The 56,005-nt window shown below is 63.1% G+C and carries 51 protein-coding genes, 1 tRNA gene and 5 pseudogenes (2 of these 57 cut by a window edge); 34 read left to right on the forward strand and 23 right to left on the reverse strand.

Annotated elements, in window-relative coordinates:
- Positions 1-237 carry the 5' portion of a phosphate acetyltransferase gene (gene pta, locus BLS27_RS13785; RefSeq protein ID WP_043213833.1) on the reverse strand. The gene continues 1,854 nt to the left of window position 1, outside the view, so only the first 237 of its 2,091 coding nucleotides appear in the window; it begins with the start codon at positions 235-237; its stop codon lies off the left edge, out of view.
- A gap of 31 nt (positions 238-268) precedes the next feature.
- Complete coding sequence (locus BLS27_RS13790) at positions 269-571, reverse strand: DUF3565 domain-containing protein (protein WP_043213835.1); 303 nt, start codon at positions 569-571, stop codon at positions 269-271.
- On the opposite strand from BLS27_RS13790, the gene BLS27_RS13795 reads away from it, so the two are divergent.
- Together BLS27_RS13795 and BLS27_RS13800 are read left to right on the forward strand one after the other, a co-directional pair.
- Positions 570-1,055, forward strand: a complete 486-nt coding sequence (locus BLS27_RS13795) for an FKBP-type peptidyl-prolyl cis-trans isomerase (protein ID WP_070576981.1) — start codon at positions 570-572, stop codon at positions 1,053-1,055. The two genes, BLS27_RS13790 and BLS27_RS13795, sit on opposite strands and share 2 nt — an antisense overlap.
- A gap of 147 nt (positions 1,056-1,202) precedes the next feature.
- Entirely contained in the window at positions 1,203-1,685 is a 483-nt protein-coding gene (locus BLS27_RS13800) for a glutathione peroxidase (protein WP_043213841.1), read from the forward strand.
- Between the two features lie 177 nt (positions 1,686-1,862).
- Here BLS27_RS13800 and BLS27_RS13805 read toward each other — a convergent pair whose 3' ends face one another.
- Positions 1,863-3,080, reverse strand: coding sequence for a glycosyltransferase family 4 protein (locus BLS27_RS13805; protein ID WP_090345231.1), 1,218 nt, complete (start codon positions 3,078-3,080; stop codon positions 1,863-1,865).
- A 269-nt stretch (positions 3,081-3,349) separates the two neighbouring features.
- Between BLS27_RS13805 and BLS27_RS24240 the strand changes: the two are divergent.
- Both BLS27_RS24240 and BLS27_RS24245 read left to right on the forward strand, forming a co-directional pair.
- Positions 3,350-3,982, forward strand: a pseudogene (locus tag BLS27_RS24240) (PAS domain-containing protein); the annotation flags it as partial.
- Between the two features lie 180 nt (positions 3,983-4,162).
- A pseudogene (locus BLS27_RS24245) lies at positions 4,163-4,576 on the forward strand (methyl-accepting chemotaxis protein); the annotation flags it as partial.
- Between the two features lie 60 nt (positions 4,577-4,636).
- Here the strand turns inward: BLS27_RS24245 and cysZ are convergent.
- Positions 4,637-5,365, reverse strand: a complete 729-nt coding sequence (gene cysZ, locus BLS27_RS13815) for a sulfate transporter CysZ (protein WP_043213846.1) — start codon at positions 5,363-5,365, stop codon at positions 4,637-4,639.
- A 327-nt stretch (positions 5,366-5,692) separates the two neighbouring features.
- On the opposite strand from cysZ, the gene trxB reads away from it, so the two are divergent.
- Positions 5,693-6,655: a thioredoxin-disulfide reductase gene (gene trxB / locus BLS27_RS13820; protein ID WP_043213848.1), complete on the forward strand. Its 963-nt coding sequence runs from the start codon at positions 5,693-5,695 to the stop codon at positions 6,653-6,655.
- Between the two features lie 83 nt (positions 6,656-6,738).
- Here the strand turns inward: trxB and nadC are convergent, their stop codons facing one another.
- On the reverse strand, positions 6,739-7,587 hold the full coding sequence (nadC, locus tag BLS27_RS13825) for a carboxylating nicotinate-nucleotide diphosphorylase (RefSeq protein WP_043207989.1): 849 nt from the start codon (positions 7,585-7,587) through the stop codon (positions 6,739-6,741).
- 236 nt (positions 7,588-7,823) lie between these two features.
- Between nadC and BLS27_RS13830 the strand changes: the two genes are divergently transcribed.
- The 4 genes from BLS27_RS13830 (at position 7,824) to BLS27_RS24250 (ending at position 13,640) form a co-directional block, all read left to right on the forward strand.
- Positions 7,824-9,992, forward strand: a complete 2,169-nt coding sequence (locus BLS27_RS13830) for a DUF1631 domain-containing protein (RefSeq protein WP_090345235.1) — start codon at positions 7,824-7,826, stop codon at positions 9,990-9,992.
- A gap of 76 nt (positions 9,993-10,068) precedes the next feature.
- Complete coding sequence (ampD, locus tag BLS27_RS13835; RefSeq protein WP_043207993.1) at positions 10,069-10,635, forward strand: 1,6-anhydro-N-acetylmuramyl-L-alanine amidase AmpD; 567 nt, start codon at positions 10,069-10,071, stop codon at positions 10,633-10,635.
- Entirely contained in the window at positions 10,632-11,462 is an 831-nt protein-coding gene (gene ampE, locus BLS27_RS13840) for a regulatory signaling modulator protein AmpE (protein WP_090345237.1), read from the forward strand. The genes ampD and ampE overlap by 4 nt, the downstream gene beginning before the upstream one ends.
- Positions 11,463-12,935: 1,473 nt before the next feature.
- Positions 12,936-13,640 carry a methyl-accepting chemotaxis protein gene (locus BLS27_RS24250; protein ID WP_414628450.1) on the forward strand — a complete coding sequence of 235 codons (705 nt, stop codon included), beginning with the start codon at positions 12,936-12,938 and terminating at the stop codon, positions 13,638-13,640.
- Positions 13,641-13,694: 54 nt separating this feature from the next.
- Here the strand turns inward: BLS27_RS24250 and BLS27_RS13850 are convergent, their stop codons facing one another.
- Positions 13,695-14,471 (reverse strand): TatD family hydrolase, encoded by a 777-nt coding sequence (locus tag BLS27_RS13850; protein ID WP_043207999.1) that lies wholly within the window; start codon positions 14,469-14,471, stop codon positions 13,695-13,697.
- A 2-nt stretch (positions 14,472-14,473) separates the two neighbouring features.
- Positions 14,474-15,469, reverse strand: a complete 996-nt coding sequence (gene cra, locus BLS27_RS13855; RefSeq protein ID WP_043208001.1) for a catabolite repressor/activator — start codon at positions 15,467-15,469, stop codon at positions 14,474-14,476.
- Positions 15,470-15,756: 287 nt separating this feature from the next.
- On the opposite strand from cra, the gene ptsP reads away from it, so the two are divergent.
- Genes ptsP through BLS27_RS13870 form a run of 3 tightly spaced genes read left to right on the forward strand, consistent with a single transcriptional unit; the run spans position 15,757 to position 21,294 of the window.
- Complete coding sequence (gene ptsP / locus BLS27_RS13860) at positions 15,757-18,609, forward strand: phosphoenolpyruvate--protein phosphotransferase (RefSeq protein WP_090345239.1); 2,853 nt, start codon at positions 15,757-15,759, stop codon at positions 18,607-18,609.
- Between the two features lies 1 nt (position 18,610).
- Positions 18,611-19,561, forward strand: a complete 951-nt coding sequence (gene pfkB / locus BLS27_RS13865; RefSeq protein ID WP_090345241.1) for a 1-phosphofructokinase — start codon at positions 18,611-18,613, stop codon at positions 19,559-19,561.
- The gene (locus tag BLS27_RS13870) at positions 19,558-21,294 is read left to right on the forward strand and encodes a PTS fructose-like transporter subunit IIB (RefSeq protein ID WP_090345243.1); all 1,737 of its coding nucleotides are present in this window, start codon (positions 19,558-19,560) and stop codon (positions 21,292-21,294) included. Before pfkB ends, BLS27_RS13870 begins: the two co-directional genes overlap by 4 nt.
- Positions 21,295-21,333: 39 nt before the next feature.
- Here BLS27_RS13870 and BLS27_RS13875 read toward each other — a convergent pair whose 3' ends face one another.
- Positions 21,334-21,555 (reverse strand): DUF3820 family protein, encoded by a 222-nt coding sequence (locus tag BLS27_RS13875; RefSeq protein ID WP_070577002.1) that lies wholly within the window; start codon positions 21,553-21,555, stop codon positions 21,334-21,336.
- 199 nt (positions 21,556-21,754) lie between these two features.
- Here BLS27_RS13875 and BLS27_RS13880 point away from each other — a divergent pair, with 199 nt between their 5' ends.
- On the forward strand, positions 21,755-22,231 hold the full coding sequence (locus BLS27_RS13880; protein ID WP_043208011.1) for a ferritin-like domain-containing protein: 477 nt from the start codon (positions 21,755-21,757) through the stop codon (positions 22,229-22,231).
- Here the strand turns inward: BLS27_RS13880 and BLS27_RS13885 are convergent.
- From BLS27_RS13885 to BLS27_RS13895, 3 genes are all read right to left on the reverse strand, one after another.
- Entirely contained in the window at positions 22,228-23,724 is a 1,497-nt protein-coding gene (locus BLS27_RS13885; RefSeq protein ID WP_090345245.1) for a GGDEF domain-containing protein, read from the reverse strand. The two genes, BLS27_RS13880 and BLS27_RS13885, sit on opposite strands and share 4 nt — an antisense overlap.
- Before the next feature lie 208 nt (positions 23,725-23,932).
- Positions 23,933-25,267 (reverse strand): OprD family porin, encoded by a 1,335-nt coding sequence (locus tag BLS27_RS13890; protein WP_090345248.1) that lies wholly within the window; start codon positions 25,265-25,267, stop codon positions 23,933-23,935.
- Positions 25,268-25,471: 204 nt separating this feature from the next.
- Positions 25,472-25,696: a hypothetical protein gene (locus BLS27_RS13895; protein WP_043208017.1), complete on the reverse strand. Its 225-nt coding sequence runs from the start codon at positions 25,694-25,696 to the stop codon at positions 25,472-25,474.
- Positions 25,697-26,071: 375 nt separating this feature from the next.
- Here BLS27_RS13895 and BLS27_RS24255 point away from each other — a divergent pair.
- Together BLS27_RS24255 and BLS27_RS24260 are read left to right on the forward strand one after the other, a co-directional pair.
- Positions 26,072-26,353 (forward strand): annotated as a pseudogene (locus BLS27_RS24255) (PAS domain-containing protein); the annotation flags it as partial.
- Positions 26,354-26,662: 309 nt separating this feature from the next.
- Positions 26,663-27,655: pseudogene (locus BLS27_RS24260) on the forward strand (methyl-accepting chemotaxis protein); the annotation flags it as partial.
- Position 27,656: 1 nt separating this feature from the next.
- Here BLS27_RS24260 and BLS27_RS13905 read toward each other — a convergent pair.
- The 4 genes and pseudogenes from BLS27_RS13905 to norR form a co-directional block, all read right to left on the reverse strand.
- A complete protein-coding gene (locus tag BLS27_RS13905) occupies positions 27,657-28,391 on the reverse strand; it encodes a YkgJ family cysteine cluster protein (RefSeq protein ID WP_043208019.1) in 735 nt (244 codons plus the stop codon).
- Positions 28,388-28,699 (reverse strand): hypothetical protein, encoded by a 312-nt coding sequence (locus BLS27_RS13910; RefSeq protein ID WP_090345252.1) that lies wholly within the window; start codon positions 28,697-28,699, stop codon positions 28,388-28,390. Before BLS27_RS13910 ends, BLS27_RS13905 begins: the two co-directional genes overlap by 4 nt.
- 89 nt (positions 28,700-28,788) lie before the next feature.
- On the reverse strand, positions 28,789-29,688 hold the full coding sequence (locus tag BLS27_RS13915) for a chemotaxis protein (protein ID WP_043208024.1): 900 nt from the start codon (positions 29,686-29,688) through the stop codon (positions 28,789-28,791).
- Between the two features lie 190 nt (positions 29,689-29,878).
- A pseudogene (gene norR, locus BLS27_RS13920) lies at positions 29,879-31,429 on the reverse strand (nitric oxide reductase transcriptional regulator NorR); the annotation flags it as partial.
- Positions 31,430-31,585: 156 nt separating this feature from the next.
- Here norR and hmpA point away from each other — a divergent pair.
- The 10 genes from hmpA (at position 31,586) to BLS27_RS13975 (ending at position 41,822) form a co-directional block, all read left to right on the forward strand.
- On the forward strand, positions 31,586-32,764 hold the full coding sequence (gene hmpA / locus BLS27_RS13925) for an NO-inducible flavohemoprotein (protein WP_043208028.1): 1,179 nt from the start codon (positions 31,586-31,588) through the stop codon (positions 32,762-32,764).
- A gap of 480 nt (positions 32,765-33,244) precedes the next feature.
- Positions 33,245-33,751 carry a disulfide bond formation protein B gene (locus tag BLS27_RS13930; protein WP_043208029.1) on the forward strand — a complete coding sequence of 169 codons (507 nt, stop codon included), beginning with the start codon at positions 33,245-33,247 and terminating at the stop codon, positions 33,749-33,751.
- A gap of 557 nt (positions 33,752-34,308) precedes the next feature.
- Positions 34,309-35,253: a ubiquinol oxidase subunit II gene (gene cyoA / locus BLS27_RS13940; protein ID WP_043208031.1), complete on the forward strand. Its 945-nt coding sequence runs from the start codon at positions 34,309-34,311 to the stop codon at positions 35,251-35,253.
- Between the two features lie 3 nt (positions 35,254-35,256).
- A complete protein-coding gene (gene cyoB, locus BLS27_RS13945; RefSeq protein WP_043208033.1) occupies positions 35,257-37,275 on the forward strand; it encodes a cytochrome o ubiquinol oxidase subunit I in 2,019 nt (672 codons plus the stop codon).
- Positions 37,276-37,278: 3 nt separating this feature from the next.
- Positions 37,279-37,902 carry a cytochrome o ubiquinol oxidase subunit III gene (gene cyoC, locus BLS27_RS13950; RefSeq protein WP_043208035.1) on the forward strand — a complete coding sequence of 208 codons (624 nt, stop codon included), beginning with the start codon at positions 37,279-37,281 and terminating at the stop codon, positions 37,900-37,902.
- Entirely contained in the window at positions 37,902-38,234 is a 333-nt protein-coding gene (gene cyoD, locus BLS27_RS13955; RefSeq protein WP_043208038.1) for a cytochrome o ubiquinol oxidase subunit IV, read from the forward strand. The genes cyoC and cyoD overlap by 1 nt, the downstream gene beginning before the upstream one ends.
- 11 nt (positions 38,235-38,245) lie before the next feature.
- Complete coding sequence (gene cyoE, locus BLS27_RS13960; RefSeq protein WP_043208040.1) at positions 38,246-39,133, forward strand: heme o synthase; 888 nt, start codon at positions 38,246-38,248, stop codon at positions 39,131-39,133.
- A 271-nt stretch (positions 39,134-39,404) separates the two neighbouring features.
- Positions 39,405-40,613: an alanine transaminase gene (gene alaC / locus BLS27_RS13965; protein ID WP_043208041.1), complete on the forward strand. Its 1,209-nt coding sequence runs from the start codon at positions 39,405-39,407 to the stop codon at positions 40,611-40,613.
- Positions 40,614-40,817: 204 nt separating this feature from the next.
- Positions 40,818-41,195: a YkgJ family cysteine cluster protein gene (locus tag BLS27_RS13970; RefSeq protein WP_043208043.1), complete on the forward strand. Its 378-nt coding sequence runs from the start codon at positions 40,818-40,820 to the stop codon at positions 41,193-41,195.
- An 87-nt stretch (positions 41,196-41,282) separates the two neighbouring features.
- Positions 41,283-41,822 carry a hypothetical protein gene (locus BLS27_RS13975; protein ID WP_090345254.1) on the forward strand — a complete coding sequence of 180 codons (540 nt, stop codon included), beginning with the start codon at positions 41,283-41,285 and terminating at the stop codon, positions 41,820-41,822.
- A 43-nt stretch (positions 41,823-41,865) separates the two neighbouring features.
- Here the strand turns inward: BLS27_RS13975 and BLS27_RS13980 are convergent, their stop codons facing one another.
- Positions 41,866-42,339 (reverse strand): DMT family transporter, encoded by a 474-nt coding sequence (locus BLS27_RS13980; RefSeq protein WP_090345256.1) that lies wholly within the window; start codon positions 42,337-42,339, stop codon positions 41,866-41,868.
- A 90-nt stretch (positions 42,340-42,429) separates the two neighbouring features.
- Here BLS27_RS13980 and BLS27_RS13985 point away from each other — a divergent pair, with 90 nt between their 5' ends.
- Positions 42,430-43,356 (forward strand): LysR family transcriptional regulator, encoded by a 927-nt coding sequence (locus tag BLS27_RS13985; protein ID WP_090345258.1) that lies wholly within the window; start codon positions 42,430-42,432, stop codon positions 43,354-43,356.
- A gap of 74 nt (positions 43,357-43,430) precedes the next feature.
- On the opposite strand, the gene mnmH is transcribed toward BLS27_RS13985, so the two are convergent.
- Positions 43,431-44,549 (reverse strand): tRNA 2-selenouridine(34) synthase MnmH, encoded by a 1,119-nt coding sequence (gene mnmH, locus BLS27_RS13990; RefSeq protein ID WP_090345260.1) that lies wholly within the window; start codon positions 44,547-44,549, stop codon positions 43,431-43,433.
- Entirely contained in the window at positions 44,549-45,583 is a 1,035-nt protein-coding gene (gene selD, locus BLS27_RS13995) for a selenide, water dikinase SelD (RefSeq protein WP_090345262.1), read from the reverse strand. The genes mnmH and selD overlap by 1 nt, the downstream gene beginning before the upstream one ends.
- 121 nt (positions 45,584-45,704) lie before the next feature.
- Between selD and BLS27_RS14000 the strand changes: the two genes are divergently transcribed.
- Genes BLS27_RS14000 through phnE form a run of 4 tightly spaced genes read left to right on the forward strand, consistent with a single transcriptional unit; the run spans position 45,705 to position 48,935 of the window.
- The gene (locus BLS27_RS14000) at positions 45,705-46,559 is read left to right on the forward strand and encodes a putative selenate ABC transporter substrate-binding protein (RefSeq protein ID WP_043208053.1); all 855 of its coding nucleotides are present in this window, start codon (positions 45,705-45,707) and stop codon (positions 46,557-46,559) included.
- The gene (locus tag BLS27_RS14005; RefSeq protein ID WP_043208056.1) at positions 46,556-47,350 is read left to right on the forward strand and encodes a phosphonate ABC transporter ATP-binding protein; all 795 of its coding nucleotides are present in this window, start codon (positions 46,556-46,558) and stop codon (positions 47,348-47,350) included. The genes BLS27_RS14000 and BLS27_RS14005 overlap by 4 nt, the downstream gene beginning before the upstream one ends.
- Positions 47,344-48,171 (forward strand): PhnE/PtxC family ABC transporter permease, encoded by an 828-nt coding sequence (locus tag BLS27_RS14010; protein ID WP_090345264.1) that lies wholly within the window; start codon positions 47,344-47,346, stop codon positions 48,169-48,171. The genes BLS27_RS14005 and BLS27_RS14010 overlap by 7 nt, the downstream gene beginning before the upstream one ends.
- Positions 48,168-48,935, forward strand: a complete 768-nt coding sequence (phnE, locus tag BLS27_RS14015; protein WP_043208061.1) for a phosphonate ABC transporter, permease protein PhnE — start codon at positions 48,168-48,170, stop codon at positions 48,933-48,935. Before BLS27_RS14010 ends, phnE begins: the two co-directional genes overlap by 4 nt.
- Before the next feature lie 47 nt (positions 48,936-48,982).
- On the opposite strand, the gene BLS27_RS14020 is transcribed toward phnE, so the two are convergent.
- The 5 genes from BLS27_RS14020 to BLS27_RS14040 form a co-directional block, all read right to left on the reverse strand.
- Complete coding sequence (locus BLS27_RS14020) at positions 48,983-49,462, reverse strand: GNAT family N-acetyltransferase (protein WP_043208062.1); 480 nt, start codon at positions 49,460-49,462, stop codon at positions 48,983-48,985.
- Positions 49,463-49,487: 25 nt separating this feature from the next.
- Entirely contained in the window at positions 49,488-50,246 is a 759-nt protein-coding gene (locus BLS27_RS14025; protein WP_090345266.1) for a hypothetical protein, read from the reverse strand.
- A gap of 264 nt (positions 50,247-50,510) precedes the next feature.
- On the reverse strand, positions 50,511-50,768 hold the full coding sequence (locus tag BLS27_RS14030) for a DUF3077 domain-containing protein (protein ID WP_167358101.1): 258 nt from the start codon (positions 50,766-50,768) through the stop codon (positions 50,511-50,513).
- Between the two features lie 11 nt (positions 50,769-50,779).
- The gene (locus BLS27_RS14035; protein WP_084858502.1) at positions 50,780-51,013 is read right to left on the reverse strand and encodes a hypothetical protein; all 234 of its coding nucleotides are present in this window, start codon (positions 51,011-51,013) and stop codon (positions 50,780-50,782) included.
- 501 nt (positions 51,014-51,514) lie between these two features.
- A tRNA-Leu gene (locus BLS27_RS14040) sits at positions 51,515-51,599 on the reverse strand.
- 108 nt (positions 51,600-51,707) lie between these two features.
- On the opposite strand from BLS27_RS14040, the gene queA reads away from it, so the two are divergent.
- The 4 genes from queA to secD form a co-directional block, all read left to right on the forward strand.
- Positions 51,708-52,757 carry a tRNA preQ1(34) S-adenosylmethionine ribosyltransferase-isomerase QueA gene (queA, locus tag BLS27_RS14045; protein WP_090345272.1) on the forward strand — a complete coding sequence of 350 codons (1,050 nt, stop codon included), beginning with the start codon at positions 51,708-51,710 and terminating at the stop codon, positions 52,755-52,757.
- Between the two features lie 14 nt (positions 52,758-52,771).
- Entirely contained in the window at positions 52,772-53,887 is a 1,116-nt protein-coding gene (gene tgt, locus BLS27_RS14050) for a tRNA guanosine(34) transglycosylase Tgt (RefSeq protein ID WP_167358102.1), read from the forward strand.
- 43 nt (positions 53,888-53,930) lie between these two features.
- Entirely contained in the window at positions 53,931-54,266 is a 336-nt protein-coding gene (yajC, locus tag BLS27_RS14055) for a preprotein translocase subunit YajC (RefSeq protein ID WP_023382222.1), read from the forward strand.
- Between the two features lie 63 nt (positions 54,267-54,329).
- Positions 54,330-56,005 carry the 5' portion of a protein translocase subunit SecD gene (gene secD, locus BLS27_RS14060; protein WP_090345274.1) on the forward strand. Its footprint extends 187 nt past the window's final position, so 1,676 of the gene's 1,863 nt are visible here — the first part of the coding sequence; the start codon lies at positions 54,330-54,332; its stop codon lies off the right edge, out of view.

Raw genomic sequence — 56,005 nt, forward strand, 5'->3', positions numbered from 1 at the left:
ATCGCCGAGCATGCGCTCGACCTGGGCCAGGCTCAGGGGTGTGGGCGGGCGGATGCCGTGGGTGCGGGCGACCAGTTCGCTGGAGCGCTCCGGGCCTGTGTCGCCAGGGTGGTGCTGGGCGATCGGCTTGAAGAAGCCGACCTTCAGGCCGCCGCGCTCGAGGGTGCGGACCAGGCCGAGGCTGATGGATGTCAGGCCGACACCAAAATCTGTCGGCGCGATGAAAAATGTCTGCATGCGTGCTTCTCGAAATAAGCGGTGCAAGGGATCAACGGCCAAGGGTATCGCTATCGGTACCCTGGGCGCACCAGCCGCAGGCAAATACCTGGCCGATGCGCCGTTCGCGCTCTTGGGCATCGAGCACCCAGGGCCTGGCCTGCCAGGGCGGTTGGTGGCGCAGGTGCTGGGTATGGCCACAGGAAAGCTCAACCACCCAGTGGCCGTCTTCGTCCTGGTGAAACCCAGTCACCCGACTGACGGGGCGCTCAATGTCCGAGGGGCGTTCGCAATCGGGCGATGCCTTGGTTACACTTATTCGCTCTACATTCTTTTGCAAAAGGTCTTGCCCCATGCTGATTGCCGCCAACAAGGCTGTCTCCATCGACTATACCCTGACCAACGACGCCGGGGAGGTCATCGACAGTTCCGCCGGCGGTGCTCCGCTGGTGTACCTGCACGGTGCCTCCAACATCATTCCAGGCCTGGAAAAAGCCCTGGAAGGCAAGCAGGCCGGCGACGAACTGAACGTCAGCGTCGAGCCTGAAGAGGCCTACGGCGAGTACCTGGCCGAACTGGTCAGCACCCTCAACCGCAGCCTGTTCGAAGGCGTCGATCAACTGGAAGTGGGCATGCAGTTCCACGCTTCGGCACCGGACGGCCAGATGCAGATCGTCACCATCCGCGACATCGACGGCGACGACATCACTGTCGACGGCAACCACCCGCTGGCCGGCCAGCGCCTGAACTTCAAGGTCAAGGTGGTCAATGTGCGTGACGCCAGCGACGAAGAAATCGCTCACCGCCACATCCACGGTGAAGGTGGCCATCACCACTGATTTTCTGCGCTAAGCTCAGAGAGTCGCCAGGCGCTCGGGCAAGCCGACTTGCCTTCCTTGGGGAAGGTGTGGACGGTTTGGCCGCGCGCCTTTTTAGTGGGCGCCTTTCGCCCCTGCGACAACCGGGAACCTGAGAGGGGAGTCATCATGAGTGCATTTCACGACCTGACGTTGAAGGCGCTGAACGGCGAGGATCTGCCCCTTGCACCGTTCAAGGGCCAGGTGGTGTTGGTGGTCAATGTCGCCTCCAAGTGTGGTTTGACACCGCAATACAAAGCCCTGGAGAACCTGTACCAGGATTACAAGGACAAAGGCTTCAACGTCCTCGGTTTGCCTTGCAACCAGTTCGCCGGGCAAGAGCCGGGCAGCGAGGAGGAAATCCAGGCGTTCTGCAGCCTCAACTACGGCGTGAGCTTCCCGTTGGGGGCCAAGCTCGAAGTCAACGGGCCGCAGCGTCATTCGCTGTACCGCCTGCTGGCGGGTGAGGGGGCTGAATTCCCCGGGGATATCACCTGGAACTTCGAAAAATTCCTGGTCGGCAAGGATGGCCGGGTCCTGGCTCGTTTCGCACCGCGTACCACACCGGATGACCCGACGGTGGTCCAGGCGATCGAGAAGGCGCTGGCCTGAGTCCTATTTGATTCGGGGCTTCAGTCCTGCGAGTCGCCAAACAACGGCGGCCCTACTGCGCAGTCCATTCGCGGGTAAACCCGCTCCCCCAGGGGCTCTGCCAGCCTGAAGGCCGGCGCAGGCCTGTGAGAGCGGGTTTACTCGCGAATGGACCACCGTTTTGAGTCCGACGAGCGCTCAGCTGCGCGGTGTGGTCGAGCCTCGCTTGATCGCCAGATCTGTCTTTACAGCCTGAGTGTTCATCATTCCTGCCTGGCGACAAGCACTAGCCAGGTACCCTTCGAACTGCTCGACGATCGCCGGCCAGCCCTGGCGACTGGCGTGCTGGCGGGCATTCAGACGTACCGTGCGCAAGGTTTCCTGCTCTTCCATCAGCCAGCAGGCCGCGTCGATGAACGCCGCCTGGTCGCCCGGCATTGCCAACGCGCCGCTGTGCCCGTGGCGGATGTGCTGGGCGGCCGCTGCTTCGTCATAGGCAACCACCGCCAAGCCCGAGGCGAGGGCCTCGAGAACAACGTTGCCGAAGGTTTCGGTCAGACTCGGAAACAGGAACAAGTCACCGCTGGCATAGTGCTCGGCCAATACCTCGCCCCGTTGGGCGCCACAGAACACGGCATCGGGCAACTGCTGTTCGAGCGTTTCGCGCTGGGGGCCGTCGCCGACGATGACCAGGCGCATGCGGCGCTGTGGATAAGCCTTGCGCAAGGCCTCCATGCACGGTGCAAGCAGCCCTAGGTTCTTCTCTGCGGCCAGCCGCCCCACGTGCAGCACGGCAATGTCGTCCGCGCCCAGGCCCCAGCGCTCGCGCAGCGCCTGGCTGCGCCGGGCCGGATTGAACAGGCAGGCGTCGACGCCGCGGGCCATGAGCGCTAGGCGCTCGAAACCACGGCGCTCCAGCTCCAGGCGCTGGCTCGCGCTCGGCACCAGGGTGATGGCGGTGCGCCGGTGAAACCAGCGCAGGTAATGAGTGAGCAGGCGCGTCAGCAGGCCCAGGCCGTACTGCCGCGAATATTGTTGGAAATTGGTATGAAAGCCGCTGACCACCGCAACCCCCAACTGCCGCGCCGCACGCAGTGCGCTGAGGCCCAGCGGCCCTTCGGTGGCGATGTAGAGCACGTCCGGGCGGTGCTTGCGCCAGCGGCGCAGCAGTGTGCGCTTGGTGATCTCGCCCCATTGCAGGCCTGGGTAACCCGGCAGTGGCCAGCCCCGGCAGAGCAGCAGATCATCCCCTTCACGCTGCGAGGTGTCGCTGGCCTGTCTTGGGCGCACCAGCTCGACCTGATGACCACGTTGGCGCAGCCCTTCGATGAGGCGTCCGAGGGTATTGGCCACGCCGTTGATCTCGGGTGGAAACGTCTCGCTGACAAGGGTGATACGTAGGGGCGGTCTATTCATGACAAAAAGTTTCCACCCGCCGCGTTGCGGTTCTGTGACGTCATTGTGACGGCCGGGTGACGCCATTTTTTTGAAGGGAAAAATGCTTGGAAATTTCCCCTTTGGGGTGCTCAAGAATCCCCCAGGACCAGCCGATGCAGATGTATTCGACACTCGAGGTGCGCTCCGGGAGAGCGGTCATGTTCAACAGCAAACTCAAGAAAGAAATCCAACAGCTGCGCGAGGACCTGATGTCCGTCGAGCAAGTCAAAAGCAGCCTGGACAGCGAGATGTTGGTGCTTCAGCTCGACCCCCACGGGCGCATCGAGTCGGTCAACAGCAACTTCGAAAAGGAGATGCTGTACAGCGCCGGGCAGTTGATTGGGCGCAACCTCGAAGAAATCGTGCCGCCTCATGTGAAGGAGCTGGACTTCTATCACCGCATGAAAGGCGCCATCACCCGTGGCGAACACCTCAACGGCGCGTTCCGCCTGCTACGCGGCAACGGCGAGGAAGCCTGGCTGCGCTCGATCCTGCAGCCGGTCAAGAGCAGCGATGGGCGGATCAAGCATTTCAGCATGCATTCGAGCGACTTGACCCGCACCATCGAGGCCTCCCGCGAGCACGAGAGCCTGATCAAGGCCTTGATGCGCTCCACCGCCCTGATCGAGTTCAACCTGCAAGGCGAAGTGCTCACCGCCAACGACCGCTTCCTCAACGCGATGGGTTACACCCTGGAGCAAGTGCGTGGCAAACCACACCGCATGTTCTGCGAACCGGAAGAGGCCAATTCGCCGGCTTACCAGGCGTTCTGGGACAAGCTGCGCCGGGGCGAATTCGTTGCCGACCGTTTCAAGCGTGTCGATGCCCATGGCCGGACCGTGTGGCTGGAAGCTTCCTATAACCCGATAATCGATGCCCATGACGTGCTCTACAAAGTGGTCAAATTCGCCACCGTGATCACCGACCAAGTCAACCAGGAAATCGCCGTCGCCCAGGCTGCGGACATCGCCTACAACACCTCGCTGGGTACCGACGCCAGTGCCCGCAAGGCCACTGAGGTGGTCACCCAGACCGTCGATGTCATGCGCGGTCTGGAAAGCTCCATGCAGGATGCCGCCCAGGGCATCCAGGCGCTGGACACCCAGTCCCGGGTGATCGGCTCGATCATCAAGACCATCAGTGACATTGCCGGGCAGACCAACCTGCTCGCGCTCAACGCCGCCATCGAAGCGGCGCGCGCGGGGGAGCAGGGACGCGGGTTCGCCGTGGTCGCCGACGAAGTGCGCCAGCTCGCCTCGCGCACCAGCACCGCCACCGACGAGATCGCCAAGGTAGTGCAGCAGAACGAACAATTGGCTCAGGCGGCGGTGGACATCATCGACACCAGCAAGCGCCAGGCCGAGCAAGGCCTGACCCTGGCTGCCGAAACCGGCAGCGTGATCGTCGAAATCCAGGACGGGGCGAAGAAGGTGGTGGATGCGGTAGGGCAGTTTTCCAACCAGCTGAATCATTGATGCCCCGCACCGTGGGGCGGGGTTAGCCGCGAAGGGGGCGCAGTACGCCCCCTCGCGAGGTCAGCTGCGCTCGCGTACCCAGAACAAGGTCGCGCCCGCCACGGCGGCTGGCATCATCACCACGTTCACCAGCGGGATCATCAGCGCCAGGTAGGTGATGCCGCCAAAGCCCAGTGACTGCCAGCGCTTTTCGCGCAGCCAAGCGAGCATGTCCTGCCAGCTCATCTTGTTGTTGTCCGCCGGGTAGTCGATGTACTGGATGGCCATCATCCAGACCCCGAAGATCAGCCACAACGGGGCGGCCACCACGTTGACCACCGGGATCAAAGACAGGATGAACAGGCCGATGGCCCGTGGCAGAAAGTAGCCTAGCTTGCGCATTTCACGGCCGAAGGTGCGTGGCACCATGGCGATCAACTCGCCCCAGCTGAATGCGGGGAAGTTATCCTGCCCGCGGACCACCACCTCGACCTTTTCGGCCAGAAACCCATTGAAGGGCGCGGCGATGACGTTGGCCACCAGGGTGAAGGTGAAGAACACCATGAGGATCACCAAGGCGACGAACAGTGGCCACAGAATGTAGGTCAGAAAGCTCAGCCAGCTCGGCAGGGTGGGCATCAGGGTATCGACCCACAGGCTGAACTGATGCCCTGCGAAGTAGATCAGCCCGCCGAACAGCAACAGGTTGACTGTCAGCGGCAGCAGCACGAACAGGCGCAGGCTGGGGCTCATGACCAGTTTCAGCCCTTCGCGCAGGTACTGTGGGCCAGAGAGGACAGGGGCTTGCATCGAGACGCTCCGGATCAGGGGAAAACGCGCTGACCTTACCGAGTTTGAGGCCTCGACGAAAGCCGCCTGGTGCGGGAGCAACGGGCTGTAACAAAAGCGAGGGAAGATTTTCTATCGGTTCGGTCGGGAGATAGAGGCAGCCTATAAGGTGGATTGTCGAAGGATATTTCCTTAATCTCTGCGACCTCGCTACAGTGCGCTCAACTTTTTGGTTTCGGATCTGCGCGTCATAGGCTTCCCCAAGCGCTGCGTAGGTCCCTTTTCATTCCAGCCGGCACTGCCGGTGCCCCGACGCCGGCCCAGCGGCCGTCTCGACAGGAGTTCGACATGTCTGAAGTACGTCATTCGCGCGTCATCATCCTCGGTTCCGGCCCGGCCGGTTACAGCGCAGCGGTCTATGCCGCCCGTGCCAACTTGAAGCCGCTGCTGATCACCGGCATGCAGGCCGGCGGTCAGCTGACCACCACCACCGAAGTCGACAACTGGCCGGGCGACCCCCACGGCCTGACCGGCCCGGCCCTGATGCAGCGCATGCAGGAGCATGCCGAGCGCTTCGAGACCGAGATCGTCTTCGACCACATCAATGCCGTGGACCTGGCCAACAAGCCGTTCACCCTGCGCGGCGACAGCGGCACCTACACCTGCGACGCCCTGATCATCGCCACCGGTGCCAGCGCTCGCTACCTGGGGCTGCCGTCGGAAGAGACTTTCATGGGCAAAGGCGTTTCGGCCTGCGCAACCTGCGACGGTTTCTTCTACCGCAACAAGCCGGTTGCCGTGGTGGGTGGTGGCAACACCGCCGTGGAAGAAGCCCTGTACCTGGCCAACATCGCCAGCAAGGTGACGCTGGTCCACCGCCGCGACACCTTCCGCGCCGAGAAGATTCTGGTCGACAAGCTGCACGCCCGTGTGGCCGAAGGCAAGATCGAGCTCAAGCTCAACGCCACCCTGGATGAAGTGCTCGGTGACGACATGGGGGTGACCGGTGCGCGCCTGAAGAACAACGACGGTAGCAGCGACGAAATCAAGGTCGACGGCGTGTTCATCGCCATTGGCCACACCCCGAACACCTCGCTGTTCGAAGGCCAGCTGACCCTCAAGGACGGCTACCTGGTGGTCAACGGCGGCCGTGAAGGCAACGCTACCGCCACCAACGTCGAAGGCGTGTTCGCGGCTGGCGACGTGGCCGACCACGTCTACCGCCAGGCGATCACCTCCGCCGGTGCCGGCTGCATGGCTGCACTGGACGTGGAGCGTTACCTGGACGGCCTGGCGAACGCTTCGTTCTAAGGATTCGCCAGCGTCCACCGGGGCTTTGGCCCCCTACAAAAAAACCGGCCTGATGGCCGGTTTTTTTGTGTCTTGAAAGAGCCTTACAGGCTAAGGCGCATCGACAGGTCCACCGCCTTCACGTCCTTGGTCATGGCGCCGATGGAAATGTAGTCCACGCCGGTCTCGGCGATCACCCGCAGCGTGCTTTCGTTCACGCCGCCGCTGGCCTCGAGCTTGGCCTTGCCAGCGGTGATGCGCACGGCTTCGCGCATTTCATCGAGGGTGAGTTCATCGAGCATGATGATGTCGGCGCCGGCCGCCAAGGCCTGGCGCAGCTCGTCCAGGCTTTCGACCTCGATTTCCACAGGCTTGCCCGGCGCGATGCGGTGCGCTGCGTTGACGGCCTCGGCCACCCCGCCGCTGGCGGCGATATGGTTTTCCTTGATCAGGAACGCGTCGTACAGGCCGATGCGGTGGTTGTGACAGCCGCCGCAGGTGACTGCGTACTTCTGCGCCAGACGCAGGCCGGGGAGGGTCTTGCGGGTGTCGAGCAGGCGCACCTGGGTGCCCTGTACCAAGTCCGCGAGAAAGCGCGCCCGGGTCGCCACACCCGACAGCATTTGCAGGAAGTTCAGCGCCGTGCGTTCGCCGCTGAGCAGCGAGCGTGCCGGGCCTTCGAGGTGGAACAGCGCCTGGTTGGGCGTGGCCCGATCGCCATCGGACACCTGCCAATGCACCGCGACCCGCGGGTCGAGCTGGCGGAACACCGCATCGACCCAGGCGGTACCGGCGATGGTGCAGTCCTCACGGGTGATGATGGTTGCCTTGGCCAGGCGCTCGGCCGGAATCAGCTGGGCGGTGATGTCGCCACTGCCGATGTCTTCGAGCAGCGCGCGGCGCACGTTGGCTTCGATTTCGGCGGTCAGGTCGGCGAGGCGTAGGTTCGGCATGGTCGGCTCCACAAGCTAGGTGCGGCGATTATAGGGCAGGGGGGCGGCGTGTACAGCGGCAACGGGACTGACCTTTGGTCGGGACGGCTGAGCATTGTGGCGAATGGAGTGTCAGTTGCTGGCGTGTGAAGAACGCTCTAGTAGCTATCGGAATTTTTACCGATAATGCGCCCAGTATTTGGCGTCATGGTTTTGACTGGCATCGCGCCAACGAAAACACCCACAAGGAGTCCGGGATGCAGAAAGAAGGCAAGGTGGTGCCTTTGGCGGTCGCCATCGATCGCGGGGCTCATGCGCCCTCGTGCCTCCCGGTGCCGCTTCTGCAAGTGCGCGACCAGGCTGCATTGCAGCTGCGCCAAGGGCTGCAGGCATTGTTCGACAATGCTGACGACACGCTCTTCGAAATGGCCGACAAGGCTCCTGATCGTTTCGAGCAGAACCTGTACTTCGAAGCCATGCGCGACCTGCGTCTGAAGCGAAAGAGCATCGAGCGCGGCTTTCTCGACACTTTCTATGACCGCTTTGCCCAGGTAGGGCAGGTCGAAGCCTCGGCATTCACCCTCAGCGAGGACCCGCTCGGTTCGGCGCAGTTGGCACGCACCGCCGTCCTCGAAACCATGGTCGCCCGGGTGCTTTCGCGCGATGGTCTTGCTTTGGAACACCTGGCGTTGCGCCTGCAAGCCCTGCTCGGCAACGCTGCGGCGGCGCCGGACAACCCCCTGGGGCCGGACCGTTTGTGCGGTTATTTCCTGGAGGCCGCGCGCAGCCAAGGCGTTACCCGCAGGGTCAAGCTGGTCCTGCTCAAGCTGTTCGAACGCTACGTGTTGCGCGACCTCGATCAGTTGTACGATCAAGCCAACCAGTTGCTGGCCGACGCCGGTGTGCTGCCTGAACTCAAGCCGACACCGCGCCGTCGTGCCGACGATCGTCGCCAATCCGTCCAACGCCTGTCAGCCGAGCTGGCGCGCGACGAAGCGCCGGATCTCGATGGCGCAGGCCAGGCGTTCTTCGATTCCGTACAGGCACTGCTGGCCCCGATCCGAGGCCGAATCGCGCCGCGTGTGCAGCAGGTCGCCAGCGCCCAGCCGATCAGCACCGCCGACCTGCTGCGCCTGCTGTCGCATCTTCAGCACTATGTACCGGCCACCTGCGAGGCGGATGACTTCTCGCTTGGCCAGCAGTTGGAGCAGTTGCTGCTGCGGGTGAGCGTGCGCAGCGGCACGCGCCGCCGGATCGACACGGCTGACGAAGACACCCTCAATCTGGTCGGCCTGCTGTTCGACTTCATCCAGGCCGACAACAACTTGCCTGTATCCCTGCGCGGGTTGATCGCTCGCTTGCACATTCCACTGCTCAAGGTCGCCTTGCTCGATAAAGGCCTGTTCAGCCGTGCCAGTCATCCTGCCCGGCGTCTGCTCAACGAGATTGCCGCCGCCGCGATCGGCTGGGAAAGCGGCAGCGAGGGCGTGCGCGACAGCTTGCATCTGCGCGTGGAGCGGGTGATCCAACGCCTGCTCAACGACTTCACTGACGATTCCCGCGTGTTCGCCGATCTGCTCGAGGATTTTCTCGCGTTCAACCAGGAAGAGCGGCGGCGCAACGAACTGCTCGAACAGCGCACCCGTGACGCCGAAGAGGGGCGCGCCCGGGCGCTGCAAGCCCGGCAACGGGTACAGCAGGCACTGAACTTGCGCCTACAAGGTCGGGTGCTGCCGCACGCGGTGGTACACATGCTGGTGCATGGTTGGAGCCAGGTCTTGCTGCTGGCCTGGCTCAGGGAGGGCGAAGTCTCCAGCGCCTGGCGCGATGGCCTGGACACAGTCGATGCCCTGCTGGCCAGCATCGCCCCGCACCGAGATCCACAGGCGCGGGAGCGCTTGTTGCAACAGGTGCCGGTGCTGCTCAAGAACCTGCGCGACGGATTGGCCGGGGTGGTCACCGAAGCCGCCGCGACCCGGGAGTTCTTCCTGCGACTGGAGCAGTTGCACCTGCGCGCCTTTGCTGGCGGTGACGTTTCATCCACCGACGGCGCGCCTGACCTGGATGAGGTCTTGGTGGCCGAGCAGATCATTCTGGCGGTGGCCGATGAATCGGCCTGTGGTCCGTTGCTGCGTCTGGATGGACAAAGCCCTGAACTGGGACAGGTGCGGCGGCTGCGCATCGGTGCCTGGGTAGAAGTGATGGATGACGATGAGCCCCTGCGCTGCAAGTTGGTGGCGGTGATCGACAGCAGCGACCGCTATGTCTTCGCCAATCGTACCGGCATGAAGGTGCGGGAGTGGAGCTGCGCCGGACTGGTCCAGGCCCTGCGGCGTGGTGAGGTTCGTCTGCTCGACGACGGTCTTTTGTTCGAGCGCGCGCTGGACGCTGTGCTGGAACGATTGCGCAGCCAGCAGACGCGCTGAACAATCATTTACATGCAAGCCTGCCGGACGCGGGGCATACTGGCGGCTCCTCCCTGGCGATTTCAGGAACTGCTCCATGCAATTGGACCGTGCGACTGGCTGGTTCTCCGGCGTCACCCACTGCCCCTCGCCGAATTTCAACGCGCGCCCTGAAGGCGAAGCCATCTCCCTGTTGGTTATCCACAACATCAGCCTGCCTCCGGCCTGTTTCGGCACCGGCAAGGTCCAGCAGTTCTTCCAGAACCGGCTCGATCCCGCCGAGCACCCCTACTTCGAAAGCATCTGCCATTTGACCGTCTCAGCGCACTTGTTCATCGAGCGGGACGGGGCGGTGACCCAGTTCGTCTCTTTGCTGGACCGTGCCTGGCATGCCGGTGTTTCGCGCTTCGGCGAGCGCGAGGGTTGCAACGATTTTTCCATTGGTATCGAGCTGGAGGGCACCGATGATTTGCCCTACACCGACGCCCAGTACCAGACCTTGAAACAACTGACCGAGCAGATTCGCGGCGCGTGGCCTGTGATCGACCTCGGACGTATCTGCGGTCACAGCGACATCGCCCCGGAGCGCAAGACCGACCCGGGCCCGGCTTTCGATTGGTGCCGCTACCGGGCGGCCCTGCAGTGCAGTGAGGACGACGCATGAGCTTTCTAGTGTTGGTGTTGGTGCTCTGGTTCGAGAAGTTCTCGGCCCTGCGCCAGCGGTTGCAGCGTGACGGGTTCTTCATCGGCGAGCTGGTACGTCTGGAGCGCAGCGGCAAGGTGCATCCCTGGTGGACGCTGGCCATCCTGGTGCTGGCGCCCGTAGTGTTGCTGGTGCTGTTGCTGCACGTGCTGGAGCCTGTGGCTTACGGCCTGCTGGCCTTGCCAGTGCACCTGCTGGTGCTGATCTACAGCCTCGGGCGTGGCGACATCAAGGCATCCCTGGGGCCGTTTCGAGATGCCTGGCGCCGGGCCGATGACCAAGCCGCGCTGCATGTGGCCGAGCGGGATCTGGGCCTGGCCGCCGACGATGCCCCTAGCTTGTTGGTGCGGGTGCAGGGGCATTTGCTGTGGCAGGCCTACCAGAGCTTTTTCGCGGTGATCTTCTGGTACTTCCTGCTCGGCCCGGGCGCGGCCTTGGCCTATCGGCTGCTGGCGCTGAGTGTAGAGAACAGCCGCCAACCGGCACTCAAGGAGCGCGCCGAGCAGCTGCGCCATGCCCTGGACTGGTTGCCGGTGCGGGTGCTGGCCCTGAGCTTTGCCCTGGTAGGCAACTTTGTCGCCGTGGTGCGGGTGATGCTGCATGAACTGCTCAACTGGCACATCAGTGCGGGGCATCTGGTGGCGCGGGTCGGACGCGTGGCGGACAGCGCGCCTGAGGAAGAAGACACCCAGCGGGGGCTCGGTCGTCTGGACAGCCTCTGGGAGCTGCTGCTGCGTTGCGCGGTGCTGTGGTATGCCTGCTTTGCGCTGTGGACGGTATTGGTCTGAGTGCGTGCTTCGGCTTGTCGGCCTGGTATCGAGCGAGCCAGGCCTACGCAAGCAGTGCTTAACCTTAAATTACAAACCTTGGGTTCGATCTGCGTTATACAAGTCCCCTGGCCGTTAATGGCCTTGTGCTACCTCGCAGAATAAAAAGAATCCAAGGAGATGCGCATGAAGCGTTTGCTCTATCCGGCCATCGCCCTGATGGACCGGCTGAGCTTCGGCTTGAAGTTCAGCTTGATCAGCACTTTGTTCTTCGTCCCCATGCTGGTCACCAGCTTCTACCTGGTGCGCGACGTCTACGACGAATTCCACGCCACCGGCGTCGAGCTGCAGGGCTTGGGGCCCCTGGCTGGCGCCCTGACCCTGCGTAGCGATCTGGAAACCCTGGGCAACCTGTTGCAGATCAACGCCCTGTTGGGCCAGTCGGGACAGGCCGGCGACGTGGAGCAGCGTATCGGCGCCCTTGAGGACAAGGTCGCCGCGGGGCTTGAGGCGATACCCACGAGCGACCCGCAGCTACAGGCCCGACGAGAAGAGCTGAGCGAAATCTTCACCCGCGCGCGCAACGAGTCCTCCCTGCAAAGCAAGGCGGCTCTGTTCGACAAGCTGTTGGTTCAGGCCCAGGTCCTGACCAAACAGGTGGCCAGTCAATCCGGGCTGGACCAGGACCACCAGGCCTCGGTGCGGCATCTGAGCGAGCTGCTGGGCAGTGCCACCGGTCAGGTAACCCAGACCCTGGGCGAAGGGCGGGCATTGGGGGCCATGGCGTTGGGCCGTGGCTTCATCGATTCGGCCGGCAGTGCCCGCTTCGAAGACTTGTTGCAACGCTTGGAGCGGCTGTCTGCCGACTACGGCATTCGCCTGGACGACGCACTGGCCGCTGACCCGCGCGCAAGGACCGCCTTGGCCGCGCTGGCCGAAGCCAGCCAGGCAACGGTGAAACAGGCCGCGACCTTGTTCGAAGACCGTGTGGTGATGGCCGAAACCCTGGACGCGCCGTGGCTTGGGTTCTATCAGCAGGTCAGCGACCTGATGGTGCAGACCTACCGCCTCAACGACGCCATTCTCTCCCATCTTCAGGTGCAACTGCAGGATCGCCTGGACGAGCACCGCCTGCGCATGATCGCGCTGGTCGCTGCGCTGCTGGCGGTATTTGCCCTGATCATCTATCTGGACAGCGGCTTCTATGTGTCCATCCGCCAAACCTTGGGCAATCTGGGCGCGGCCATGGACAAGGTCGCAGCCGGCGACATGACCGTGAGTTTCAAGGCCCACAGCCGCGACGAGCTCGGCGAGCTGGGCCAAGGCTTCAACCAAACGGTGTTGCGCATTCGCGAGCTGATCGATCAGGTGGGGCGGACTGTCTCGACGGTCGAGGAGCAAGCCGGGCAGGTGCTGGAGGTGTCGGTGCGCAGCAACCAGGCGGTCAGTGGCCAGCGTGAGCAGATCGAACAAGTGGCCACCGCCATGAACCAGATGAGCGCCACCTCCCAGGAGGTCGCCCGCAGTGCAGCCCTGGCCGCCGAAGGCGCGCAACAGGTCAATCGCGAGAGCGCCACCGGCCGTGGCCTGGTGGAAAACCAGCAGGACAGCATCACCCGCCTGGCCGGGGAGATTGACCAGAGCGTGGTTGCGGTCAACCAGCTGGCCGGTGACAGCCAGGCCATCGGCCGGGTGCTGGAGGTGATCCGCAGCATCGCCGAGCAGACCAACCTGCTGGCGCTCAACGCCGCCATCGAGGCGGCTCGGGCCGGCGAGCAGGGCAGGGGCTTTGCCGTGGTGGCCGATGAGGTACGCACCCTGGCGCGCCGCACCCAGGACTCCACTGAGGAGATCGCCCAGATGATCCAGCGCCTGCAGGCGGGCGTCGACGCGGCGGTCACGGCCATGGGCAGCAGCCACCAGATGGCGGCGGGGACGGTGGACGAAGCACGTCAGGTGCAACAGGCGCTGGGCAACATCCTTGGTGCGGTGGGCGGCATCGTCGCGCAGAACCAGCAGATCGCCGCGGCCGTCGAGCAGCAGACCGCGGTGGCCCATGACATCGACCTGAATATCGTGGCAATCAACCGCGCTGCCCAGGACACCACCCAAGGCGCCTGCCAGACCGAACAGGCCAGCCGGGCGTTGTCGAACCAGGTGGACGAGCTCAAGCGACTGATCGGCGCGTTCCGCGTCTAGGCTGATTCGTGGCGACTTCTTCGCGGGTTTACCCGCGGATGGGCCTGCGATGGCTTACCAGCCGAACAGCTCACAGGCATTGCGGCTGCTGATCTGAGCCAGGCGCTCGGCGTCTATGCCCATCACCTCGGCCAGTGCGTGGGCGATTTCCGGGAGATGTTCCGGGCTGTTGCGTTCTCCGGGGAACATCACCGGTGCCATGTCCGGGGCGTCGGTCTCAAGCACCACGCTTTCCAGCGGCAACCGGGGCAAGGTCTTGCGCAGGCGCAGGGCTTGAGGCCAGGTGGCCGCGCCGCCCAGGCCCAGCCTGAAGCCGAGCTTGATGTATTCGCGCGCTTCTTCATAGCTGCCGGCGAAGGCGTGGATGATACCGGCGCGCGCAGGCTTATAGCGCTTGAGGGTGGCGATCACCTGGGCATGGCTGCGGCGTACGTGCAGCAGGGCGGGCAGGTCGAAGTCGCAGGCTAGTTGCAACTGCGCCTCGAACAACGCTTGCTGGCGTTCCTTGTCCAGTTCCGGCAGGTAATAGTCCAGGCCGAACTCACCCACCGCACACAGACGCGGGTCGCCGCGCAGACGTTCGAGCCAGGCGCGCAGTTGTGCCAGGTGCTCGGGGCGGTGCTGGTCGAGGTACACCGGATGCAGGCCCAAGGCCGCGAACAGCCGCTGTTCGCCACAGACCAGATCCCACACCCGTTGCCAATTGGCCTGATACACCCCCAGCACCACCATGCGCTCCACGCCTCGAGCCGCCGCGTTGGTCAGCAGGCGGTCGCGGTCGGCGTCGAAGTCGGGGAAGTCCAGATGGGTATGGGTGTCGATCAGGCGCATGGTCAGCCTGCGTTGATGCGTTGCTTGAAGGTCCGGGCTACCGCATGCACGCCGGGCTCGTAGCGCTTGTCCTCGATCGCGGCCAGGGCCAGTTCCAAGGCGGTGGCCGCGATAAGGCCGTGCTGCTGGGCCATGGCATTGACCGGCAAGGGCAGGAAGTCCAGCAACTGGTTGTCGCCGAAAGTACCCAGTTGCAGCTGGCGCGAGTCGGCCGGGCGCGTCTGCAGGGTATCGAACACGCCCTGGAGCAACACGTAGGAGGTGGTCACCAAGGCGTCGGGCAGGCCGCCGAAGTCCTCGATCAGTTGCTGCATCAGGCGCTGGCCACACTCGCGGCTGAAGGCTTCGCCCTGGTAGCGGCGCACCTGGCCGGTGAACGGTTGCAGGGCTTCGTCGAAACCGCCAGCACGGGCCTGGCTGACCGACAGCTCCGGGCGTGCGCCGATCAGGGCGATGGTGTCTGGGCGGGTATCCAGAAGGCTTTGGGCCAGCTGGCGGCTGGCGTCGCGGTCGTCGCTGATCACTGAGCAGAAGTATTCCGGTGCCATCCGCCGGTCGATGGCGATGACCGGTAGGCCTTTGTCCTGCAGCTCACGATAGCTTTCGTCATCAGGCGGCAGGCAACTGGCGACGAACAGCGCATCGCAACGACGGGCGCGGAACAGCTGCTGCAACTGGCGTTCGCTGTCGGGCTGGTCATCGCTGCTGGCGATCAGCAACTGGTAGCCGCGGGCGCGGGCACCCTGTTCGAGTTGCTTGGCAATGCGGGCGTAGCTGGGGTTCTCCAGATCCGGGAGAATGAAGCCCAGGGTGCGGGTGTGCCGGCTGCGCAGGCCGGCGGCCTGGGGGTTGGGCGTGAAGCCGTGGGCCTCGACCACCGCACGCACGCGCTCGACGGTGCTGTTGCTGATGCGCTGTTGTTCGGCCTTGCCATTGATGACGTAGCTGGCGGTGGTCACGGACACACCGGCCAGACGGGCGATATCGCTGAGTTTCACCGAATTTTCCTTGTTATTACCGGGGCTGCCTGCGAGGCCGGACCGGGTAGTTTCACCTGGCGCCGGGGCCTTGGGCAGGCGACCATTGTCGCAATTGTCCGACAGGATGGGGCTTTTTCGTCGGAAGATTATCGAGTAACGTGGCCACCTGGTCAGGTTAAACGATTCAGCAGGCAAATTTTCTGCCCCGTGTACCGTCTGCGCAAGACCGTTGAACAGACCCGATTCGTGGAATTCACAACAATACCTCAGGTCCCCGCCCCGGGGGGCTGCAAAAGGAGAAGGTCATGCTGGAGCTCGCTCAGGAGCAGATCGCTATGGACCAGGTGGCTGCCGACAAGGCCGAGGCGCTGCGCCTTCTGGCCGATCGGCTGGTCGCCGATGGCCTGGTCGCCGAAGGTTACCTGCAAGGGCTCCTGGACCGCGAGGCGCAAGGCTCGACATTCCTTGGCCAGGGTATCGCCATCCCCCACGGCACGCCGCAGACCCGCGACCAAGTCTTCGCCACCGGCGTGCGCCTGTTGCAGTTTCCCGAGGGGGTGGACTGGGGGGACGGTCAGATCGTTTACCTGGCCATCGGCATTGCCGCCCGGTCCGACGAGCACCTGCGCCTGCTGCAATTGCTGACCCGTGCCCTGGGCGAGACCGACCTGGCCGAGGCCCTGCGCCGTGCCTCCAGCGCTGAGGCGTTGCTCAAGCTGTTGCAAGGCGCACCCCAGGCCCTGGCGCTGGACGCGCAACTGGTGGGGCTGGGCCTGGCCGCCGAAGACTTCGACGAGCTGGCCTGGCGTGGCGCGCGGCTGCTGCAACGTGCCGGCTGCGTCGATGCCGGGTTTGCCAACGTGCTGCAACAGGCCGAGCCGCTGCCCCTGGGTGAGGGATTGTGGTGGCTGCACAGCGAGCGCCTTGTGCGTCAGCCAGGCCTGGCCTTCGTCACGCCGCAGCAACCGCTGCGCTACCGTGACCAGCCGCTCAACGGCCTGTTCTGTCTGGCGAGCCTGGGTGTCGCTCATCAAGCTTTGCTCGAGCGCCTGTGTGAAGTGCTGATCGAAGGCCGTGGGCAAATGCTCTACCAAGCGCCCAACAGCCGCGCCGTGCTGCAGGTGCTCGGTGGAGAGGCCCCGGCCGATTGGCCGAGCGTTTGCGTGGTGCTGGCCAATCCCCACGGTTTGCATGCGCGCCCAGCCAAGGTGCTGGCCCAGCTGGCCAAAGGTTTCGAGGGCGAGTTGCGTGTCCGCCTGCAGGACAGCGTCGAGCCGGCAGTGTCGCTCAAGAGCCTGAGCAAGCTGCTCAGCCTTGGGGCCCGGCGCGGCCAGACGCTGGAGCTCATCGCCGAACCCAGTATTGCCAACGATGCCCTGCCGGTCTTGCTGGCGGCCATCGAGCAAGGCCTGGGCGAGGTGGTGGAAGCGCTGCCTGAAACGGCCTCGCCAAGTGTCCAAGAGCCTGTGCAGACGCTCCAGGCGCCGGCGGCCGGAAGCGTCGTGCAGGGTGTCGGCGCTGCGCCGGGCATCGCCAGTGGCCCGGCTTTTGTGCAGGTAGAGCGCCAGATCGACTACCCGCTACGCGGCGAGTCGCCTGCCCAAGAGCGGCATAAGCTGCGCGATGCGCTGGCGGTGGTGAATGCCGAGCTGCAGGCCCTGGTGGAGCGTAGTGACCCCACGATCGGCGAGATATTCGTCACCCACCAGGAAATGCTCGCCGACCCGGGCCTGAGCGATGAAGTCGAGCAGCGCCTGGCCCAAGGCGAGAGCGCGGCGGCTGCCTGGATGGCGGTGATCGACGGCGCGGCGCGTCAGCAGGAGGCGTTGCACGACACCCTGCTGGCCGAGCGTGCTGCGGATCTGCGTGATATCGGCCGGCGAGTGCTGGCGCAACTGTGCGGTGTCCAGGACATCGTCGAACCTGAGCAGCCCTACGTGCTGGTGATGGCCGAGGTGGGCCCGTCGGATGTGGCCCGCCTGGACCCGGCCCGGGTCGCCGGTATCGTCACTGCCCAAGGCGGTGCCACGGCCCACAGCGCAATCGTTGCCCGCGCGCTGGGCATCCCGGCGGTGGTGGGGGCCGGTGCCGCCATTCTGTTGCTGGAGGCCGGCACGCCGTTGTTGCTCGATGGCCAGCGTGGCCGGGTCAGCGTGGCGCCGGCGGCCAATGACCTGCAGCGGGCCCTGGCCGAGCGCGATCTGCGCGAGCAACGCCTGCAGGCCGCCTGGGCCAAGCGTCACGAGCCGGCGGTGACCCGCGATGGCCATGCGGTCGAAGTGTTCGCCAACATCGGCGAGAGCACGGGGATCGACAAGGTGGTGGAGCAGGGCGCCGAAGGCGTCGGCCTGCTGCGCACCGAACTGATCTTCATGGCCCACCCCCAGGCACCTGATATCGCCACCCAGGAGGCTGAATACCGCCGCGTGCTCGATGGCCTGGGCGGGCGGCCCCTGGTGGTGCGCACGCTGGATGTGGGGGGCGACAAACCGCTGCCGTACTGGCCGATCGACGCCGAGGAGAATCCCTTCCTGGGGGTTCGCGGCGTGCGCCTGACCCTGCAGCGTCCCCAGATAATGGAAGCCCAGCTGCGCGCCTTGCTGCAGGCAGCCGATGACCGCCCCCTGCGCATCATGTTCCCGATGGTCGGACAGGTGCATGAATGGCGCGAGGCCAAGGCCATGGTTGATCGCCTGCGTGCGCAAATCCCGGTGGCTGACCTGCAAGTGGGCATCATGGTCGAGGTGCCGTCAGCGGCGCTGCTGGCACCGCAACTGGCGCGCGAAGTGGATTTCTTCAGTATTGGCACCAACGACCTGACCCAGTACACCCTGGCCATCGACCGTGGCCATCCGAGCCTTTCGGCCCAGGCCGACGGCCTGCACCCGGCGGTGCTGCAACTGATCGACGTGACCGTGCGTGCCGCCCACGCCCAAGGCAAATGGGTGGGTGTGTGCGGCGAGCTGGCGGCGGACCCGCAGGCGGTCGCGGTGCTGCTGGGCCTGGATGTGGACGAGCTGAGCGTCGCGGCCCGCAGCATTGCCGAAGTCAAGGCGCTGGTCCGCCAGGCCGATCACCAGACGGCACGCGCCCTGGCGCGCGAGGCCTTGCAACAAGACAGCGCCGCGGCGGTCCGGGCGCTGGTGGAGCGTTATTGAAATGGCCAAGATCCTCACCCTTACCCTGAACCCGGCGCTCGACATCACCATCAGCCTGGACACCCTGCGCCCCGGCCATGTCAATCGCAGCCACAGCCAGCACAGCCATGCCGCGGGCAAGGGGCTGAACGTTGCCCAGGTCCTGGCCGACCTGGGCCACAGCGTGACTGTGGGCGGCTTTCTGGGGCGCGACAATATCGAGCCGTTCGAGGCGCTGATCGCCTGGCGCGGCTTTGCCGACTGCTTTGTCCGGGTGCCGGGCGAGACCCGTAGCAACATCAAGCTGGTCGAGGCCGATGGCCGGGTCACCGATATCAACGGTCAAGGGCCGGAAGTTGACGAGGCGGCCCGTGTTGCCCTGCTTCGTCGCTTGGAACAGGTGGCGGCGGGGCACGATGCTGTGGTGGTGGCCGGCAGTCTGCCCCGAGGTGTCGATGCGCAGTGGTTCCATCAGCTACTGCTGCAACTGAAGCAGCAGGGTTTGAAGATTGCCCTGGACACCAGCGGCGAAGCCTTGCGTGTCGGCCTGCAGGTCGGGCCCTGGCTGGTCAAGCCCAACACCGAGGAACTGGGCGAGGCGCTCGGCGCCAAGGTGGACACTGCGCAAGCCCAGCGCCTGGCTGCCGAGCGGCTGCTGGCCAGCGGCGTCGAGCACGTGGTGGTGTCCCAAGGCGAGCAGGGCCTGAGCTGGTTTGCCCAAGATCGGCCACCCCTGCATGGGCGACCGCCGAAGGTGCAGGTGGCCAGCACTGTCGGCGCTGGTGATTCGTTGGTCGCGGGCATGGTCCATGGCCTGCTGCTGGATGAGCCGCGCGAGCACACGCTACGCCGGGCCACGGCCATCGCCGCTCAGGCGGTCACTCAGGTCGGCTTTGGGATTCGCGATCGCGAACAGCTGGCGCGCCTGGAAAACGCTGTGCAACTGACAGAACAACAAGAGGGTTGCCGATGAACATCGCCATCATCACCGCCTGCCCCAACGGCCAGGTGTCCAGCGTTCTGAGCGCGCGCTTGCTGGCGGCTGCCGCCCGGCAACGCGGCTGGAACCCCGTGGTCGAGGTGCAGGATGTCGAACGTGCCGAGGGGCGCTTGAGTCCGGCGCAGATCGCCGAGGCCGACTGGGTACTGGTGGTCAGCACTGGCCCTGTGGATCTGGAGCGCTTCGTCGGCAAGCGGGTCTACCGCAGCACACCGGCCCAGGCCCTGGCCGATCGGGAGCGTTTCCTGGATGAGGCGGCGGCCCAGGCCCAAGTGCTGGAGGCGCAGACGCCTGCGGTGCCCACGGCGAACGGTACGCTGCCGAGGGTCGTTGCTGTCACTGCCTGCCCCACCGGTGTGGCCCACACCTTCATGGCCGCCGAAGCGTTGCAACAGGCAGCCAAGGACTTGGGCTATCAATTGACGGTGGAAACCCAAGGCTCGGTAGGGGCGCGCAATCCGCTCTCAGCCGAGGCCATCGCCGACGCCGATGTGGTATTGCTGGCCGCCGACATCGAAGTGCCCACGGCGCGCTTTGCCGGCAAACGCATCTACCGCTGCGGTACTGGCATCGCGTTGAAGCAGGCGCGCACCATCCTCGACAAGGCCCTGGCCGAAGGCAAGGTCGAGGTAGGGGTGGAGGCTGCCGCAGAGACCGTGAAGAAAAGCGAGAAGAGCGGCGTCTACAAACACCTGCTTACCGGCGTGTCATTCATGCTGCCGATGGTGGTGGCCGGTGGCCTGTTGATCGCCTTGTCGTTCGTCTTCGGCATCGAGGCCTACAAGGAGCCTGGCACCTTGCCAGCGGCCTTGATGCAGATCGGCGGCGAGGCGGCATTCAAGCTGATGGTGCCCCTGCTGGCCGGCTATATCGCCTGGTCCATCGCCGACCGCCCCGGGCTGGCGCCGGGCATGATCGGTGGTCTGCTTGCCAGCACATTGGGGGCGGGCTTCATCGGCGGCATCATCGCAGGCTTCCTGGCCGGCTACAGCGCCAAGGCCATCAGCCGCTGGGCGCGTCTGCCGAGCAGCCTCGAGGCGCTTAAGCCGATCCTGATCATTCCGCTATTGGCCAGTCTGTTCACCGGTTTGGTGATGATCTACGTGGTCGGCCAGCCAGTAGCGGCGATGCTCGAAGGCCTGACGCGCTTTCTCGACAGCATGGGCACCACCAACGCCATTCTGCTTGGGCTGTTGCTGGGCGGCATGATGTGCGTGGATCTGGGCGGTCCGATCAACAAGGCGGCCTACGCCTTCTCGGTGGGGCTGCTGGCCTCGTCCAGCTATGCACCGATGGCGGCGACCATGGCCGCCGGGATGGTGCCGCCGATCGGCCTGGGCATCGCCAGCTTCCTGGCCCGGCGCAAGTTCGCCCAGAGCGAGCGCGAGGCGGGCAAGGCGGCATTGGCCCTGGGGCTGTGCTTCATCTCCGAGGGCGCGATTCCGTTTGCCGCCAAGGACCCGCTGCGGGTGATCCCGGCCAGTGTCGCGGGCGGCGCGCTGACCGGGGCGCTGTCGATGTACTTTGGCTGCAAGCTGATGGCGCCCCATGGCGGGCTGTTCGTGCTGCTGATCCCCAACGCGATCAACCATGCGTTGCTTTACCTGCTGGCGATCCTGGCGGGCAGCCTGCTGACGGCGGTGGTGTATGCACTGATCAAGAAAGGTGAGCGTGTGGAATTGGCGGTGGCGCCGGCCAAGGGCTGAGGAAAGCGAGCCTGAGGTCGTAGCGCGGCCCCAGGCGATTCAGCGGCGGTGTTTCTGGCGCAACGGCGTCAGCAGTTCACCCAGCCCGTTGTGGTCGATCTCATGCATCAACGCCAGCAGTCCACCCAACTCGCCAGGCGGGAAGCCCTTGCGGGCGAACCATGCCAGATAGTCGCCGGGCAGGTCGGCGATCAGGCGACCTTGGTACTTGCCAAAGGGCATGGTGCGGGTGACCAGCAGCTGCAGGGTTTCAGGTTTCATCGCCAGCCCTTACCGAACAAAGCGCCGACCATACTGCAAACTGCACGAACACCCAAGCGGCGATCATGCAGAACGCCGCCCAAGGTGTTGCTCCACGGTTTCGTAACTCATTGAATTAACGAAGAATTATCCTTTTTGTCGATTTGGCACGATGCCTGCTCCATTCCAAGTGACTATCACCTGCCAAGGAGTTCGCGCCATGAGTCATCCAAACAACGACGTGATCGATGTGCTCAACGACCTGATCGAGTACAGCAAGGACGGCGAAAAGGGGTTCAAAGAGTCGGCCGAAGACGTCAAGAATACCGAGTTGAAGGCATTCTTCGTGCAACGCGCCGGTGAATGCGCCAGCGCTGCCGCCGAGCTGCAGAGCGAGGTGCGTCGTCTGGGCGGCGACCCGGAAACCTCTACAAGCCTCAGTGGCGACCTGCATCGGGGCTGGGTCAACTTGAAGTCCATGCTGACCGGCAAGAGCGAGGAAGCGGTGCTCAACGAGGTCGAGCGCGGCGAGGACTTCGCGCTCAAGGCCTACAAGGACGCCCGCGAGAAACTGGTCAAGCTCGGCCGCAGCGCCAGCGACCAGACCTACGCGTTGGTAGAGAAGCAGCTGCAAGGTGTGCAGCGTAACCATGACCAGGTCAAAGCGCTGCGCGACGCCGCGCGCGCTCGGTCCTAAAGCTCCGGGCCCTCGACACGGTTGCGGCCGTTGGCCTTGGCCCTGTAGAGCGCCTCGTCCGCGCTGCCCAGCAGGCCCGTCAGGTCCCGCTGGGTGCCAGGGACGTGCACGCCGATACCAATGCTGACGGTCACCGGTCGTTCGTCGCCTGCGAAAGTCGGTAGCGCCTCGACCTGGGCGCGGATGCGCTCGGCGAGCAGGCGCGCACCGGCCAAATCCGTCTCCGGCAGCACCACCTGAAATTCCTCCCCACCATACCGCGCCGCCAGATCCGCCGGGCGGCGAATACAGTGTTCGAGCGTATGGGCGACTTCACGCAGGGCATGATCGCCCCCGGCATGGCCGTGGCGCTGGTTGAACGCTTTGAAGTGATCCACATCCACCATGAGAATGGCCAGCGGCTGACGATTGCGCTGGGCCCGCGCCCATTCCTGTCGCAGCACCTGATCGAGATGCCGGCGATTGGCCAAGCCTGTGAGGCTGTCGGTGGCCGCCAGAGTCGCCAGGCATTGTTCGGCTTCGTGACGACGGCGCAATTCGCGGCCTAGCAGTAAGGTCAGCCAAAGAATGCCGATGCACAGCATGCCGGTCGCTACGCTGACCAGGATCGCAGTGCGTCGCCAGGACTGAAACACCTCTTCGGCCGAGTCCACCACCAGAACGATCAACGGCAGGTCGGCGACCCGGGCGAACGTATAGATATGCGGCGTGCCGGCCGACCCGGAGCGCGCGGTGAAACTGCCGCTGCGTTCGCTGAGGATGCGTTGGAAATTGGGCCGTTCGCGGTAATTGCTGCCGATCATCGGGTCTTGCGCCCGGGAGGGCTGGCGGGCCAGTAACTGCCCTTCGGTGTTAAGCAGGTTGATGCTGCTGTCGTTGCCGATGTCCAGGCGTTCGAACAGCTCGCTGAAATAGGACAGGCGCAGGGCACCGGAGGCGATGCCGGCGAATTCGCCATCAGGGCCGGAAATGCGCCGGCTGAAACTGATGCACCAATCCAGATCCCCCAGACGCGCTTTGAACGGCGGGCTGATGAACAACCCAAGGCCCGGGCGGTCGCGATGGGCCTTGAAGGCAACGCTGTCGCTCAAATCTCCTTGCCTTGGCGGCATGCTGAGCGAGTCACCGAGCACCTTGCCCTGGGCATCGACCCAGAGGATATCGCCCCGTACGGGGGCGGCGAAGGTCTGGTTGAAGAGGATTTGTTGGCGCAGCTCAGGCGAGGTATCCAGCAGTTCAGGGTGCTTCACCGCCCAGATCAGGCCGTGCAGGGTCTGGTCGTAGAGTTCGACGTTACGCAGGATATCGCTTTCGATGAGCTGGACGATATTACTGGAGGAACGTTTGGCCGATTGTTCGACACTGTCGCGTTCGCGGCTCAGCAGGTAGCTGACGATCGCCACGATGGCGAGCACGGCAAGGCAACTGCCCAGGTTGAGGATCAGTTCGGGGTGCGACCTGTACAGGGTAAAGCGCGATGATCGGGTGGGCATGTTCGCTACTGCACAGGCGGGGCCATTATGCGGCGGCGGTATTCTAGGGAAGCCAGGATTGTCGGACAAGATTCGTTCGACGGAAAAACGAGGCCGGCCGCTGTACGGCCTATCGCAGGCCTGGCCCGCTCCCACAGAGGCTACGGTGTCCTCTGCAGGTGCGGGCTTGCGCGGCGAACGAGGGCCAAGCCCTCGCTAGGTCTTTAGGTCAGAAGATGTTCAACGGATAGTCGACGATCACCCGGACTTCATCGTTGTCGCTGTTGCCATCGATGGCGGCATAGCCCTGGCTGCCGCGATGGCTGGCGTAGCGCAACAGCACCGACAGGTCCTTGAGGCTGCCTTCCTGGAAGACGTACTTCACGTCCAGGTCGCGTTCCCAGTGCATGGCGTTCTTGCCTTCGGGATTGTAGTAGGCGTAGTGGGTGGTGTCCTGGTCGGCCTTGGTCAGGTCCGCTTCACCGCGCGAGTACGACAGCGAGGTGCTCAGGCCGGGCATGCCGAGGCCGGTGAAATCATAGTCGTACTGCAGTTTCCAGGACCGCTCGTTGGGCGCGTTGAAGTCCGAATACATCCGCGAGTTGTCCAGGTACACGCTGTCGCCCAGGTTGATGTAGTCGAACGGCGTGTTGCCGTTCACGCGCTGGTAGGCGGCCGTGATGCTGTGGTAGCCGGCATTGACTGTGAAATGCAGGCTGTAGGTGTTGTTGTCGATGTTGCCCAGCAGTGCCTGGCCGGTGTCCTGGGTGTGATAGAAATGCAGGCCCGGGTTGAGGCTGACCAAGTCGTTGACCACATAGGTGTAGTCGAAGTCGACGTAGTACTGGTTCCAGATGTCCTTCAGTTCGGCGGCATAGAGATTGGTGGTGACGTTCTCGGTACCGCTCCAGGACAGCCCGGCCCAGGTCAGGTGGTCACTTTTGCTTCCATCATCCAGGCTGCCGTAGTAGGTATCGATGCGGCGATGCCCGCTCTGGTTGTACGGCTTGGTGAAGCTGGCCTGGCCACCTTCGAGCAGCAGGCCGTCGATGCTGGTGTTGGTCAGGCTCACGCCGCGGAAGGTCTGCGGCAGCATGCGCGACTCGCCACCGGCGATCACCGGGTTGGTGAGGAACAGGTCACCGGCCTTGAGCTCGGTGTCGAAGGCCTTGAACTTGACCGCCGCGCCTGCAGTGGAGAACGAATGCGGGGCTGCCCCCGGTTCGCCATCGTCTTGTACGTGTTTGGGCAGGATACTGGTGCCGGAGTGGCCGCCACCGCCGTCGAGCTTCAGGCCCAGCATGGCATGGGCATCGACACCGACGCCGATCACGCCGGGGGTATAGCCGGACTCGAAACGCGCAACGAAGCCTTGGCCCCATTCACGCAGGTCGCGCTCTGCGGGGTTGAGGTTGTTGCGATTGAAGTAGGCATTGCGAAAATGCAGGTTCAGGGAAGAACCTTCGATGAATCCATCAGCCTTGTCTTCATCGGCCTGGACAGCGAACGGCATCGTTGCAGTCAATGCAACGAACAGCGGGGTAAAACGAAACGCGGAAGGCACCGGTACGAGCTCCTTTGATCTGGCGGTGGGGTCGTTGTTGTTTTGGGGAATGCAAGTTTCTTGTTATGTACGCAACAGCCTGGCTGATAGTTTTGGCACATAAAAAAAGCCGCTGATCGGCAGCGGCTTTGAAAGGCTAACATATTGGCGCACGGGGCGCCCGTGTGAGAGCCAAGGGAAAAAACAGGAGCGGAAAACAGTCGATCAGCTATCGGCACTGTCGTCGGCGACGGCCTTGGAAGCGGTCTGCTGTACGTCTTTAGCAGCATCTGCCTTCTGCGCGGCATAGGCTTCGCGAGCCTGTTGATGGACAACTGCAAGTTCTGCGTTACGGGCAGCGAAGGCCGGCGATTCTTCAGCCATGGCCAGAGGCGACAACAACAGGGAAGACAGAATGAAAACGCTGGCAACACCCATACTGTTGGACATTTAAAACAACCTTCTTGCGATGCAAGTGTTAACGAGGACAGGCATAAGTTAGTCCCTTCAACCATGTAGAAACAGGCTGAAGTTGGATAAGCACTGTTACGCAAAAAGTAATGATTGGCGGCGAAAACGCTAGGATCCAACGCGCAAACCAGCGTCCTTGAGCGTCCGGCAGGCAAAATGCCGAAGGTGTTGCCGCCCTGCGCGCTGCAAACGAAAAAGCGCCCCCTGCTGTCCATCAAGGCTGACAGCCCCATCGGTTTCAGTTGGTTGGTGGCCAATTGCCAATATGCTGCTCTGGATCAATGTTTTGTCAGTCATTGGCCCTAGAGTCGAACGCCCTGCCGATTTTCCCCACAACAACAACGAGTGCCTCCGATGAAGTGCAATTTGCCTGTTACCGGTCGCCAAGTGGATTACCCCGGCGATGCCAACATCCTGTCCACCACCGATCTGGACAGCCGGATCACCTATGCCAACGACGATTTCGTGCGAATCAGTGGGTTCACTCGCGATGAATTGTTGGGCCATGCGCACCATATCGTGCGCCACCCGGACATGCCGCCCGAGGCGTTCGAACAGATGTGGGGGGCGCTCAAGGCTGGGCGCTCCTGGATGGGGTTGGTGAAGAATCGCTGCAAGAACGGCGACCATTACTGGGTCAGTGCGTTCGTTTCGCCGATCAGCAGCGGTGGCAGAACCATCGAGTACCAGTCGGTGCGCACCCGGCCCAGCGCCGAGCAGGTGGCGGCGGCCGAGCGCTGCTATCGACAACTGCGCGAAGGGCGGCGTAACTGGCGCGCGCGCCTGCCGGTGCTCGGCCTGGGACTGCGGCTGTCGTTGGGCGTCGCAGCGGCGCTAGCGCTGGTGGTCGGCGTCGGACATGGCTGGCAGGATGTGCCGGTGTGGCGTTCGCTGGCGGAAATAATGCTTGCAGCCGGGGCCAGCAGTGCGCTGTTGATCTGGCAGCTGCGTCCCTTCGAGCGCTTGCGCCAGCAGGCCTTGGCGATTGCCGACAACCCGCTGAGCCAGCAGTTGTACACCGGGCGGCGCGATGCCATTGGCCAGATCGAATTCGCCATGCGCATGCTCAAGGCCCAGCTGGGTGCGGTGGTGGGGCGCATTGGCGATACCTCGGCACGCCTGGCCGGGCATTCCGGGTCGTTGGTGCAGGCGCTTGAGGTCAGCCATGCCAACAGCCTGGAGCAGCAGGAAGAGGCGGACCAGGTGGCCACCGCCATTCACCAGATGAGCGCCAGTGTCGCCCAGGTGGCCAGCAGTGCGCAGTTGGCGGCCGTGGCCGCCAACCAAGCCGAAGATGAAACCCAGGCCGGCCATCAAGTGGTGGACCGCAATCGCTGCGCGATCCAGGACCTGGCCGGGTCGCTGGTCGAAGCCAGTGATGCAGTCCATCAATTGGAGCAGCACAGCAGTGATATTTCCGGAGTGCTTGACGTGATCCGGGGGATCGCCGAGCAGACCAACCTGCTGGCGCTCAACGCAGCCATCGAGGCTGCCCGGGCGGGCGATCAGGGCCGAGGTTTCGCCGTGGTGGCCGACGAGGTGCGCGGCCTGGCCCAGCGCACCACGCAATCGACCCACGAGATCCAGCGCATGATCGGCACGCTGCAGGACGGGGCTCGTGCCGCGGTGCAGGTGATGCGCCAGAGCAGCAGCCACGCCGGGCACAGCGTCGAGCAAGCGCAACTGGCCAGCGGTGCGCTCGATGGCATCAGCGCACGGGTCAACCAGATCAATGAGATGAGCCTGCAGATTGCCGCTGCGGTGGAGCAGCAGAGCCAGGTGAGCGAAAACATCAACCGCAACATCATCAGCATCCGCCAGGCCAGCGAAGCGACGGTCGATGTCGGCCAGCGCAGCCATGCCAATGCGACCGACGTGGCGGACCTCGCCATGGACCTGCGGCGTCTGGCTGATGAGTTCTGGCGCCGTTGCCAGTGAATCAGAAACCGATGAAGGCGTAGTAGAGCGGCGGTTCGGCGGTGGTCGACAGACCGAGTGCGGCCAACTCGTGCATCAGGGGCGGGGCTTCGATGTGCAAGGTCCAGGGCGCCTGGTTGTCGGCCGGCAGCTGTTCCAAGGCCGCGGCGAAAGCGTCCATGGCGGGCAGGTAGGCCGTGAAGCCGTTGCCCTTGAGAGCGCTGGTGGTCATGCCCAAGGCTTGGCAGAGGGCCACCTTGGCGGCGATGTCGTCACGGTCGGCCTGGCGCGAGGCTTCGATCAGGGCGCGCAGGTGCGGGTCCACCAGTGACTGGCCGTGGATCAGTTCAGGGCCTTGGCTCCAGGCGTCGGGCGGACAGTCCTTGTTTTCCGGACGCAGGGGCAGGTGCGGGTTGATCTCGGCCGGGTAGATGCGGCAAACCAACGGGCGGGTCTCATAGATAGTGCACAGGTCGTTGTCGTCCAGGTTGCGGCAACGGCCCGGGTTGAAGGCGGCGAACGTCACCGACACGTGCAGCCGGGCCGTGCCGCAGACAACCGGGTAGGCCCGGCGCAGGACATGGTCGCGTTGTTCTGCCGGCATGCCGGGGCCGTCGCAGACGAACCCTTCGATCAGCACCACCACCTGGCCGCCGTTGGCCGCCCATTGGCGGGTTTCGTCCAGGGTCAGCGGCACATGATGGCCGGTGCAGCACTTGCCGCAACCGGTGCAGGCGAAACGAATGCTGTCGCTCACGGCGCGCCTGGGCTCCATTCGCTGACGAAGGCCTGGTGACGCTGGCGGTCATACAGGCACAGCTCGGTGCCGGTGCGCTGCTGCATGTGCTTTTGCGGGTAGATGCCCTCGATCAGCAGGACGCTGTAGCCCACCTGGTCGTCGAACTCCGCGGGTTTGCCGCGGGCATGGGCATCCTTGAGCTGGCTGGCGGCCAGGCAGCCCTTGAGCATCTGTTGGCGTTGTTCATTCCAGGCTTGACTGCTGGAAGCCTGGGCCATGCCGCTGGCGAGGATACAGGCGATCAGAAGGGTGCTGAGAAACTTCATACAAGGTACCGGCAACAAAACAACCGAAGGGCGCGAATTATGCCCGAGTCGTCCCGGGCAGCAAGCCAGGGAAATTGTCGCTGACTATATCAGTGCTCGGCAAAGACCACGGCCCGCGCGGCCACCACCAGACAATCGGTCAGCTCGGGCGAAGAGAACTTGGTGAGAATCGCGTTGGCGCCGGCCAGCTTGGCTTTTTCGCCGCTCATGGTGCTGTCCAGCGAGGTGTGCAGCAGTACGTAGAGATGCTGGAAGTCCGGGCTTTCCCGCAGGGTGCGGGTGAAGGCGTAGCCGTCCATCTCTGACATCTCGATGTCCGAGACGATGATGTTGATTTCCCGCTCGGTGCCTTGCAGTTCCAGCAACACGTTGATCGCATCCTTGGCGCTGCGTGCGGTGTGGCATTCGATGCCCAGGTTGCGCAGGGTATGGATCGACTGCTGCAAAGCCACTTGGCTGTCATCCACCACCAGAATGTTGGCGGCCGCCAGCAGGCTGGCGTCTTCCTCGCTGAGTTCGCCTGGGTGCGGTTCTGGCTCGGGCGGTGCGATGGCGTGGATGACCTTTTCGATGTCCAGCACCTGCACCAAGGTGTTGTCGACCCGAGTCACGCCGGTGATGAACGAGCGGTTGCCCGAGCCGTAGGGGGGCGGCTTGATGTCGGTGCTCAGGCAGTGAACGATGCGGCTCACCGCCTGCACATGCAGGCCCTGGCGCGAACGGCTGATCTCGGTGACGATCAGGCAGCCACCGGACGGGTCGGCCAACGGCTGCTCGCCGATGGCGCGGGAGAGATCGATCACCGACAGCGGGTTGCCGCGCAGCGTCGCCACGCCTTTGACGTGCGGATGCGATTCCGGCAGGCGGGTCAGCGGCGGGCAAGGGATGATCTCGCTGACTTTGAGCAGGTTGATCGCCATCAGCTTGCCGCTGCGCAAGGTGAACAGCAGCAGGGACAACGAGTCCGCACGGGCGTTTTGCGTGGCCATGGGCAACCTTCGAGTCTGTCGGTAATAAAAGGAGGATGCCGGGTTATCGGCCTGTTGGGGCCAGGCTTTAGGTCACGGTGCGGTCAATCGCAGGCGTTGCCTGGGCAGGTATCGCCTGCGTTGACCCTTTCGCGGGTAAATCTGGGCGCCGAAGGTCGTTTCGCGGTGGCGGGACTGGGCGCAAGGGCCAGCGCAACCCCAGGCGCTTGGCCAGGCGGCTGAGATTGGCGCGATCGAGCCCCAGCTCACGCGCTGCTGCCGCCCAGTTGTCCTGGTGGCGCTCAAGGCAAGCGCCGATCACCTGCCGTTGATATGCGTCCACCGCTTCGCGCAAGCCACCGTCGGGCAGGTTGAGCAGTGGCTGAACCGGGGCAGGAGTGGGGGCGTGGTGGGGCACAAGGGCGGTGTGCAGGTCCAGGTCGCTGGCTTCCAGGGTCAGAATGCGAGGACGCTCGGGATGCTGGCCGAGGGCTTTGAGTGCCGAGCGGCCAATCAGATGCTCAAGTTCGCGCACGTTGCCAGGCCAGTCGTAGGCCAGCAAGGCGGCCTGGGCGTCGGCACTCAGTCGCAGGCTGTTCAGGCCCAGGCGGGAGCGGTTCTGCTCGAGGAAGTATCCGGCAATCAGCAACACATCCCGGCCGCGCTCCCGCAGCGGCGGGACCTGCAGCGGATAGACGCTCAGGCGGTGGTAGAAGTCGGCGCGGTAGTGGCCGTTGCGCACTTCCATGGCCAGGTCGCGGTTGGTGGCAGCGATCAGGCGCACATCGACCTGGTGCTCGCGATCTGAGCCCAGGCGCTGCAACTGCCCGCTTTGCAGGACCCGCAGCAGCTTGGCCTGTACTGTCAGGGGCAGTTCGCCCACCTCGTCGAGAAACAGCGTGCCGCCATTGGCCAGCTCGAATTTGCCGCGCCGCTCGCCATGGGCGCCGGTGAAAGCCCCGCGCACGTGGCCGAACAGTTCGCTCTCCACCAACGTGTCGGGCAGGGCGGCGCAGTTGAGGCTGATCAGCGGTTTGTGGGCGCGGTTGCTGGCCTGGTGCAGGGCCTGGGCCACGAGCTCCTTGCCGACACCGGTCTCGCCGGTGATCAGCACAGTCAGGTCGCTGCCGCCGACCAGGCGGATTTCTTCCAGCAAGCGTTTGTGCGCCTTGCTCTGACCGATCAGCTCTTTGGCTTGCCCGCTGGCCTGGCGATAGACCTCGGCGCGTTGGTGTTCATCCTCGGCGCGTAGGGCCAGGTCCTCGATGCGCTCGGCCACGGTGACAGTGGCCGCGGCGAGGCTGGCGAAGGCTTGCAGGGACTCGAGTTCCAGGCTTTGGAAACGCCCGGGCGTGAGGGCATCGAGGGTGACCAGGCCCCAGGGTTGTTCATCGACCATCAAGGGGCAGCCCATGCAGTCGTGCACGTGCAGGTCGGCATGCGGCGCGTTGACCAGGCCGTCGTACGGGTCGGGCAGTTCGCTGTCGCTGGCGAAGCGGGTCGGGCCGGGACGGCTGAGCAGGATCTGGAAGCGCGGGTGTTCACTGACCCTGAAGCGTCGACCCAGCGTATCGGGCGACAGGCCATCGACCGCCAGCGGCACTAGCCATTCGCCATCCAGGCGCAACAGGGCGGCTGCATCGCATGGCAGCAGGTTGCGCATGGCTTGCAGCAGGCGGCGATAGCGCTCCTGGTCCGGAAGATCACGGGATAGATCGCTGACCAGAGGGAGCAGGGTGGTGAGCAGAGGGCGTGTAGTCATATGGACTCCTGTTGGTCGTTATGACTATACGCGCATTGGTGTCGTTTTGACTCGCATTGCTTGAAAACCCCGTAAACACTGGGCTCAGAAGTTGGCACGGTTGATGAAATACCGAGGGCAGACCAGTTCAAGCCCTAGGCTCAGGAGTCGTACCAAATGCTCAATGCCGAACAACGCGCAATCATCAAAGCCACTGTCCCGCTGCTCGAAAGCGGTGGCGAGGCCCTGACGACGCATTTCTACAAGATGATGCTCAGCGAGTACCCCGAAGTGCGCCCGCTGTTCAACCAGGCCCACCAGGCCAGCGGCGATCAGCCGCGCGCACTGGCCAACGGTGTGCTGATGTATGCCCGCCACATCGACCAGTTGGAGCAACTCGGTGGTCTGGTCGGGCAGATCATCAACAAGCATGTCGCCTTGCAGATCCTGCCCGAGCATTATCCGATCGTCGGCAGCTGCCTGCTGCGCGCTATCGAGGAAGTCCTTGGCAAGGACATCGCCACCGCTGAGGTGATCGCTGCCTGGGGCGCGGCCTACGGGCAATTGGCCGATATCCTGATCGGCGCCGAGGAAAGCCTCTATAAACAGAAAGAAGAAGCGGCCGGTGGCTGGCGCGGTACCCGTGAGTTTCGTCTGGTGCGTCGGGAGCAGGAGAGCAGCGAGATCGTCTCTTTCTATTTCGCACCGGTGGATGGCAAGCCGGTCCTGAAAGCCGAGCCTGGCCAGTACATCGGCCTGCAGCTGTTCATCGACGGTGTCGAGCAGCGCCGGAACTATTCACTGTCGGCCCTGTGCGATGGCGAGCAGTACCGCATCAGCGTCAAACGTGAAGTCGGTGGCAAGGTGTCCAATTACCTGCATCAGCAACTGCAGGTCGGCCAGACCCTGCAATTGTTCCCGCCGTCCGGAGATTTCACCTTGACGCACAGCGACAAGCCGCTGGTGCTCATCAGCGGAGGCGTAGGCATTACGCCGACCCTGGCGATGCTCCAGGCCGCCTTGCAGACGCAACGCCCGGTGCATTTCATCCATTGCGCGCGCAACGGGGCGGTGCACGCCTTCCGTGACTGGATCGATGGCCTGGCGGCGCGTCATCCACAGCTCAAACGCTTCTATTGCTATGCCGAGCAGGACGGCAAGGGCGAGGCCGACGCGGTCGGGGTGCTGAGTCAGGAGCAACTGGGCCAGTGGCTGCCGGCCGAGCGTGATGTGGATGCCTACTTCCTGGGCCCGAAAGGCTTCATGGCGGCGGTCAAGCGCCACCTCAAGGACCTGGGTGTGCCCGAGCAGCAAAGCCGTTACGAATTCTTCGGGCCGGCGGCTGCGCTGGAGTGAAGCCTCGATAATCTGGTCAGTCCGCTTCGGGGTGCAATCCACGAAGCGGACGACGCAGGATTTCCATTCCAATCGCTGGCAAGCCAGCTCTCGTATGCGGTGCTCCCGGACGTGGGTAATCGAGACGAAGCGAACGCGACATCGTTCGTGCGGGGGCTGGCTTGCCAGCGATTGGACCTGTAGGTCGCTTCTTATATAAGGAGATGAAATAAGCGAGGCCAATTTCATCTTTAATCTTCCTTTAATCACTGTATCCTTCACTCCCGGGTGTCGAGGGGCGTTCGCCTGTCCGGCATCCGGGTTGCCGCTTTTTGGCGGCTGACGTTGAACCGACGTCGCCCCGGCTGGTCTGAAGACGTCATCGGATAGCCCCGCGCAGTGCTATCACGCCGCTTCCTCGACGCACGTGTAGACTGTCGCCCAGGCAGGCCATTGCCCCGACAGGCCTGGCGCTGCCTCTATCCATCGAAGGAATCGGTAATGAACGAACAAACATCGCGCCTGAATCGCGAACGGCGCTTCCTGGTTCTGCTGGGTGTGATCTGCCTGTCGTTGATCGGCGGGGCGCTCTACATGCAGGTAGTGCTCGGCGAGGCCCCATGCCCGCTGTGTATCCTGCAACGTTATGCGCTGCTGTTGATCGCGGTGTTCGCTTTCCTTGCCGCCGCCATGCCGGGAAAACGCAGCCTGACGTTCTTCGAGGCGTTGGTGGTGCTCAGCGCGATCGGCGGAATCGTTGCGGCCGGCAACCATGTGTATATACTCGCGCACCCGATGGTCAGCTGCGGTATCGACACGCTGCAGCCGATCGTCGATGACCTGCCGCTGGCGCAGGTCTGGCCACTGGCGTTCCAAGTCGATGGATTCTGCAGCACGCCATACCCGCCGATCCTCGGATTGTCCCTGGCTCAGTGGGCGCTTCTGGCGTTCGTCCTCACTGCCGTCTTGGTGCCGCTGGGTATCTATCGGAACCGACGCAAGGCTTAGACAAAAGTCCCGCTTCCGACCTCTTCTGTTGCACGGCGAGAAACCAAAAGAAACTTGCCTCCCGCTTGACCCAGATCAACCACGAAGCCTTGTGCAATGCGGGCTTCAGGGCTATCAAGCGGGGTGCGACAAACTGTCGCGAAGTTGATTTTCCCTTCTGTATTGTTACCGAATTGGTAAAAGACTGTTGCGCAATAAGTCATAGTCAAGGGTGGGCGACCTATCTACAATCGCCCCCAATTTCCGTTCGGCACTGCTTGCAAGTCGCAGGATTGAAGGAAGCCGAGGCTCCTTTTTGCTGACTTCGTCAAGTTTCGCCCAACGGCGATACCGGGCGGACCCCCCTCCGCGTTTTCCCGCACCAAATGGACTTGGTCTGAAGTACAGGCCTGTTGCCTACGAAACCATAAGCACCGCTAACCCGCTTGACGCCAAGGTCCTGCAGTCGGACCTCCGGCAGGAGCGAGTACGGGCGCGAAATGCCTCACTTGGCAGGACGAAGTGTTGGCTACCAAAACACAAATTGCATTGAAGCAAGCTGATCTAGAGGTCGTGAGATGAGTAAAAAGCGTTACCCCAGACTGTTTGGCATATTGCCCTTTTTAGGCATGCTTTTACTCAGTGGGTGCAACTGGACCCTGCTCGACCCGAAGGGCCAGGTCGGCATTGAGCAAAAGAACCTGATCCTGATCGCCACTGGCCTGATGCTGCTGGTCGTCGTACCGGTCATCATCATGACCATCGCGTTCGCCTGGAAGTACCGTGCTTCCAACAAGGCTGCCACCTACACGCCCGACTGGTCGCACTCGACCAAGATCGAAGCGGCTGTCTGGATCATCCCGATCCTGATCATCATTGCCCTGGGCTACGTCACCTACCACTCCACCCACAAGCTGGACCCGTACCGTCCACTGGATTCCGAAGTGAAGCCGGTGCAGATCGACGTGGTCGCGCTGGACTGGAAGTGGCTGTTCATCTACCCGGAGCAGGGCATCGCCACCGTCAACAAGATCGTCTTCCCGGCTAATACCCCGGTCAACTTCCGCGTCACCTCCGACGCCGTGATGAACTCCTTCTTCATCCCGGGCCTGGGCGGCCAGATCTACGCCATGGCCGGCATGACCACCAAACTGCACCTGATCGCCAACGAGAACGGCGAATTCGACGGTATCAGCGCCAACTACAGCGGTGCTGGCTTCACCGGCATGAAATTCAAGGCTACTGCCACCTCCCAGGAAGACTTCGACAAGTGGGTCGCCGAGGTCAAGCAGTCGCCGAAGAAGCTGGACAAGGCTGAATACGACGCCTTGGCCAAACCAAGCGAAAACAACCCAGTCGCGCTGTATAGCGAGGCTTCGCCTGACCAGTTCCAGCTGATCGTCGACAAGTACGAAGGCATGAACCGCGGTCGTCCGAGCCACGAAGAAGCAGGCAGCAAAGATCTGGCCACTACCAAGGGTGTGGAATCGAGTATGCAACCAGCTGCCGGTGCAGAGGAGTAAGAGATGTTCGGTAAATTAAGCCTGGAGGCGATACCCTATCACGAGCCGATAGTCATGGTGACGCTTGCCATGATTGCGCTCGGTGGTATCGCTTTGGTCGGTGCTATCACCTATTTCCGCAAGTGGACCTACTTGTGGACTGAGTGGCTGACCACGGTCGACCACAAGAAAATCGGGGTGATGTACATCATCGTCGCGATGGTCATGCTGCTGCGCGGCTTCGCCGACGCCATCATGATGCGTACCCAGCTGGCTGCCGCTACCGGCGGCGCCGAAGGCTACCTGCCGCCTGAACACTATGACCAGATCTTCACCGCCCACGGTGTGATCATGATCATCTTCATGGCGATGCCGTTCTTCACCGGCCTGATGAACCTGGCGGTTCCTCTGCAGATCGGTGCACGTGACGTTGCCTTCCCGTTCCTGAACTCCCTGAGCTTCTACCTGCTGCTGGCAGGCGTGCTGCTGGTCAACATCTCCCTGGGCGTTGGTGAATTCGCCAAGACCGGTTGGGTTGCCTATCCGCCGCTCGCGGGTATCCAGTACAGCCCTGGCGTGGGTGTGGACTACTACATCTGGGCGCTACAGCTATCCGGATTGGGTACGACGCTTACCGGTGTGAACTTCCTCGTCACCGTGATGAAGATGCGCGCGCCTGGCATGAAGCTGATGGACATGCCGATCTTCACCTGGACCTGCACCTGGGCCAACGTGCTGATCGTCGCTTCCTTCCCGATCCTGACCGCTGCACTGGCTCTGCTGACTGTTGACCGTTATCTGGACTTCCACATCTTCACCAACGAGCTTGGTGGGAACCCGATGATGTATGTCAACCTGTTCTGGGCCTGGGGTCACCCTGAGGTTTACATCCTGATCCTGCCGGCCTTCGGTGTGTTCTCGGAAGTCACCTCGACCTTCGCTGGCAAGCGTCTGTTCGGCCACCACTCGATGATCTACGCATCGGGCGCGATCGCTGTTCTGGGCTTTGCCGTCTGGCTGCACCACTTCTTCACCATGGGTGCAGGCGCGAGCGTCAACACCTTCTTCGGTCTGGCGACGATGCTGATCTCCATTCCGACCGGTGTGAAGCTGTTCAACTGGCTGTTCACCATCTACCAGGGCCGTCTGCGTTTCACCGCGCCGATCATGTGGACCCTGGGCTTCATGGTCACCTTCTCGATCGGTGGTATGACTGGCGTTCTGCTGGCTGTTCCAGGTGCTGACTTCGTTCTGCACAACAGCCTGTTCGTTATCGCCCACTTCCACAACGTGATCATCGGTGGTGCGGTATTCGGCTACATCGCCGGCTTCGCCTATTGGTTCCCGAAAGCCTTCGGTTTCACCCTGAACGAGAAGTGGGGCAAGGCTGCCTTCTGGTTCTGGATCTCCGGCTTCTACGTAGCGTTCATGCCGCTGTACGCCCTGGGCTTCATGGGTATGACCCGTCGTCTGAACCACTCGGACAACCCGGCTTGGGAACCCTACCTGTACGTTGCCGTCGTCGGCGCCGTGCTGATCCTGTTCGGTATCGCTTGCCAGCTGATCCAGCTGTACGTATCGGTCCGCGACCGCAACCAGAACCTGGACGTCACTGGCGATCCATGGGGTGGCCGTACCCTGGAATGGTCGACTTCGTCGCCACCTCCGTTCTACAACTTCGCCCACATGCCTGAGAAGGTTGGCCTGGACGCCTGGCACGAAGCCAAGGAAGCCGGTGTCGCCTACAAGCCTGCGGCCAAGTACGAAGCGATCCACATGCCGAGCAATACCTCCACCGGTTTGTTCATGGGCCTGTTCCTGACCGTCTTCGGCTTCGCATTCATCTGGCACATCTGGTGGCTGGTTGGCGCGAGCCTGGTTGCAACCATCGCTGTCTTCGTTCGCCACGCCGCGCGTGACGACCAGGGCTACATGGTTCCGGCCGAAGAAGTGGCGCGCATCGAAGGCGAGCGCATGAAAGCGCTGGCCAAAGCAGGTGCTCTGCCTGCCGGCGCACGTGTCGAATCGTTTGAGCGGGTGTAATCAATGTCCAGTCAAGTAATCCACGCCGGCGCTCATGGTCACGACCATGGGCACGACGATCACCACCACGACTCGGGCCAGATGACCGTACTCGGTTTCTGGCTGTACCTGATGACCGACTGCATCCTGTTTGCGTCGCTCTTCGCCACCTACGCGGTGCTGTCCGGCAGTTTTGCCGGCGGCCCGTCGGGTCATGACATCTTCCAGCTCGATTTCGTAGCTGTTGAAACCGCACTGCTGCTGCTGTCCTCGATCACCTTCGGCTTTGCCATGCTGCAGATGTTCAAGGGCAACAAAGGTGGCGTGCTGGGCTGGCTGGCCATCACCTTCCTGTTCGGTGCTGGCTTCATCGCGATGGAAGTCTATGAGTTCCATCACCTGATCGGCGAAGGCTTCGGCCCGAACCGCAGCGGCTTCCTGTCGGGCTTCTTCGCCCTGGTCGGCACCCACGGTCTGCACGTGACTGCCGGTCTGATCTGGATGGCTGTCCTGATGTATCAGATCAGCACCAAGGGCATCACCCCGACCGCCAAGACCCGCATGAGCTGCCTGAGCCTGTTCTGGCACTTCCTGGACGTGGTCTGGATCTGCGTATTCACCGTCGTCTACCTGCTGGGAGTTCTGTAATGGCTAGCGCACACGACACTCATCACGAAGGCAACCACGGCAGCGTCAAGTCGTACGCGATCGGCTTCATCCTGTCGATCATCCTGACCGCGATCCCGTTCGGTCTGGTGATGTACCCGAGCCTGCCGAAGAACCTGACCGTCCTGATCGTGGTGGCCATGGCCGTCATTCAGGTGGTGGTGCACCTGGTGTACTTCCTGCACATGGACCGCTCGAAAGAGCAGCGTTCGAATGTGTCGACGTTCCTGTTCACCACTCTCGTAATCGCTCTGTTGGTCGGCCTGTCGCTGTGGATCATGTTCAGCATCCACATCGAAATGATGGCCAAGTGAGGTAAGACTGCATGTCCGTGAAGCACTTTATCCAAATCACCAAACCGGGGATCATTTTCGGTAACGTGCTTTCCGTGGCAGGCGGTTTCTTCCTTGCCTCGAAGGGCCATGTGGACTTCGCCCTGTTCCTGGCGGTAGTGGTGGGGACCTCTCTGGTCGTCGCGTCCGGTTGCGTGTTCAACAACTGCATCGACCGCGACATCGACCAGAAGATGGAGCGCACCAAGAACCGCGTCATGGTTCAGGGCGGCATGTCGCTGACCCTCGCGCTGATCTACGCCACCCTGCTCGGGGTGGCGGGCTTCAGCCTGTTGTATGTCCAGGCCAATCCGCTGTCGGCGTTCTGCGCAGCTGTGGGCTTCGTCGTCTACGTCGGCTTCTACAGCCTGTGGCTCAAGCGCAAGTCGGTACACGGTACCTTGGTCGGCAGCCTGTCCGGTGCCATGCCTCCGGTGATCGGTTACTGCGCCGTCAGCAACAGCTTCGACCTGGCTGCCGTGACGCTGCTGGTGATGTTCAGCCTGTGGCAGATGCCACACAGCTTTGCCATCGCCATCTTCCGCTTCAAGGATTACAGCGCTGCCAACATTCCGGTTTTGCCGGTGGCACGCGGTATTCTCGCGGCGAAGAAGCAGATCGTGCTGTACGTACTGGCCTTCGTGCTTGCCACCCTGATGCTGACCTTGGGCGGTTACGCCGGCCTGGGTTACCTCGCCGTGGCGGCTGCCATGGGCCTTTACTGGCTGTACATGGCCTGGGGCGGCTACAAGGCTGAGGACGATAGCAAGTGGGCCCGCAAGGTCTTCGGTTTCTCCATCCTCACCGTCACTGCCCTGAGCGTGATGATGTCGGTGGACAGCCAGACTGCCGCGGACGTGCTGATGACATACGCACGCTGATACAGACGCCTGTTACACGAAAACCCCGGCCTTGTGCCGGGGTTTTTTTATGCCTGTGGTGTGTGTTGCGGCTTCTTCGCAGTTTACCGGTGATAGGGCCAGCCCAGGCAACGTAAATCTAATGAATTCGATAAATAAGCCTAAAAAGATCTAATAAAACAGGAAATCGTCCTTTACAGGTTGTATGTTTCGGCACTATCTTCTGATTCGGCCGCCGCAGCGGCCCACGTCGCTCGGACGGTTCCGGGCGCTTACGTCATTCGAGGAAGCCATGGCCAACCCAGGTTCGCCGCGCCGCTTTGCGCGCATCGATCGTCTCCCCCCTTACGTCTTCAACATCACAGCCGAGCTCAAGATGGCCGCCCGCCGCCGTGGCGAGGACATCATTGACCTGAGCATGGGTAACCCCGACGGTGCCACGCCACCGCATATTGTCGAGAAGCTCGTCCAAGTCGCCCAACGGGAAGACACTCACGGTTATTCCACCTCCCGCGGTATCCCGCGTCTGCGCCGCGCCATCTCACGCTGGTACCAGGAGCGCTACGAGGTCGACATCGACCCGGAAACCGAAGCCATCGTCACCATCGGCTCCAAGGAAGGCCTGGCGCACTTGATGCTTGGCACCCTCGACCATGGCGACACGGTACTGGTGCCCAATCCCAGTTACCCGATCCACATCTACGGCGCGGTGATCGCCGGTGCCCAGGTGCGTTCGGTGCCGCTGGTGCCAGGCGTGGACTTCTTCAACGAGCTGGAGCGGGCGATTCGCGAATCGATCCCCAAGCCCAAGATGATGATCCTGGGCTTCCCGTCCAACCCGACCGCCCAGTGCGTCGAGCTGGACTTCTTCGAGCGTGTGGTCGCGCTGGCCAAGCAGTATGACGTGTTGGTGGTTCACGACCTGGCCTACGCCGACATCGTCTATGACGGCTGGAAAGCCCCCTCGATCATGCAGGTGCCAGGCGCCAAGGACATCGCGGTGGAATTCTTCACCCTGTCCAAGAGCTACAACATGGCCGGCTGGCGCATCGGCTTCATGGTCGGCAACCCGGAGCTGGTCAGCGCCCTGGCCCGGATCAAGAGCTACCACGACTATGGCACCTTCACCCCGTTGCAGGTGGCGGCCATCGCCGCGCTCGAAGGCGACCAGCAGTGTGTACGCGATATCGCCGAGCAATACCGCCAGCGCCGCAACCTGCTGGTCAAAGGGCTGCATGAGATCGGCTGGATGGTCGAAAACCCCAAAGCCTCGATGTACGTGTGGGCGAAGATTCCCGAAGCCTATGCTCACCTGGGCTCGCTGGAGTTCTCCAAGAAACTGCTCGCCGAGGCCAAGGTCTGTGTGTCGCCCGGGATCGGCTTTGGCGACTATGGCGATGACCATGTGCGCTTCGCCCTGATCGAGAACCAGGACCGTATTCGCCAGGCCATTCGCGGCATTCGGCAGATGTTCAGGGCCGATGGCTTGACGCGAAAATAAGCTGCAAGCCGCAAGAGGGCCGCGTGAGCAGCGGCCTTTTGCGGCTTTTCAATCTTGATGCAGCAAGTCGCCTTGCCGCTTGCTACTTGCCGCTGACAAGCGGTGGTTTTTTTTGCTTTCCCCCTCTTCTCAGCCACCCCTGGTTGGACTGAGAATGGCGCGCGGGCCTAGCCCTCATAACAACAACCCTCCCTCCGTGCCATCATGTCCGAATACAACCCTTGCCTTGACTGCGGCGCCTGCTGCGGGTACTTCCGTGTGTCTTTTTTCTGGGGCGAATGCCAATCAGCCGGGGGCGTGGTGCCCGACGATCTGGTGGTTCAGATCAACCCAACCCGGGTCGCGATGATCGGCACCGATGCCAAACCTTGCCGCTGTACGGCGTTGGGTGGCGAGATCGGCAAGCAGGTCGCTTGCACCATCTACGAAAACCGCTCGAGTCCATGCCGAGAATTCGAAGCCTCGTGGGTCAACGGTGTGCATAACCCCAGCTGTGACGCAGCCCGCGCGCATTATGGGCTGCCGCCGCTGGAGGCCAACGAGCCGCACTGGCCGGAGGATGATGGGGCCGAAGTGGCCTGACAGGGGCTTGTGGCGGGAAACCACCTGTTGCGTGAAACACAGGTGCTGTATGGTTTCAGGTTCGTCCAAATACCCTGGAGCCTGAGGTTGTCTGCCTATTACCTGCCGTTGTGCCTGCTTGTGTACCTGATCGGCCTGTTTTTTGACGGCGCGTTGATGGGAGCAGGTCGGCACATGCCTGCCTTGCAGATGCTGCTTTACGGGCCCTGGGGCGTACCGTTCGGCTTGTATCAATGGTTTGCCAACCCGTTGCTGGTGCTAGCGGTGCTGGCCCATCGGCGCTTTCGCCGGTTGGCGTTGCTGTTGGGGGTGTGCGCCCTGTACCTGGCGCTCAGTAGCCTGGGTATCGAGCGGCTGCCGGACAACCACAGCTATGCCTTCCAGGACGTCACCGGCTTCGGTGTTGGCTTCTACTTGTGGAGCCTGGCGATCCTGGTGTTTTGCCTGGGGCAGGCCTGGTGGTGCTGGAAGGCACGGCGCGCCGACGACATGCCCGGCTGGCACTGGCTCGATGTGGCGCTGATTGCTGCGATCGCCGTCACGATGTATGCCGGCACTCAGATGCCTGCACTGCATTTCGATGTGGACAAGGTCCTGATGCCGCCGGAGTCGTCACAGTCGCTGTGACTGCAGCTGTGTTGCCAGCGAGCAAGACAGTGCGAACACCACATCAGCGAGACGTACCCCACTGCACCACCAGCATACCCGCCACGATCATCCCGACGCCCGCCAGGCGCAGAGCGTTGACGGGCCGTTCCGGCAACCCCATCAGCCCCCATTGGTCGATCAGCAGTGACGACAGCACCTGCCCGGCGATCACGCAGACGATGAATCCCGCAGCCCCCAGCCGGGGTGTCAGCACCAGTGCGGCAGTGATGTAGAGCACACCCGCCACACCGCCAAACCAGGCCCACCAAGGCGCCTGGGCCAGGTTCTGCAACTGCGGCACAGGTGCTCGCATCAGCAGCAAGGCAGGGACCAGCATCAGCAGGCTGATAGTCAGCGATACCCCCGCCGCCCACAAAGGGTGGCCCAGCAAGCGACCGAGCGCGGCATTGCTGCCGGCCTGGAAAGGCACGGCGGCGCCTGCCAGCAGTGCAACGAGCAAAGGGAGGACGGCTGAGAAGGAGAGGGCGTGCGGCATTGAATGGCTCCTGTCGAAAACACTAGGCGCAGTGTTGTTTATCCATTTCAATGATGGAAATTCGAAATTCACACAGGCTGTATTCGTCATATGGATGATTTGCGTCGTATCGACCTCAACCTGCTGTTGACCCTGCATGCCTTGCTCAGCGAGCAGCATGTTTCACGGGCTGCCGTACGCCTGCACCGCAGTCAGCCTGCCGTGAGCCATGCGCTGGCCCAGCTGCGAGACATCTTCGCTGACCCACTGTTGGTGCGCCGGGGCGGCCGTCTGCACTTGAGCAGCCGTGCCCAGGCCCTGCATGAGCCGCTGGAGCAGGCCCTCGCACAGCTCGACGGCCTCTTGGGGAGTCCGCGTTTCGAACCGAACCGGGCGCGACGCACCTTTCGCCTGGCAATGTCGGACTATGGCGCGCGGGTGGTGTTGCCGGGGCTGATGCGCAAGCTCAGAGAGCAGGCGCCAGGCATCGACCTGGTGGTATCCCAAGGCAGCCGTGAAGCGATGATCGGACAGTTGATCGACGGTGAAGTGGACTTGGCCCTAGGGGTGTTCCCCGATTTGCCCTCAGAGGTGGAGGTACAGGTGTTGTTCGAGGAGTCGTTCATCTGCCTGGCGGACCGCCACAGTCTACCGGCGCGCACCGGGCTTTCGCTGGCTCAGTGGCTGGCGCGACCTCACGTGCTGGTGGCCGTGCGGCCGGGCATCGACAACGAGATCGACTTGGCGCTCCAGGCGTCGGGTCAGGGGCGGCGGATCGCGCTCACCCTGCCGCACTGGGGCGTGGCCCAAGGCGTGATCAGCGGTACGGACCTCATTCTGACCGTGGCCCGCCGCAGCCTGGCGGGTACCCGGCTCGACCCTGGGTTGCGCTGCTTTGCGCCACCACTGCCGATCGCGCCGTTTGCCTTTACCCAGGCCTGGCACACCCGGCGCGAGGGCGATGCCGGTCACCGCTGGCTGCGTGAACTCATCCGTACGCTTTGCGATGAACACGATGTGCCGAGCTTAGCCAGTTGAGCGCAGGGTTCTGAGGGTGGCGCCGTCGCCATGGGAGCGCCGCTCCGGCGCCCCTGGCTTATGCGGGGCAGGGCTCAGGGCGCGAGGCGTGGCTCGCGTTTGGCCCGGGCCTTGAGGTATTCGCGCACCTCGACCCCGTCGCCGGCAAACTCGATACGCTCTGCCTTGGCTTGGCGTTGGTAGGCATACATCGGGTCGTAGTATTCGTTGAGCAACCCTTCGATCCAACCCCGGTGCAGATCCACCGCGCCACTGCGCAGCTGCTCGTCCAGGGCCTGGCCCAGCAGCGCCGACAACCGCTGGAAGCGCTCACCGCCCAAGCGCTTGTGGATATTGCCCATGCTTTGCAGCATGCGTTCGGCGAACAGCCGACGGCCGTCTTCGTCGCCATGCAAGGCGACGAACTCGGCGCACAGGTTGATCACGTAGTCCCGCAGGATACGCTCCACGCGGTTTTCGAAGCTGTCTTCCAGCCACACCAGCGGGTACTGCTGCATGCCCTGGTACAGCTCCAGGGGCACCGAGCAACTCCCGACGATGCGCCCTTCATCCTCCAGAACGAACTGCTGCATTCCTCGGGCGCGCTTTTTCAGGATGTCGATGGCCAGCTGGTTTTCGAAATCGATCTGCGCCGGCTGCGCCGTGGCCCGCTTGCCGAAGCTCGAGCCGCGGTGGTTGGCGTGGCCTTCGAGGTCGAGCACGTTGTCCAACTGAAGCAGCACGTCGGTCTTGCCCGTGCCGGTAAGGCCGCCTACCAGCACGAAGTCGCACTGCTCGACAGCTTGCAAGGTGGTCTCCAGCAGGAAGGTCCGCATGGCCTTGTAGCCACCCTTGACCTTCGGGTACTGGATGCCGGCTTCGTCCTTCAGCCAGCCTTGGACGATCTGTGAGCGCAGGCCTCCGCGGAAGCAGTACAGATAGCCGTCGGGGTGGGCCTTGGCGAACGCCGCCCAGGCTTCCAGGCGTGCCTGCTTGATGGCGCCGCCGACCAGTTGGTGACCCAGGGCGATGGCGGCGGCCTGGCCTTGCTGCTTGTAGCAGGTGCCGACCTTTTGCCGCTCTTGATCGTTCATCAGCGGCAGGTTGACGGCGCCGGGGAAGGCCCCCTTGGCGAATTCGATCGGCGCGCGCATGTCCATCATCGGCACGTCGTCGAGGAACAGTTGGCGGTAGTCGGTGCAGTCGTTGCGCATCAAAGCACCTCGACCGCGTGGGTCTGTCGCTCGACCAGCTCGCCGATTGGCGAGAGGGCCAGGTTCAGTTCTGCGGCTACGGCGAGGAATTCGGCCTCGCCCTCGGGGCTGACCGCCACCAGCAATCCACCGCTGGTCTGCGGGTCGCACAGCAGGTGTTTCTGGTCTTTGGTCAAGGCTCCGATCTTGTGGCCGTAGCTGTCGAAGTTGCGCAGGGTGCCGCCAGGGATGCAGCCCTCGGCCAGGTAGTGATCGACGCTGGGCAGGCGTGGCACGGCATCGTAGCGCAGGTGCGCCGTCAGGCCGCTGCCTTCGGCCAGCTCCACCAGGTGGCCGAGCAGGCCGAATCCGGTGACGTCGGTCATGGCCTTGACGCCGTCGAGCTTGCCGAAGCGGCTGCCGGGGGTATTAAGGGTGCACATCCAATCGCGGGCCAGGCCCTGGTCCTGGGTGCGCAGCTTGGCCTTCTTCTCGGCGGTGGTGAGGATGCCGATGCCCAGGGGCTTGGTCAGGTACAGGCGGCAGCCGACGTGGGCGGTGTCGTTGCGCTTGAGGTGGCGCTTGCTGACCACGCCGGTGACCGCCAGGCCGAAGATCGGCTCGGGCGCATCGATGGAGTGACCACCGGCCAGCGGGATACCCGCTTCGGCGCACACGGCGCGCCCGCCGCGGATGACTTCGCGGGCGACTTCCGGCGGCAAGACGTTGACCGGCCAGCCGAGGATGGCGATGGCCATCAGCGGGTCACCGCCCATGGCGTAGATATCACTGATAGCGTTGGTGGCAGCGATGCGGCCGAAATCGTACGGGTCGTCGACGATCGGCATGAAGAAGTCGGTGGTCGAGACCACGCCGCGTTCATCGTCCAGGGCGTACACGGCGGCATCGTCGCGCGAGGCGTTACCGACCCAGAGTTTCGGGTCCAGGGCCTGGGCGCCGCTTTCGGCGAGAATCACATCCAGCACCTTGGGGGAGATCTTGCAACCACAGCCGGCGCCATGGCTGTACTGGGTCAGACGAATCGGTTCGCTCATACGCACCTCGGATTTTCGTGATGCGCGATTGTAGCAAAGCTGGCCTTTGCGCCAGCGGCTCTTATAATCCCCCGGTCGGCGCGTTGCCGGCCTTTTCCCCGCTATTGAACCGGAGAATCCCATGCTCAAACGTCCTCTGGCGGTCGCCGCCGGTCTCGTGCTGTCTTGCTGTGCCGTCATTGCCCAGGCTGCTGACACCCTGCGGGTAAGCGCCATCCCGGACGAAGCGCCGACCGAACTGCAGCGCAAGTTCAAGCCGCTGGGCGAATACCTTTCCAAGCAGTTGGGCATGGACGTGAAGTTCGTACCGGTGGCCGATTACCCGGCGGTGGTCGAGTCGCTGGCTTCCAATCGTCTGGACATGGCCTGGCTGGGCGGCTTCACCTTCGTCCAAGTGCACTTGAAGGACCCGACCGCCACGCCGCTGGTGCAGCGCGAGCAGGATGCCCAGTTCACCTCCAAGTTCATCACCGCCAACCCGGATGTGAAGAGCCTGGCCGACCTCAAGGGCAAATCGTTCGCCTTCGGTTCGATTTCCTCGACTTCCGGCAGCCTGATGCCGCGTTACTTCATGCTCAAGGAAGACAACATCAAGCCTGAGAGCTACTTCAGCCGCGTTGCCTACTCCGGCGCCCACGATGCCACCGTGGCCTGGGTCCAGGCTGGCAAGGTCGATGGCGGCGTGCTCAACGCCAGTGTCTGGCAGAAGCTGGTCGATGCCGGCAAGGTCGACACCAACAAGGTCAAGGTCTTTGCCACCACTCCGACCTACTACGACTACAACTGGACCGTGCGCGGCAACCTGGACCCGGCCCTGAAGCAGAAAATCAAGGCCGCTTTCCTGGCGCTGGACCCAGCCAACCCGGAGCACAAGGCGATCCTCGACCTGCAGGCCGCCAGCCGCTTCATCGAAACCAAGCCTGAAAACTACGTAGGCACCGAGCAAGCTGCCCGTGAGGCCGGTCTGCTCAAGTGACTATTCATCTGCACGGCGCCAGCCTGCGCCATGGCCAGGTTCGCGCCCTCGATGCGGTGAGCCTGCGCATCGACAAAGGTGAGCGGGTGGCGATCATCGGCCCTTCCGGGGCCGGCAAGTCGAGCCTGCTGCACCTGATGGCGACGGCGGTCCAGCCCAGTGCCGGGCGCCTGGAGCTGCTCGGCCAGCAACCTTGGGCGCTGTCTGCCAGAGCCCGCCAGCGCCTGCGCGCGCGGGTGGGCCTGGTGCACCAGGCGCCGCCGTTGCCACCGCGCCAGCGTGTGGTCACGGCGGTGCTGGCCGGGCGCCTGGGGCAGTGGGGCATCCTGCGTGGCCTGCTCAACCTGATCTACCCGAGCGATGTGCCTGGGGCTCGTCAGGCTTTGGCCGAGCTGGGACTGGCGGACAAACTGTTCGTTCAGTGTGGGCAGTTGTCCGGCGGTCAGTTGCAGCGAGTCGGCATTGCCCGAGCGTTGTATCAGCGGCCTGAAGTGTTGCTGGCCGATGAGCCGGTTTCGGCCATGGACCCGGTGCTCGCCGACCACAGCCTGGCTCTGCTCAATCGTCATGCCCAGGACAACGGCGTGACCTTGGTGGCCAGCCTGCACGCAGTCGATCTGGCACTGGCGCACTTTCCCCGAGTGATCGGGATCCGCGAAGGTCAGGTCGCATTCGACTGCCCTGCCCAGGCGGTGACCGAGAGCCTGCTTGATGCGCTTTATGCCAACGAACAGCTGGCCTCGCCGCCCACCCCTGGGCCGACCCTGACGGTACAGATCCCGCGATGCTGAAGGCCGACACACGCGACCCTGCGGCATTGCCCCGGCTGTTGCTGACCTTGCTCGCTCTGGCGTTGCTGTGGCCTGGGCTGCGCTTGAGCGAGCTGAACCCTGGTGTGCTGCTGCAGGCGGAAAACCGTCAGCAGATGGGCAGCTTCGTCAGCGCTTTCTGGCCACCGGCGCACGATAGCGACTTTCTCTCGCTGCTCTTCGAAGCCACCTTGCAGACACTGGCCGTGGCCACTGCTGGCATGGCCTTGGCATTGCTGCTCGCGGTGCCGACCAGCCTTTTGGCCAGTCGCGCCCTGTCGCTGAGGGCCGCCTCACGCGGTGGTCGCCCGGGGCTGTGGTCGCGGCTGCTGCGCATGCCGGTGCGCGGCTTGCTGGTATTTTTGCGCAGCGTGCCGGAGATCGTCTGGGCTTTATTGTTCGTGCGCGCCGTTGGCCTTGGGCCTACGGCTGGCGTGCTGGCGATTGCCATCACCTACGCCGGCATGCTCGGCAAGGTCTACGCGGAAATCTTCGAATCGGTCGACCAGCGCCCGGCCCATGCGCTGTTGCAGGCCGGAAGCGGGCGGTTGATGGCGTTCTTCTACGGCATCTTGCCCGGCGCTGCCGCGGAGGTGGTGTCCTACACCGTGTATCGCTGGGAGTGTGCGGTGCGGGCCTCGGTGGTAATGGGCTTTGTCGGTGCGGGCGGCCTGGGGCAGCAGATCGACTTGTCCATGCGCATGTTCGCCGGGGCCGAGGTCGCGAGCATGCTGCTGGCGTTCCTGGTGCTGGTGGTGCTGGCCGATCTGCTCAGCCGGGTGCTGCGGGGGAGGCTGGCATGAACCGGGTGATCAACCTGCTGATCGTCGTCGCGATTCTCGCCGCTGTGGTGGCGTCGTTCAGCTACCTCGAGCTGGACATGGCGTCGGTGGTCGGCAACGGCGGGCTGGCGCAGATGGGCGAATATGCACGCCGATTCCTGAGCCCGGACCTGTCCACCGAGCACCTGCGAGCCGTAGGCAAGGGCGCACTGGAGACACTGGCCATGTCTGGGCTTGGAACCCTGCTGGCAATGGTACTCGGCCTGTTGCTGGCGCTGCCGGCCGCCGGCCGCTTCGGCTGGCCGCTGCAGGGCGCTGCGCGGTTGCTGCTCAATGCCTTGCGTGCAATCCCTGAGCTCGTCTGGGCCGCTTTGACCGTGCTCGCTGCGGGCCTAGGCCCCAACGCCGGCACCCTGGCTTTGGCCCTGCATACTGCAGGCGTATTGGGCCGCCTGTTCGCCGAGGCCCTGGAAAACGCCCCCGCCGAGCCTGCTGCCGCCATCCGCCTGCAAGGTGGCAGCCAGGCTGCGGCGTTCTGCTTCGGCACCTTGCCCAATCTCTGGCCGCAATTGCTTGCCTACAGCCTCTATCGTTGGGAAAACAATATCCGCATGGCCAGCGTGCTCGGTTTCGTCGGCGCCGGCGGGCTGGGACAGATGCTCTACACCACCCTGAGCCTGTTCCAGGAGGCCCAGGCCAGCACCGTGATCATCGGCATGCTGGTGCTGGTGTTGCTGGTGGATGCCTTCAGCGACGTGCTGCGCCAGCGGTACGTGCGCGCCTGAGCCCTTGGTGGGCTGCGCTCACTAGGAAAGGGCCGGGGAAGCGAGGGTCAAGCGAGCACCTGCCTCATCTGCACCAATGCCACTCGGCTGCCATCCGGCGCCTGGCGCTCTTCGATGCCAAACGGCACGAAGCCCAGCTGTGGATAAAGCAGCAAACCCGCCGTGTTGTGGTTGAAGCACGATACCCACACCTCCCGTGCCGCGAATCGCTCCCGCGCCTGGTCGATCATGCATTGCACCAGATAGCGGGCCACGCCGTGGCCTCGCGCGGCAGGGGCCACCACCACGTTGCCCAAGGCGCACACGCCACCATGCTCGGCCTTGTAGAAATTGGCAAAGCCCAGCACCACGCCATCGCCTTCGATCACCGTCGATCCGCTGCGCTGGGCGATGGCATCGCTCAGTTGGTCGGGCGTGAGCGGGTAGGTGGCCTTCGGGAACATGTAGAAGAGCTCGTCCGGGCCTTGAGGGAAGCAGCAGATAGCGGCGATGTCGTCGTGGCGTACGGGGCGGTGTGACAGCTTCATGGGGTATGCCTTGGATCAGTGGGGCTCACTTCAAGGATACATCGTTGAACTTGAGTGCCTGTGTGCCGTTATCCCGTGTTGAGAAGATCAGCTTGATCGAAGGCGAATGCTCGACCTTTCTATCCGTTTCCTGAAAGACGAGGCTCACTGTCGTGGGTACGTTACGCAACAGTTGGAAGTTGCTCCAATAACTTTGCTGTTGCTGACCGACCCGCAACTCCTTGATCTGGATCGGGGCGCCTGCCTCGTCGAAGAACCTGCTGGCATTCTCGAATCTGAACTCACGGTCCATATCCAGGTTGGTCAGGGTGAACGTGCAGTTGGGGAAACGGCCAATGCTTTCGCAACCGACCAGCTCGATACGAACGCTATCCACAACCTCCATGCGCTTGCCCAGCAGGTTATTGCCATCGTTCTCAATGACCATCGACTGCACCTTGGCGAACTCGAACGACGGTTTTGCGTATTCGGTCCCGAGAATGAAAAAGGCGAAGGATAGACCGGCGATCAGAAAGGTCATCACTGTGCCATGGATCATCTTGGGCAGGTTGCGGATCTGCCAGCAAACCGATAGCGCACCCAATACCGTGAACACGCTTACCAGCAGCACGATATTGCGCCAATTGATGAAGCCGAAGCCGAACACACTAGGGTCGGGCACCAGGTATGTAATGATCGCCCACATGCCGCCGAGGACGACGCCAAGGCCTGTCATGATCTTGGCGACCAGCGAGGTGATCTGATTGCTGCGGGTGGAAAGCTCAGGGGCTTGCGCTTGGGTCATTCGAACTCCATTTCGTGCATCGTGGCAGGATGGGTGATTTCAAAATGACATTATCCGGTTGGTTGAAGCGCCGGTAAAGCTGCTGCGATGGCAGATGCCACGCCAGCCTGGTAGGAGCGGGCTTGCCCCGCGAACAAGGGCGAAGCCCTTGCCATGCCGGCGCGTTTCCAGGCCAGACCAACCGCGGGCCCGCTCCCACAGGGTTTCCCGAATCAAATGGCGATGCATCGTTCGATGAGAGAGCGGGCTTATCCGATGATGTGCCTATGGCTGTGCGCGCTGGCGCCCAACCTCCACGTCATCCATGATCGCCTTGGCCATATCGCTGAGCAGATGTGCCGCCCAGCCGAGGTCCGCCTCGCCATCGGTCGCCGCCAGCAGCGTCATTCGCCGCACACACTGCAGCATCGCCGAGGCCTGGTCCAACGCCAAGATCGCGTCCTGTCCCGGTTCCACCCGAAACAAAGGCGCATCACCCGTGCCGTAGCCAAAGCAGGTCACGCCTACTGTCTTGGTTGTCATCGTCATGCTTGTCAGTGGCGTACCTGAACCTTGCTCAGCGCCATTTCCACCATGCCGCGAGCCGCCTCGATCTCGTGCATCGTGGCCAGGGTCAGCGCCTGAGCGGATGAGGCCTGATGGGCGAGGGTGTTCTGCTGGGCGATGGAGAGGGCGCAAACCAGGTATTCGGAGGTCTGCATCAGGATGTCTTCGAGAGAATGGGCGAGCTCGGTGGGGTAGGGTGGGTCGGGGACGATCTTTAACATGGTGGTCTCCTAGCTTCGGGAAGGCGCCACCACCATTTGCTGTCAAACAAGAGGGTGGCGGCAGTACGCGGGTTGACAGACCGAGGAAGCTAGGCACTCGGCGCGCCCGAAGGCGCCCCACGTACAACCGCCATAAAAGCGAATTGATGCGTCGGTAGCTTCGAATCGGCCTGTCAAAGCCGGTCGTTGAATTGGCAACGACAGGCCGAGACTAGAACCCGATCCAGAGCACCGCAATGGCTTGAAGGGGACAGGGAGTATGTTTGGGAAACAGCCTACAGGGAATGCGGGAAATCTGAAAATATGAGGAGTCGCGCATACCTTGTGGGAGCTGGCTTGTCCCGCGATCAAGGTCGAAGTCCGTGCCATGCAAGCGCGTTTCCAGGCCCGGCCAATCGCGGGACAAGCCCGCTCCTACAGGAGACGCGCTATGGCCTTTGGAGAAGAGGCCAAATCCCGGGCACAAAAAAACCGACCATAAGGTCGGTTTTTTCCGGATCTTGGTGCCCCGAGGGAGACTCGAACTCCCACTCCTTTCGAAAACGGATTTTGAATCCGCCGCGTCTACCAATTCCGCCATCAGGGCTTGTGGGGGCGCAGTATAGAGAGCCGCCGTGGGTCGGTCAATCGGGTTTCATGGTCAATTTTCGTTCGTTGGGCTAAACTTTCCGACCCTGTCGAACCGAACACCATCATGCGCGTCGCCGATTTTTCCTTCGAACTCCCCGATTCCCTGATCGCCCGTCATCCCCTGGCCGAGCGCCATGGCAGCCGTCTGCTGGTCCTAGATGGGCCGAGCGGGGAGCTGGCGCACCGGCAATTCACCGACTTGCTGGAATACCTGCGCCCCGGCGACCTGATGATCTTCAACAATACCCGGGTCATCCCGGCGCGGTTGTTCGGCCAGAAGGCCTCCGGTGGCAAGCTGGAAGTGCTGGTCGAGCGCGTGCTGGACAGCTACCGGGTGCTGGCCCATGTGCGTGCCAGCAAGGCGCCCAAGCCGGGCACGCAAATCCTCATCGATGGCGGTGGCGAGGCCGAGATGGTGGCGCGCCACGAGACGCTGTTCGAGCTGCGCTTCACCGAGGAGGTGCTGCCGCTGCTGGACCGTGTCGGGCACATGCCGCTGCCGCCATACATCGATCGTCCGGACGAAGGTGCCGACCGCGAGCGCTACCAGACGGTCTATGCCGAGCGTGCGGGCGCCGTGGCGGCGCCGACCGCAGGCCTGCATTTCGATGAGGCCCTGCTGGAAAGGATCGCCGCCAAGGGCGTGGAACGTGCCTTCGTCACCTTGCATGTGGGCGCCGGTACCTTCCAGCCGGTGCGCGTGGACAAGATCGAAGACCACCACATGCACAAGGAGTGGCTGGAGGTCAGCCAGGAGGTGGTGGACGCTGTCCAGGCCTGTCGCGCCCGAGGTGGCCGGGTAATTGCCGTGGGTACCACCAGCGTGCGCTCGCTGGAGAGCGCCGCCCGTGATGGCCAGTTGAAGGCTTTCAGCGGCGACACCGATATCTTCATCTACCCGGGTCGGCCGTTCCATGTGGTCGATGCCTTGGTCACCAACTTCCACCTGCCGGAGTCCACGCTGCTGATGCTGGTCTCGGCCTTCGCCGGCTACCCCGAGACCATGGCTGCCTACGCGGCGGCGGTCGAACAGGGGTACCGCTTCTTCAGTTACGGTGATGCCATGTTCATCACCCGCAATCCGGCGCCACGCGGCCCCGAGGATCAAGCATGAGTCGCACCTGTCGAATGTCGTTCGAACTGCTGGCCACCGACGGCAAGGCCCGTCGCGGCCGTCTGACTTTCCCCCGTGGCACGGTAGAGACTCCGGCGTTCATGCCGGTGGGTACCTATGGCACGGTCAAGGGCATGCTGCCACGCGACATCGAAGCGATCGGCGCCGAAATCATCCTGGGCAACACCTTCCACCTGTGGCTACGTCCAGGCACCGAGGTGATCAAGAAGCACGGCAGCCTGCACGATTTCATGCAGTGGAAAGGCCCGATTCTCACCGACTCCGGTGGTTTCCAGGTGTTCAGCCTCGGCGCCATGCGCAAAATCAAAGAAGAGGGCGTAACCTTCGCCTCGCCGGTCGATGGCTCCAAGGTGTTCATGGGCCCCGAGGAGTCCATGCAGGTCCAGCGTGACCTGGGCTCGGACATCGTGATGATCTTCGACGAATGCACGCCATACCCGGCCGAGCACGACGTGGCGCGCACCTCCATGGAGCTGTCGCTGCGCTGGGCCCAGCGCTCGAAGAATGCTCACGCCGACAACACAGCGGCGCTGTTCGGTATCGTTCAGGGCGGTATGTATCAAGACCTGCGCATGCGCTCGCTCGAAGCGCTCGAAAACATCGGTTTTGACGGCCTGGCCATTGGCGGTCTGTCGGTGGGCGAGCCCAAGCACGAGATGATCAAGGTGCTGGACTACCTGCCAGGCCAGATGCCGGCTGACAAACCTCGTTACCTTATGGGGGTAGGCAAGCCGGAGGATCTTGTAGAGGGTGTGCGCCGCGGCGTCGACATGTTCGACTGCGTGATGCCGACGCGCAATGCGCGCAACGGCCATCTGTTCGTCGATACCGGGGTGATCAAGATCCGTAACGCGTTCCATCGTCATGATGATTCGCCGCTCGATCCGACCTGTGATTGCTACACCTGCACCAACTTCTCGCGCGCGTATCTTCATCATCTGGATAAATGCGGCGAAATGTTGAGCAGCATGCTGAATACCATCCACAACTTGCGCCATTACCAGCGCTTGATGGCCGGTTTACGCGAGGCTATTCAACAAGGTAAATTGGCCGCCTTTGTCGACGCCTTCTATGCCAAGCGCGGGCTGCCTGTGCCGCCTTTGGACTGACTGTTCGCATCCATTATTAGAAAATATCCATTAGGAGTGCCCAATGAGCTTCTTGATTCCCGCCGCCTACGCGGACGCAGCAGCCCCTGCCGCCGGCCCTGCCGGTACCGGTTTTGAATGGATCTTCCTGGTCGGTTTCCTGGTCATCTTCTATCTGATGATCTGGCGCCCACAGGCCAAGCGTGCCAAGGAGCAGAAGAACCTGCTGAGCAACTTGCAAAAAGGTGACGAAGTTGTCACCAACGGCGGTATCGCCGGCAAGATCGTCAAAGTCTCCGATGACTTCGTGGTACTGGAAGTGTCCGACAACGTCGAGCTGAAGTTCCAGAAGGGCGCCGTTGCCGCGACCCTGCCAAAAGGTACGCTCAAGGCTATCTGAGTTACCGGTTATCTTTTCCAGTCGGGGCGCGCAACGCGCCCCGCGTCTTGAACGGGCGGCGTGATGCTGAACAAATACCCTCTGTGGAAATACCTGCTGATCCTGCTGGTACTGGCGATCGGCTTTATTTATTCCGCTCCCAACCTCTACCCGGATGACCCGGCGGTGCAGATCAGCGGTGCGAGCTCCGCGCTGCATGTGAGCCAGGCCGATTTGGATCGCGCCACCAAGGCGCTGACCGATGCCGGTATCGCCGTCAAGGGCGGCAGCCTGGGTGAGAAGGGCAGTGCGCTGGTGCGCCTGACCAACCAGGAAGACCAGCTCCCAGCCAAGGATGTGGTACGCAAGGCACTGGGCGATGATTACGTCGTGGCCCTGAACCTGGCCCAGACCACCCCGCAATGGCTGCGCAACCTCGGCGCCAGCCCGATGAAACTGGGCCTGGACCTGTCCGGTGGTGTGCACTTCCTGCTGGAAGTGGACATGGACAAGGCCATGAGCGCCCGTATGAAAGTCTACGAAGGCGAGGTCAAGACCTTGCTGCGCAAAGAGCGCATCCGCTATCGCAGCCTGCCCCAGCAGGACGGCGCGATCATGCTGGGCTTTGCCGACGATGCCACCCGCGAACAGGCTCGCAGCCTGGTCCGCAAGAATTTCAATGACTTCGACCTGACCACCACCGAGCGCAACGAGCTCGCCGTGCTGCGTCTGGCGCTGACCCCGGCCAAAGTCGCCGAGATCCGCGAATACTCGATCAAGCAGAACCTGACCACCGTCCGTAACCGGGTCAACGAGCTGGGCGTCGCCGAGCCGCTGGTTCAGCGTCAGGGTGCCAACCGTATCGTGGTCGAGCTGCCAGGCGTGCAGGACACCGCCGAGGCCAAGCGTATCCTGGGCAAGACCGCCAACCTGGAGTTTCGCTTCGGCGCCGAGCCGGGCGCGTCCAAGGCTACCACCGAGGTCTTCGAGTTCCGCGAAGGTGGCCGTTCCGCTGCAGTCGAGCGTGGCCTGATCATCACAGGCGACCAGGTGACCGACGCCCAGGCCAGCTTCGATGAGCATGGCCGTCCGCAGGTGAACATCCGTCTCGATGGTCACGGCGGCGAGCTGATGAGCCGCGCTACCCGTACCAACGTCGGGCGCAGCATGGCGGTGATCTTCATCGAGCAGAAGCCGATGACCCGCTACGAGAAGCAGATGGTCAACGGTGTCGAGAAAGACGTCGCGGTCCAGACCTTCAAGGAAGAGAAGAAGATCATCAGCCTGGCGACCATCCAGTCGCCGCTGGGCAGCCAGTTCCGTATCACCGGCCTGAACGGCCAGGGCGAATCGTCCGAGCTGGCCCTGCTGCTGCGCGCTGGTGGCCTGGCGGCGCCGATGTACTTTGCCGAAGAGCGCACCATCGGCCCGAGCCTGGGTGCCGACAACATCACCAAGGGTATCGATGCGTCCCTGTGGGGCATGCTGTTCGTCTCGCTGTTCATCATCGCCATCTACCGTGCCTTCGGCGTGCTGGCGACCATCGCCCTGGCGGGCAACATGGTATTGCTGTTGGCGCTGATGTCGCTGCTGGGCGCTACCCTGACCCTGCCGGGTATCGCCGGTATCGTACTGACCATGGGTATGGCGGTGGACGCCAACGTGCTGATCTTCTCGCGTATCCGTGAAGAGATCGCGGCGGGCATGTCGGTTCAGCGCGCCATTCACGAAGGCTTCAACCGTGCCTACTCGGCGATCGT

The organism is Pseudomonas guariconensis (assembly GCF_900102675.1).
GTDB lineage: Bacteria > Pseudomonadota > Gammaproteobacteria > Pseudomonadales > Pseudomonadaceae > Aquipseudomonas > Aquipseudomonas guariconensis.

Excerpts from the sequence above, each read along its gene's own strand:
- BLS27_RS13795 (WP_070576981.1), top strand. The coding sequence starts at position 570 with ATGCTGATTGCCGCCAACAAGGCTGTCTCCATCGACTATACCCTGACC.
- BLS27_RS13790 (WP_043213835.1), bottom strand. The coding sequence starts at position 571 with ATGGGGCAAGACCTTTTGCAAAAGAATGTAGAGCGAATAAGTGTAACC.
- BLS27_RS13800 (WP_043213841.1), top strand. The coding sequence starts at position 1,203 with ATGAGTGCATTTCACGACCTGACGTTGAAGGCGCTGAACGGCGAGGAT.
- BLS27_RS13805 (WP_090345231.1), bottom strand. The coding sequence starts at position 3,080 with ATGAATAGACCGCCCCTACGTATCACCCTTGTCAGCGAGACGTTTCCA.
- cysZ (WP_043213846.1), bottom strand. The coding sequence starts at position 5,365 with ATGCAAGCCCCTGTCCTCTCTGGCCCACAGTACCTGCGCGAAGGGCTG.
- trxB (WP_043213848.1), top strand. The coding sequence starts at position 5,693 with ATGTCTGAAGTACGTCATTCGCGCGTCATCATCCTCGGTTCCGGCCCG.
- nadC (WP_043207989.1), bottom strand. The coding sequence starts at position 7,587 with ATGCCGAACCTACGCCTCGCCGACCTGACCGCCGAAATCGAAGCCAAC.
- BLS27_RS13830 (WP_090345235.1), top strand. The coding sequence starts at position 7,824 with ATGCAGAAAGAAGGCAAGGTGGTGCCTTTGGCGGTCGCCATCGATCGC.
- ampD (WP_043207993.1), top strand. The coding sequence starts at position 10,069 with ATGCAATTGGACCGTGCGACTGGCTGGTTCTCCGGCGTCACCCACTGC.
- ampE (WP_090345237.1), top strand. The coding sequence starts at position 10,632 with ATGAGCTTTCTAGTGTTGGTGTTGGTGCTCTGGTTCGAGAAGTTCTCG.
- BLS27_RS24250 (WP_414628450.1), top strand. The coding sequence starts at position 12,936 with ATGAGCGCCACCTCCCAGGAGGTCGCCCGCAGTGCAGCCCTGGCCGCC.
- BLS27_RS13850 (WP_043207999.1), bottom strand. The coding sequence starts at position 14,471 with ATGCGCCTGATCGACACCCATACCCATCTGGACTTCCCCGACTTCGAC.
- ptsP (WP_090345239.1), top strand. The coding sequence starts at position 15,757 with ATGCTGGAGCTCGCTCAGGAGCAGATCGCTATGGACCAGGTGGCTGCC.
- pfkB (WP_090345241.1), top strand. The coding sequence starts at position 18,611 with ATGGCCAAGATCCTCACCCTTACCCTGAACCCGGCGCTCGACATCACC.
- BLS27_RS13870 (WP_090345243.1), top strand. The coding sequence starts at position 19,558 with ATGAACATCGCCATCATCACCGCCTGCCCCAACGGCCAGGTGTCCAGC.
- BLS27_RS13875 (WP_070577002.1), bottom strand. The coding sequence starts at position 21,555 with ATGAAACCTGAAACCCTGCAGCTGCTGGTCACCCGCACCATGCCCTTT.
- BLS27_RS13880 (WP_043208011.1), top strand. The coding sequence starts at position 21,755 with ATGAGTCATCCAAACAACGACGTGATCGATGTGCTCAACGACCTGATC.
- BLS27_RS13885 (WP_090345245.1), bottom strand. The coding sequence starts at position 23,724 with ATGCCCACCCGATCATCGCGCTTTACCCTGTACAGGTCGCACCCCGAA.
- BLS27_RS13895 (WP_043208017.1), bottom strand. The coding sequence starts at position 25,696 with ATGTCCAACAGTATGGGTGTTGCCAGCGTTTTCATTCTGTCTTCCCTG.
- BLS27_RS13910 (WP_090345252.1), bottom strand. The coding sequence starts at position 28,699 with ATGAAGTTTCTCAGCACCCTTCTGATCGCCTGTATCCTCGCCAGCGGC.
- BLS27_RS13915 (WP_043208024.1), bottom strand. The coding sequence starts at position 29,688 with ATGGCCACGCAAAACGCCCGTGCGGACTCGTTGTCCCTGCTGCTGTTC.
- hmpA (WP_043208028.1), top strand. The coding sequence starts at position 31,586 with ATGCTCAATGCCGAACAACGCGCAATCATCAAAGCCACTGTCCCGCTG.
- BLS27_RS13930 (WP_043208029.1), top strand. The coding sequence starts at position 33,245 with ATGAACGAACAAACATCGCGCCTGAATCGCGAACGGCGCTTCCTGGTT.
- cyoA (WP_043208031.1), top strand. The coding sequence starts at position 34,309 with ATGAGTAAAAAGCGTTACCCCAGACTGTTTGGCATATTGCCCTTTTTA.
- cyoB (WP_043208033.1), top strand. The coding sequence starts at position 35,257 with ATGTTCGGTAAATTAAGCCTGGAGGCGATACCCTATCACGAGCCGATA.
- cyoC (WP_043208035.1), top strand. The coding sequence starts at position 37,279 with ATGTCCAGTCAAGTAATCCACGCCGGCGCTCATGGTCACGACCATGGG.
- cyoD (WP_043208038.1), top strand. The coding sequence starts at position 37,902 with ATGGCTAGCGCACACGACACTCATCACGAAGGCAACCACGGCAGCGTC.
- cyoE (WP_043208040.1), top strand. The coding sequence starts at position 38,246 with ATGTCCGTGAAGCACTTTATCCAAATCACCAAACCGGGGATCATTTTC.
- alaC (WP_043208041.1), top strand. The coding sequence starts at position 39,405 with ATGGCCAACCCAGGTTCGCCGCGCCGCTTTGCGCGCATCGATCGTCTC.
- BLS27_RS13970 (WP_043208043.1), top strand. The coding sequence starts at position 40,818 with ATGTCCGAATACAACCCTTGCCTTGACTGCGGCGCCTGCTGCGGGTAC.
- BLS27_RS13980 (WP_090345256.1), bottom strand. The coding sequence starts at position 42,339 with ATGCCGCACGCCCTCTCCTTCTCAGCCGTCCTCCCTTTGCTCGTTGCA.
- BLS27_RS13985 (WP_090345258.1), top strand. The coding sequence starts at position 42,430 with ATGGATGATTTGCGTCGTATCGACCTCAACCTGCTGTTGACCCTGCAT.
- mnmH (WP_090345260.1), bottom strand. The coding sequence starts at position 44,549 with ATGCGCAACGACTGCACCGACTACCGCCAACTGTTCCTCGACGACGTG.
- selD (WP_090345262.1), bottom strand. The coding sequence starts at position 45,583 with ATGAGCGAACCGATTCGTCTGACCCAGTACAGCCATGGCGCCGGCTGT.
- BLS27_RS14000 (WP_043208053.1), top strand. The coding sequence starts at position 45,705 with ATGCTCAAACGTCCTCTGGCGGTCGCCGCCGGTCTCGTGCTGTCTTGC.
- BLS27_RS14010 (WP_090345264.1), top strand. The coding sequence starts at position 47,344 with ATGCTGAAGGCCGACACACGCGACCCTGCGGCATTGCCCCGGCTGTTG.
- phnE (WP_043208061.1), top strand. The coding sequence starts at position 48,168 with ATGAACCGGGTGATCAACCTGCTGATCGTCGTCGCGATTCTCGCCGCT.
- BLS27_RS14020 (WP_043208062.1), bottom strand. The coding sequence starts at position 49,462 with ATGAAGCTGTCACACCGCCCCGTACGCCACGACGACATCGCCGCTATC.
- BLS27_RS14025 (WP_090345266.1), bottom strand. The coding sequence starts at position 50,246 with ATGACCCAAGCGCAAGCCCCTGAGCTTTCCACCCGCAGCAATCAGATC.
- BLS27_RS14030 (WP_167358101.1), bottom strand. The coding sequence starts at position 50,768 with ATGACAACCAAGACAGTAGGCGTGACCTGCTTTGGCTACGGCACGGGT.
- BLS27_RS14035 (WP_084858502.1), bottom strand. The coding sequence starts at position 51,013 with ATGTTAAAGATCGTCCCCGACCCACCCTACCCCACCGAGCTCGCCCAT.
- queA (WP_090345272.1), top strand. The coding sequence starts at position 51,708 with ATGCGCGTCGCCGATTTTTCCTTCGAACTCCCCGATTCCCTGATCGCC.
- tgt (WP_167358102.1), top strand. The coding sequence starts at position 52,772 with ATGTCGTTCGAACTGCTGGCCACCGACGGCAAGGCCCGTCGCGGCCGT.
- yajC (WP_023382222.1), top strand. The coding sequence starts at position 53,931 with ATGAGCTTCTTGATTCCCGCCGCCTACGCGGACGCAGCAGCCCCTGCC.